Origin of the sequence: Meridianimarinicoccus marinus, assembly GCF_040689105.1 — a bacterium.
In the GTDB taxonomy this organism is placed as follows: Bacteria; Pseudomonadota; Alphaproteobacteria; order Rhodobacterales; family Rhodobacteraceae; genus Meridianimarinicoccus; species Meridianimarinicoccus marinus.
On the sequence record NZ_JBFBVU010000013.1, the window covers coordinates 56,432 to 106,618 of the forward strand.

Genomic DNA, 50,187 nt, shown 5'->3' on the forward strand with positions numbered 1-50,187 from the left:
GTCGAAATCCGCCAGCACATAGTCACCGGACCGGATCAGAACATCGCCGATGCTGATCGGTTCGCCGGTCGCGTCCGGCACCCATTTCGCCACGATGTCGCGCGGGGTGCGGAACTTGCAGAACACCGGAAACCCGATCTTGCGGATAAAGCTGTTGTCCCGGCTGCCGCCATCCACGATGTAGCCGCGCACGCCGCGGTATTTCAGGGTTTCCGCCGACAGCTCACCCATGAGGGCAAGGGTCGGAGAATTCGGCTGGCAGATCACCACGTGTCCCGCCGGGGCTTCGGACAGGAAGCGGACCCAGGGCAGCAGATAGTCGGTTTCCTCGTTGGCGCGTTCGGTGTCGAAGGCCACACCGCGCAGGGTGAAGATCGGACCGCAGCAGCGGGTTTCTGCATCCAGTCCGACGATCTCGTGCGGCAGCACGCAATTGGGCCGTCCCATGGCGCGCATCACGTCGTAGATCGCGCCGGAATAACAGTTTTCAAGTCGGGTCGTGAGGGTGTCGGTCATGGGTTAGATCCAGCCTGCGTTGACGGGAAAGACGCCCGAGGTGCACATGCGCGCATCGTCGGACAGAAGAAACGCCGCGAGGTTTGCGACGTACTCGGGTTCTATCAACTCGTTCAGGCACTGGCCGGCAAAGATTTCCTTCTCCAACTCGGGCGTGAGCCAGAGTTTCACCTGGCGTTCGGTGCGAATGAAGCCCGGCGTGATGCAGTTGACGCGAATGCGGTCCGGACCCAGTTCGCGCGCCAGCCCGTTGGTCAGCCCTTCGATGCCGGCCTTGGCGGTGACATAGGCCGACAGGGTATCCAGCCCCACGCGCCAGCTCATCGAGCCCATGTTGACAATCGCACCGCCCCCGGCCGCGCGCATCTCGGCGGCGACGGCCTTGGCGGCAAAGAACTGGTGATCCAGATTTACGCTCAGCGCCGCGCGCCAGGCTTCCGGTGTCACCTCTTCGATCCTGTGGCGGGTGTCGTTGGCGGCGTTGTTGATCAGGCCGCGGATCGGACCGATCTTGTCCGAAATCCCGGCAATCGCGGCGTTCAACGCTGCAAGATCGGTGATGTCGACCTTGCGGAACACCGGCTCGTGCCGCCTGCCCTGCGCCTTGATCGCCTCGACCAGGGCGGCGCTGCTGTCGGCGTCGATGTCGACAAACCCGACCTGCGCGCCGATTTCCGCCAGGCGGGTTACCATGCTGGCGCCAATCCCGCTGCCGCCGCCGGTGACCAGAACACCCCTGTCCACAAGGCTCGGATAGCTGCCGAATTGATCAGAACTTGTGCGCAAGACACCCTCCCAGATGCATCGTCTGACGCCGGGGCGCCATTGTTGCAGAAACCCTGCCCGTACAAATACTACTTGTAAAGTATAAAATACTACTTGAAATATGATCAAGCCCCACTTAACAATTTTGCCCACGGGGTGAAGATATGGTCGGACCGGATTGCCCCACAGCAGGAAACCGCGGTGCGGATGCTGGGGAAATACCCCGGCAAGACACGGCGAACGGACCGAAACGGGAGGAGACCCAAATGAAATTGACGCTTAAAACCACGTTGCGTGCGACCGGCGCCGCGATTGCAGGCATCGGCATGACGGCGGCGGTCGCTCAGGCCGAGCCCAAGACCAACATGATGCACCAGTGGGCACAGGGCGCCGAAGCGGCGGCCATTGCGAAACTGGGCGAGATGTTCGAAGCCGCCGGCGGCACATGGGAGCAGACCTCGATCTCGGGTCATACCTCCAACACGCTGGCCAAGCTTCGTTCCGACGTGGTGGCGGGCAACGCCCCGGCCGCCGTCCAGTTGAAAGGCCCTGAAATCGCCGAGTGGAACGCCACCGGCACCACCGCCAATCTGGATGCCACCGCCGCCGAACAGGGCTGGGATGACGTGGTTGCCGATGAATTGCTGTCGGTGATGAAGCCGACCGGGTCCTGGGTAGCCGCCCCGATGAACATTCACCGGGTCAACTGGATGTATTCGTCGAAGAAGATCCTCGACGAGTTGGGCATCGCGCCGCCGAAAACCTGGGACGAGTTCAACGCTGCTTGCGACAAGGTTCAGGCTGCGGGCAAGATCTGTATCGCGCATGGCGCGGCGGACTGGTCGGACTCGACCACCTTCGACGATGTGGTCTACGGCATGGACATCGACCTGTATCGCAAGGCGTTCCAGGAAGCCGATCTTGATGCGCTGCGCAGCGACGGCATGGTTGCCGCCTTCGCCCAGCTTCGCAAGATGGTTGGCTACATGGATGATGGCATCAACGGCCGCTCGTGGGAGCAGTCGATGACCATGACCTTCGACGGCGAGGCAGCCTTCTTCCTGATGGGCGACTGGACCGTCGCCTCGGCCAATCTGGCCGGCTACACGGAAGGCGAGGACTATCTTTGCAACCAGGCGCCGGTGAACTGGGGCGGCAACGGCTTCATCCTGAACTCGGATTCGGTGGTGTTCTTCAAGCAGAAGGATCCGGATTTTGTCGAGGGTCAGAAAATGCTGGCCGAGATCATCATGTCGCCCGAATTCCAGGTCACCTTCAACGTCGCCAAAGGGTCGATCCCGGCCCGGACCGACGTGGATCTGTCGACTGGTGGATTCACCCAGTGCCAGCAGCAGGGTCTGGAAGACCTGAAGGCTTCGGTCGCCGAGGGCACGCTGGTCCGCTCGATGGCGCACAACATGACCGTTCTGCAAAAATACCGCGGCGCGATGATGGAAGTGATCACCGAGTTCGTGGCCGATGACAGCATCAGCCCCGAAGAGGCCGCCAACCAGCTGGCCGACGCAGTCGAACTGCAAATGTAAGCTCCCTTGCGGCCCCGTTTCCACGTCATGGAACGGGGCCGTGTCTTCGACGACCTGTTCGAAAGGGGACCTCCCCATGCCCTCCCTTCAGACCTCCCGACAGACCACCCGGTGGCAGCGCAGACTGGCCGACTTGACGCCCCAGCTTGTCCTGATCCCGACACTGGTTGTTGCCATCGGCTATGTGGTCGGCTTCTCGCTGTGGACGTTCTGGCTTTCCCTGTCCACGTCGACCCTGTTGCCGGACGCGACGTTCAGCGGCTTTGATCAGTACGCCCGCCTGTGGGGCAGCAAGCGCTGGACCGTGGCCTATCAGAATCTGTTTGTCTTCGGCACGCTCTACGTGCTGGGCACGCTGTTCATCGGCACCTTGCTGGCAGTCCTGATAGATCAACGCGTCAAGTTCGAAGCCCTGTGGCGGACGATCTATCTGTATCCGCTGGCCATTTCCTTTATCGTCACGGGCACCGTCTGGCGCTGGATCTTCCACCCCAACACCGGGGTCGAGCTGGCCCTGCACGACATGGGTTGGCTGTCGGCGCAGTTCGACTGGATCACCGACCGGGATCTGGCCCTGTACGTCGTGGTTATCACCGGTATCTGGCACGCCTCGGGCTTTGCCATGGCGCTGATCCTCGCCGGGCTGCGCTCGGTCGACGGAGACCTGGTGAAGGCCGCGCAGATCGACGGCGCCTCGATGCCGCGCATCTATCGCAAGGTCGTCCTGCCGACGATCTGGCCCATCTTCATCGCGGTGGCCGTGGTGCTGCTGCAATTCGCCATCAAGACCTATGACCTCGTGGTGGCCCTGACCCAGGGCGGTCCGGGGGTTTCAACCACGGTTCCGGCCATCGTCGTCTATGACCTGATGTTCCAGCGCGGGCAGATCGCCCAGGGTGCTGCGGCGGCGGTCATGATCCTTGTGGCGCTGGCCATCGTTCTGGTGCCCTACGCCCTGTGGACCGGTTGGAAATCCCGCAAGGAGGCCGCGCATCATGGCTGAGACAATGCATCAGGACTTCGACCCGCTCGCCACCGGTGGCACCCGTCGCAGGCTGACCTCGAAAGGGATCGTCTATACGCTGCTGGCGGTGTTCGCGCTGGTCTACACCGCGCCGCTGGTGATCATCCTGCTCAACACCGTGCGGCCGCTGGACGACATCGTCCGCACCGGCTTCATCGCCCTGCCCGACGCCGAAACCATGTCCCTGAAGTACTGGGCCGAGGCCTGGGGCACCTTCTGCATCGGCGGCACCTGCGAGGGCGTGTCGCGGTTCTACAAGAACTCGCTGATGATGACGATCCCGGCCACCATCCTGTCGACCGTCTTTGGTCTGCTGAACGGCTACATCCTGTCGAAATGGCGGTTCCGCTATGACGGCTGGGTGTTCGGCGTCATCACGCTGGGCGTGTTCCTGCCGCAGCAGATGACCCTGCTGCCCTGGGCCTTCGTGCTGGGCAAGCTGGGCCTGTCGAACACCATCGCAGGTCTGGTCTTCGTCCACACGGTGCAGGGCATTTCCTTCACCACGCTGTTCTGCCGCAACTATTTCGTCTCGATCCCGGACGACCTGATCAAGGCCGCGCGCATTGACGGGGCCGGCTTCTGGCGGATCTTCTACAAGATCATCCTGCCGCTGTCGCCGCCGATCCTGATCGTCACCGTGATCTGGCAGTTCACCGGCATCTGGAACGAGTTCCTGTTCGGGACGATCTTCACCTCGGGCGCGAACCAGCCCATCACCTCGGCCATCGTTGCCTTCTCGGGCAGCGGTACGGGCGAGCGTCACTACAACGTCGAAGCCGCCGCCGTCATCATGGCCGCCCTTCCACCGCTGTTCATCTATGTCGCCGGGGGTAAGTATTTTGTCCGCGGACTGACCCAGGGCGCGGTCAAATAGGATACCGAAAACATGTCATCCCTTACGATCAAAGATCTCCGCAAGAGCTATGGCAATGTCGAAGTTCTGACCGACATCAACCTGGAAGCCGACAGCGGTGAGTTCGTTGCGCTGGTGGGGCCATCGGGCTGCGGCAAGTCCACCCTTCTGGCGATGATCGCCGGTCTGGAAAGCGTCACCTCGGGCGAGATCCGCATCGAGGACCGGCTGGTCAACACAGACGCGCCCAAGGATCGCGACATCGCCATGGTGTTCCAGTCCTATGCGCTCTATCCAACCATGACCGTGCGCGAGAACATGACCTTCGGCATGGAATGCCGGCATGTTCCCAAGGCGGAACAGAAAGAAGTCGTGGACCGGGTGGCCGCCCTGCTGCAGATCGAACCGCTGCTGAAGCGCAAGCCCAGCCAATTGTCCGGCGGTCAGCGCCAGCGGGTCGCCATGGGCCGCGCCCTAGTCCGCGATCCCAAGCTGTTCCTGTTCGACGAGCCTTTGTCGAACCTCGATGCCAAACTGCGCATCGAGATGCGCTCGGAAATCAAAAAGCTGCATCAGCGGGTCGGCAAGACCACGGTCTATGTGACCCACGATCAGGTCGAAGCCATGACGCTGGCCAGCCGCATCGCCGTGATGTTCAAGGGCGTCCTGCAACAATACGACACCCCCAAGGAGATCTACGAGCGCCCGCGCAACAAGTTCGTGGCGGGCTTCATGGGCTCGCCGACCATGAATTTCCTGGATGCCAAGGTCGTGGCGCGGGACGGCGGGTTCGGCGTGACGATTGACGGCGGCGACGGCACGGTTCTGCCCCTGCCGGCGGACAGGGCCGTCGGTCTGAGCGCCGGTCAGCCGGTGATCTTCGGCGTCCGGCCCGAGCATTTCAGCCCCGTCCATGTGGCCCGCGAAGCGGTTCATGGTTCCGATCCCGTGACGGTCAAGGTGCTGGTGGACATGGTCGAACCGACCGGGTCAGAGACCATTCTGATGACCACCCTGGCCGGTCAGGAGGTGGTCGCCAGCGTCGAGCCGGACGATGCCCCGAACGAGGGCGAAAGCATCGAACTGGCCATCAACATGGCCAAGGTTTGCCTGTTCGACCCAAAAACCGAACTGCGCCTCTAGGGCACTCTCCCGGCCCTTCGGCACATGCAAACCCGTCGTGATCCTGTGTCGCGGCGGGTTTTGTGTTCTGAACCAAGGCATCGTGTGCTTGGCACCGGATCGGAACAAGCTAGGCAGCGAGGACGAGGCGCGGCCACATCCACTGGCTCCGCACCAGGCGCAGCGGCTTCGAAGCTGTTCGCCGGGATGCGTCCACATCGATGTGAATGACCGGCCGCAGGCAGGGAAGGAAACGTCCCCGATTGAAATGATGCCGCCGTCGCGGGCGCTCCCCGTCTGATCTGGAAATCAGGATATTCTGTCGATGGCATCGGCGATGGCGGCGGCATTTGCCTTCATCAACGAGAAGCTGCGTTTTTCGCCTTCGGTCAGATGCGGGCCAATATCACGGTCGGCGCCACCGTCGCTCCGCGCCAAGCTGTAGAATCTGGTGATCCGTTCCGCTGTTGTGGCGCCGATACCGGCGGTCAGCGTGACCGCCTGGCTGATCTGTGCCTTGGTCTTGTGGCGGGCCAGTGCAGACGAGATCGCGCCGTAGAGACTGCCCATCTTGTACACGGCGTTCGCTTTCGGCGGCGGATCGCCCAGGATCTTGAGCTTCTTGTCCTCGGGCCGGGCTTTTCCAAGGGCCGTGGTCTTGTCGATGCCGCCCGGCGCCACTTGTGCCATGTTCGTCTCGTCATGCAGATCGCGCGTGGCTTCGGTGCGGTAGGTCGAGGGAATTGTCACCTCACGCGTCTTGCCGGAAACCGGCTTGAGATTGGTGTCGAGAACCGCCGCCTTGGTCTTGATGACCGAGTCGATCTTGTACCGCCCGGTGGAGCCGATCTGTTCCAGCTCCTTCTTCTTGGCCTCGATCTCGACCGAATATTGCACCCAATGCCTCTTTTCGTTCACCCATTCGCGGATATGGGCCTCCATCTTCGCGGCATGGAGCGAATTGGCATGGTCTGTGATCGGGAACAGGTTGTCGTCCCGGTTCCCCGGTCCGCCCAGGCGGAAGCCGAGCAGATGGCCGCGGATATAGGATTGCCGGGCATCGTCGCCCTTGCCCTTTGTGGGCAGCTTTTCGAAAGCCTTCGACAGCGTGTTGCCGGCGGCCGGGCTGCCCTCCGGATGATCGGGACCCAGCGGTTCGGTCTCCATCTTCACCCCCGCTGGCTGAGAACCGCCCGGTGTCTGGATCTGACCTTCCTTGAACCAGATCTTCGTCTGAAGACCGGCGCTGCCCCGGCCAAGCAGATCCGGCGTGCCGGTCAACGCCTCGGAAACGTCGATGGCCGTGCCCGGGTTGATGGCGATCGCAACGTCAAACCCTTTCTTGAGATCCCCCGCGTAGCCGATGGAGGAAAGACCGAAGCGTTGCCTGATCGCCGGGAAGCGGTCGTCGAGGGCATCGCTGTCGCTGACGGATTTCGACACCGCCCGCACCGCATCGCCGGCGGCTTTCAGATCCGCTTTCTTGTCCTCCATCGTGCGCGGTTTCGGCGCGGGCGGCTCGTCGAGGGTCTTCAGCGTGATCGGTTTCGGGTAGCGCGGTCCGGTTGACGGAGGGGCGTCCTTCTTCTGAACGGTGGCATCTGGTTTGTCGCCGGGGGCGCCAGCCGCTGCGCCGGACTTGCCGCCCTTGCCGGCCGCACCCTGCGCATCCGCCTTTTTCACGGCGGATTTGTCGGGCCCGGCCTTCTTGGGTGGTTTCTTCTTTGCGGGCGCGGGCGCGACCGCCTTCTTGGTGGCTTTCTGGCTCACCTCGGGGGGAATCGGTGCGGGAGGTTTGGGCTTTTTCAGCGCGCCTTTCCATTCGGCCTTGTTCTTCAGCGCCTCTTTCGCGCCAGAGGGCTTCGGTCCGTCCTTGGGCATGGCGTCCTGGATCATTGACTTGGCGTCGATGTTCGAGGTCTTGAAATCAAGCGTCGGGGCCTCGGGCTTGCCGAAAGTGTAGGCCATCTTGGCTTGCAGCGCGAGATCGGGACCGACGTTCCACATCCATTCCGCCAGCTTCCAGTCGTTTTCCCAGACCGTGACCCAGAGCGCTTCGACCTCGGCCCAGGCGTTGAGCCCGATCTTCAGCCTGGCGCCTGCGGCCATGGTCGCGACACCCTCGATCTTGTAGTCGCCCGCCTCGTAGCTCAGTTCGGGCACCACCGAAATTGCGCCGTAGATCCCGGCGGACGCCACCCCCTCGATGCCGCCGGTCAACGAGCCCAGCACCACATCGAGCCCCAATCCCGCGCCGAACGCCACATAGGCCTCGACATAGGCCGGGATGAACAACTCGCCCGAGATCGCGAAGCTTGGCTCGCCCTCGTTGCCGATGGTGTAAGAGCCTGTCACCTTGATGTCGCGGAAGACGCCGGGGCCAATCCCCGCGCGGATCCCCGCCCGCACCCGGATGACCGCCACCAGGATCGCCCACAGCGGGATGTTCTGGCTGTACTTGAACAGCTCCTTGTCGACTTTCTTTTCGTCGAACAACGGCACCGGGTCGGTGACCACGATTTCGCCCGAGACATCGATGGTCCCGTCGGGGTAAACCTTGGCCGTCAGCGAGCCCTGAAGCGTGGGCATCAGCTTGGCCGTAACCTTCCCGTCGCCGCTCATCTGCAGCGCGCCTTCCGGGGTCTGTGCGACGTTGACGGTGACGGTGCCCTTCAGCTTGCCGTTGTCGGCCTCGTAATCGATCGTCGATGTGCCGGCCCAGAGCCCCTTTGCATAGGTCACCCTGGCCTTGCCACTCAGCCCGTGCAGCAGGTTGGCATCGGTGGCGATCTCGGCCTCGCCCTGGAAATCACCGTCGATATAGTCGACCTGGAACCGTGCCTGCTGCAGCCCGGTGATCGTCAGATCGGCGGTCATCCCAAGGTTGACCCGTCCGTCCTCGGTATAGGACCCGCGCAGTTCGGCCGCGCCCGCGGGGCCCAGCGTCACGCCCACCTTGCCAGAGAAGGAGACCTTGCCGGTCTCGTCCATCTTCGCGGTCAAGGCCCCCTTGGTGACCGGCAACCCTTCGGGGAACTTGTCCTTGCCGATGGTGACCTTGCCCGCGATCTTGCCTCTCCTGAACGCCCAGTTGCCCTTGACGTCGGCGATGCCCGGCACGGTGACGTCGAAGTCTCCCTTGCCCTTGAACCGGGCGTTCTTGTCGATGCTGGCGGTGACACTGGCCTTGCCCAGCCCGGCATAGGTCATCTCCAGCCCTTCGATCCCGCCGCTCGGCTTGCCGTCGGCATAGGTGACGGTGACCTTGCCGGCGGTCAGTTGCAGCCCCTGAATGCCGTGCTTGAAGGTACTCGCCTCGGCCGAAAGCGTGCCGGCGAAACGACCGGCCGGAGCACCGCCTTCGCTGGCATTGTCAATGCTGAAGGCTCCCTCGACCCCTTTGAGAAACCCGGCCTTCAGGGTGAAAGACCCGCCGCCCGAAAGCGTCCCGTCCTCGCCGAAACGCATTTTGGCGGTGCCTTCGGCCAATTCGCCGTAGTCCAGCTTTGTGGCCTCGACCTCGCCCGACAGCTTGCCGTTGGTCAGCCGGATCTCGCCACCGCCCTCGGCCTTCATCGCCTTGCCGAAATTCCTTGGGATCAGGTTGGTTTTCTTGATCTTGATGGCGCCGGACAGCTGTCCGGCCTCGTCCAGTTTCAAGGAAATCCTCGGACTTCTGAAAGCGCCGAGCGTGGTCTTCAACCCTTTCAACGCGAACGACGGCTTGCCCTTGTGATTGACGGTGACACTGAAGGACCGCGCCTCGACATGCGGAATTGCGACGCTCGATTTGAGCGTCAGCCGGGCGCCACTTGTCGATTTGGTCGATCGCGGTGGTTTGAACTTGATCTCGTTGATCTTCAGCCCCGGAACCACGTCGGCAAACCGGCCCGGAGAGACGGTGAAGACGCCTTTCTTCTTCTCGCCGCTTTGAAGCAACGTGGCTGGCAGGGTCACGCCGCCCGCGATGTTCACCTTGAAATCCCCGTTGTCCAGCAACCCAAAAAGCGCCGCATTCCCGACGGCCGCCGCATCTGGTTGCGCCGGGGCTGTGGTCTTCGACGCGGGTTGCGCCGGGAGGGCATGGGCCTGCGTGGTTTTCATGGCGGCGGGTCCGGCGGTGGCGAAGGCGGAATCTCGGACCCGTGCGGCGCAAGCGTGGCAAGCCGTGCGCGCAGGCGCGGCAGGAAGTCTGGCAGCAGCTTTTCTCGTTCCGCGCGCGCCATGGCTTCCTGCAGCACCTTGCGGCCGCGGGCGTCAAGGGTGTGGGCCCGTGCCACGACAGCCTGTGCGGTGCGGTCAAGAAGACGCTCCGGCGCCTCGGACAGCACCGCCGACAGAGCCGCCCAGGGCGCATGGGCCGGATCACGTTCGAGGGCCGCCAGAAAGCCCGAGATCGCCGGTGCCTGCGCATTGTCTCCCAGAGCCGTGGGCGGCGCTTCCCGCATCGCAGCGGGCCGGGTGTCGTCGGGTTCAGGTCTCCGGTCCGGCGCGGGCTTGGCCTCGGTCTCGGGCACAGGCGGATCGGTGCTTTCGACCGGTTCAACGGTATGTCCCTCCGGCCGGGCGGTTTCCACCGGCGCGGGCGGGTGTATCGCTTCTTCCATTGGCGTTTCAGCGCGTTGTTGCCGCGACACACCGGCAGCGCGGACCATTTCCCCGACGGCGTGATTTCCGTATTGCGCCTGAAGCATCCGGGCCTCGGCATGCCGCGTGGGTTCCGGGGCAGTCCGCCGGTCCGAAGCCAGGTCGGTCGAAACCACCGCCGCTTGCTTGTCCTCGCTGCCGGTGCGTTTATCCCGCCGCTGGCGCGGCATGCGATCGTCCAGCCAAAATCCCCAGGTTTCGGTCATGCGCCTGGCCCTCCCACGGCGCGCAACTCGCTGTAGAACTCACCAAAGATGGCCCGGCGCAATGGCCTGCCGTTCTTGACATACTCCCGGCCAACCGCCCGCATGGCGTGGCGCATGGAAATGGCGGCGCCTTCTGCCGCTGCCATATGCGCGGCAGCCAGGCAGCAGTTGCGGATCTCTCCGCCCGTCAATTCGAACCGCTCGGCCAGCAGAGCAAGGTCCAGGTCCTGCGCCATGGGTGCTGCGGTCTCTTGCAGCCGCTGCCACAGGCGCAGCCGGTCCGCCGTGCCCGGCGCCTGAAACTCGATCACCATGTCGATGCGCCGCAAGAAGGCCTCGTCCAGATTCTGGCCCAGGTTGGTGGCAAGGATCGCCGCGCCCCGGAAACTCTCCATCCGCTGCAACAGGTAACTGACTTCGATGTTGGCATAGCGGTCATGCGCATCGCTGACCTCGGACCGCTTGCCGAAAAGGGCATCGGCCTCGTCGAAAAACAGCACCACGTCGGCACGGTCCGCGGCCTCGAAAACCCGGTCGAGGTTCTTTTCGGTCTCGCCGATGTATTTCGACACCACGCCAGCCAGATCGACCCGGTAAAGATCCAGCCCCAGCCGGTTGGCGATCACACTGGCCGCCATGGTCTTGCCGGTTCCCGACGGTCCGACGAACAGCGCCGTGGTCCCTGTCCCCTTGCCGAAGGCCGGCCCAAGCCCCCAATCCGACAGCACCCGCGCCCGCTGTCGCCGGGTCTCGGCGAAATCGTGCAACTGCTGCAGGGCGGCCCCGTCGAGAACCAGATCGCCAAAGCCGAAGGGCGTCTCCACCCGCTCGGCAATGCCCTGCATCGGCTGGCCCGCGCGCCGGCGAGCGGCCTGGCGCAGTTGCGCCGCCACCCCGCCCTGACGGGCTACATGGTCGGCCAGTTCGGCGACCTCCGTTGCAGGCAGATCGTAACTCGCAGCCATCTCAGCGGCCAGGTCGGTGTCGGTCAGAACGCTCTCCCAGACCGCGCGACGTGCAGCAGGCGAGAGGGGCGGCGGGGTCACCTCGACCGACGCCAGCCCGGCCCCGTACCAGTGCAACGCTGTTGCCGACGTGACGACAGCGGGTCCGTCGAGCAGCGTTGCAACGGCGGCCTGCACCGCAGGCGGTGCCGCGTCGAAACCGATCAGAAGGGGCAGGTGGTCATCGATCCGCGCATCTCTCAACGACGTGGCAAGAAGACCGGGCACGTCCGCATCCGGGCGCGCGGACCAGCGGCGCCAGTCGATCACCCGCACACCCGACCATTGCGGATCGGCAAGCGCTGCCGCAACGGCCCCGGCATCGCCACCTTCTGACAGATCTACCGTGACCGGACGGGTCAATTCCCCGGCAACGGCAAGCTCGGGCGTCATCCCGACCCAGGCCGGGCGCGCCAGCGGCGGCAGGTCCGGGTGACACGACCGCGCCCGCGGGGTGTCCAGCAAGAGATCCACAATCTCTTCGTCAACCGTCATGGGCAGCGCCGAAAGCGGCCCCTGCCCCGGTGCCCGCAACAATGCGTTGCGACGCAGCGGCGACAGCGGGGCAAGCATCTGCCGAAGCGCCGGCATGTCGATGCCCTGCGGCGCCATCAGGTGCTGCGCGATGGTCAGCGTGAAACCGCGCCGCCCCATGTCGTCGTGCAGGAAGCCGTAGACGCGCCCGAAACGGTCGTCGATGGCCGGTGCCGCGGCCGCCAGCAGCAGTTCGAACTCGGTCACGCTCAGACCGAACACGCCACAAAGATGCGCGGCGGGCAGCATCCGTTCGGTCGCCGCCAGACGCTCTGCGATGGCCGCCTCGGCCGCAGAGATCGTTGCATCAATGTCCAGGTTTTCCGCGATGACCTCGCCGGTCAGTTCCCGCAGCAGGCTCTCGGCATCGTCCTCGGACAGGAACAGGCCGAGGAAACTCTCGTTTCGGCCTGGCCGCCGCAGCGCGCGAAGAATCGACACCTCTCGTTGCAACCGCAAGGCCAACAGGGCCAGCGCATCGCCCAGATAGTCGCGGGCACGTGTATAGCCGGTCATGCGGACCCTCCCCGATCGCGGATGCGGATAACCAGGTCGCGGTCGTCCAGCCACGGGATCGGTCCCTGCCAGCCGATAGCGCCGGCCATCGAAAGCACGATGCCAAGCGGTATCGGGTCGAGCGTCACCTCGGCGGCGTCCGGCAGCCAGTGAAGCACGCCGCCGACGTGCAGAAACTGCTTCCGCATGTAGGGGGCCGAGGACCCGGCGAGCCCCGGCAGGCTGCGGGCCGCATGGGCAATCACCGCCAGCGCCCAGGCTTCATCTCCACTTGCCTCCGACACCGCGTTTCGCTGGGCCTGTGAAAGCGGCTCGAGCACGCTGTCTGGCACCATCGGCCAATCGGGCAGTGCGCGGCGCGCATCGGCTGGAAACAGCCGGGCGATCAGCGGATCCGTCCGGGCCAGGGCCCGCCGTTCCGGTGCCAGCAGCGCCACGGCGATCGCATGTGTGGCTTCGGGCCCGAGCTTGGCCGGGATGTCCAGTCGTCGTAGCGTCGTCAGGCACAGCGCCACGCCCGCGAAGGGCGAGGCGATCATCGTGTCCGCCACCACCGGGGGAGGTTCGACTGGTTCATGGGCGGGGACCGCCGGCTCCGGTTCGGCACCTGTCTTGTGGGGCGCGTCCGCCCCGACCGCCGCTTCCACCATGCACAACAGGGACGTCATGCCGTGGCGCGCGCCGGTCCAGTCAGACAGCCGCGCCCGGATCCCCTCCGGCAACGCCCCCGGCCCTACACGGTGCAGCACGGTGCGTATGGCCGCAGGCGTCACCGGCCCACCGGCGAGGGCAGACGCAAGTGCAACCACCGCTGACGCGATCTCCGCCACGGCGACAAGACGGGCAACCTGCGGCGCGCTGTCTGCCAGCGCCGCCCGGAACACAAAAGTCAGGGACAGGGCCTCGGGCGACAGCCGCTGCCAGGTCTTCAGGTTGCCGCCCGTCACCACGGGGATGACAACCGCTTCAATCTCTTCCCGAGACGGCGCAGTCCCCGGCGATTTCCGAAGCGCGTCCAGAACCTCCAGCACCTCCGCTGCGCTCAGGCGCGCGACCAGACGGGCCGGGTTGCCCCGCCGTTCGGCCCGGCGCGCAAGGGACGGAAGATAGTCCGGGCGTGACTTCAGAATCTCCACGGCCGCTTTGGCAGGCGCCAGATAGCGCAGCGGTGCGAAATCCTCGAAAGCCCAGTCTGGATGCCCCGCTTCGCCAAACCGAGATTCCAGATAGGCGGCGGCGAAATCGCCGTGATCGGCAAAGACAGCGACGTTGATCCCCGGACCGGCCACAAGCTCACTGTGCAAAGCGGCGGCGATGCGGCGAGCCCAGACGCGGGCAAGATCGCCGCTGTCCAGCTGCGCCCGCCCGAGATCGAACGCCAGCGACAGCCGGTTGATCCGGATCACGCCACCGATGCCGGAAAGCGCGGGCGCAAGCGCCTCGGCAATGGCATGAGGAAGCCGGTGCCGGGCGACATCGTCCAGGCGGGCTTCGACCGCCGGCCCGTCGGCGCGCCGTCCGAGCAACACACAATCGGTCCGGATTGTCCCGAATGTCACCGGTACGGTATCGCCAGCAGCGGCCTGGGTCTGATCAACTCGATCCGCCATCGCGCCTCGCAATCAGCGTTCTGGCATTGCCGATAAATCCCGTCGCCGTTTGGGGAGAGACCCGAAGCGCGGCGGCTACGCGGTCGGGCGATGCCGTGGCCAGTTCAACCGCATCGGTGATACCAGCCGCGCCGAGTGACGCGTTCCGTTGCGGGCCGATCCCCAGGACATCGATCAGCGGCGGCGCGGCCGGCTGCACATCCCGCAACGGCCCCGGATCGACAAGGACAGGATCGACCGGGTCGATGGGACGCGGATCGATGGGTGACGTTGTGCGCGGCCCCGGATCAGCGATCACCGGTCCGGTGGGATCGAACGGTGGGCGCGGGTCCGGGATCGGTGTCGGTCTGGGATCGACGGGGATCGGATCCTTGGGCACGGGGTCGGTCGGCCTCGGATCCGGTCTCGGCTGCTCGGGCCCGGACGGCTTGCCGGGCACCTCTTCGCGCTGGCACAGGCAGTGTTGCCAGTTCTGCAGGATTTCCATGCCCAGCAACAAGCGCTGTGGTGTCCGACTGGTTCCGATCAGCTGGCCGCCCCGGAACCCCAGCGCGGCAATCACGACGTAGTTCGCGGACTCGGCAACCATTGTCGGCATCGGCAGAACCGGCCGCTTGTCGGCCGGACCGCAGATCAGGGCGTGCAGGCGGTCGCAATCGGTTTCGTTCGGCAAATGCGGGTCTTCGAGCGTACAGACGATCTCCAGGCAGACCGCGTGGCAGTCGCGGCTGAAATGCGTCGTGTTGCCCGGATGCCCGCAGCCCTCCGGCATGGCGGCAAGGGCGTCGGAGGGTGTCGCGATCGGGCGCGCCACGAGATAGGCCACCCCGGGCCGCTCGCCTGAGGCCAGGGTCTTCTCTCGACCGGATCCCTCCGCCGTGCCGGTCTTGGCGGCCATCCCCGGAAGTCGCGACTCCTCCCCGGTGGTCCTGGTGTCCGCATCGATGTCTTCACAATCACCGTCATCGCAATCACAGCCAGCCTTGCGGACCAGCACACGGATGTCTTCGATGGTCACGGCACGCGGCAGGTATATCTCGTCGCCCAGCGGCGAAATGGCATAGCCGGGCCCCACCAGCAGGCGGTTTTCCTCCGCCCGCAGGTCGAAACCGCACACCACGCCCCATCCGTGCAAATAGCGCGCCATCCGGCGGGCGCGGTTGTCCTGATACCGCTGCTCGAGCGTCAGATCCTCGGCCCGAACCACCTGCCGGTCGAAATAGCGCGGCCGCTTTTCCCCGTTCGGATGGCAACAGTCCGCCGCCATCGGCTCCTTGCTGATGTCTTCGCGCCGTATCATGAGACGAACCAACTCTCGAACAGGCCACCGCCAGACCCACCGCCCGTGGGCAGCTTGCCGCCCACGTGGTCGCCATCGGCTGGCAGGCCTTTTTCATCGACAAAGAACTCGCTGCGCAGACGCACGCGAAACCGCTCGCCCTGATCGATCCCGAGCGAATTGAAGCTCTCCTTGTCAATGATCAGCCGGGCACCGATGGCAACGTCCAGATCCGGGTTGGGCTGCACGTCCGAGATGAAAGGATCGCCCGGTCCGGGCTGGTAGTCCTCGATCGCCTCGCAGATCATCTGCGGGATCACGCACCAGCATTCCAGCGGGAACTCCGAGCGTCCGGATTGCGCCGGATGGCTGCGCAGGATTTCGAAGACAAAGCTCGGGCCGCGCCCCGGCAGGTCCGACTTGCCACTGATGAAACCACCGACCGCAACAGGGTGGCGGAAGGCGACCGCGATGCCGACCTCGGTGAACAGCCGATCCACATCGGTCCCGACGTCCCCCAGCGCCCTGTCATGCGCCCAGCTTACGGCCACGATCTGGTTGTAATCGACCACAGGGGCCGGGTCGCCCGGATCGCCCTTGGGGCCGGGCGGCCCCGTATCGCCCTTGGGTCCTTGTTGCCCCGGATCCCCCTTGGGGCCTTGCTGACCGTCTGCACCGTCCGCACCGTCCTCCCCGGCCTCGCCACGCGGACCGGGGGGGCCTTCGGCCACGCCCTGAGCAAGAATGCAGTCCACGACCTCCTTGAGAACGGCATTGGACGGCGCCAGCGGCCGGTAGGTCAGATTGTCGATGACCGCATCGCCCTCGGCGTTGGCCCCCGCGTCGCGAATATCGGGCGGCGGATCGCCGGCGTAGCCTTCAATATGGGCGAGAACCACACGACCGTCGTCGTCCCCCTCGCATGTCGCACAGCCGTCGATGATCTGGCGGAAATGCGCCCCGCAATCGGCTTCGCGGATATCGACGACCGCGACCAATCCCCGGTCCGGGTTGCTTTCGGGATCCTGATCATCGGCGGTGACATAGAGCGTGTCGCCTCGTGCCGAAAGGCGTGCGAACCGCCCGTTGCCGGCAATCGATTGCGCTTCGCCTGCAAGGGCATTGGCGTCGGGCGTGTCGCCAGCAGCAGTGGCCGCCTCGACCGAGATCGCCACGACCTCCGGGTCGGTATTGGCGGTCTGCTGCAGCACATAGGCCCAGCGTTCGGTCGGCGCGAGCGCGAGGTCGAGCGGTTGGCCTTGCCAGCGCGCGCCGCGACCGCGCGGCACGAAGGTTGTCATGTCCTGGCTCAGTTCAAGCCGCCGCAGATCGGTGGGTGATCCAGTGCCGGTGGTGCGGGTCAGGGCGTAGACCAGCGTGTTGTCGCTGCTCCATTTCACCGCCATCACCTGTTCCTTGGCGGCCAGGAAGGACAGATCCGGCGCGAAGACCTCGGCATTCTCGCCGCGGGCGAACAGCGTGGTCGTGTCCAGCACCTTGATCGCGCCGGTGCGCGCAATGGCCCTGTCGGCAATCAGCAGGTGCTTGCCGTCGCCCGAGATTTCGAACATGGCGGCCCCGCGATAGGCCGGATGGTCGGCCGTGCCGAGCGGCGCCGTGAATCCGGTTTCGACCGGCCCGACACCCGTTGGCCCGGACCCGGGCGCCCCATCGGCGATCCAGGCGTCTATGGAGTCCTGCGACCAGCCATGGAGCCTGCCACTGACCGTCTCCAGCGCGTAAAGCGCGCCATTGCGGGGCGACACGGCCAATCGCACGGGATCCTCCAGTGCGATGATGCCCAAGGGGTCGGCGTTCTGGCGGATCTCGGATTTTTCATAGACGCCGATGCCGGCAACCTCGCCGTCCCAGGTGCCCGACAGATAGACCTGATCGCCAATGGGCGAGACCTTCAGATCGCCGGGATTTCCGGGCCCGTCCAGCGCGGTGACGAGGTCGTGGTTCTCGCGCCGGTAGACATAGACGCGGGAGTCCGGCGCGTCGTCCTCTTCGGCCAGACCAAGCGTCATGCCGGTCACGTAGAGAAAGGCTTCGTCCTCGTCGACGGACACGCCGCGCGGCGACTGCCGATGCAGGTTCAGCGTATGCCGCCAGTTGAAGTCCGGTGTCAGTGGCGTCTCAACCGGTTGCACAGCCCCCTTTGGCCGCGCCTCAACCACCATTTCGAAGCCTTCAACGATCCGCCCGGGAAGCTGACCTCCAGTGCCGTCGCAATCCGACAGGATGACCGGTGCCAGTTCGCCCGGTTCGTCGCAGCGGCGGATGGCGAGGAAAATGTCGTCCTCGGTGCCCGGCGCGGTGTCGAGCGCATCGACCAGATCCTTGATCCGCACCAGCGTGCGCTCCGGCACGATGATCTCGCGTCCGCAGCAATCAAGCGCCAGCCCCGGCTCCAGCACCACGAACCGGTCTCGACAATCGGGCGACGGATGCTCGACGATGCGCAGGCCGCAGACCGTTCCCGCGCCGTGAAGCTGCGCATTCAGCAGCTGCCGCTTGCCGATGTGATAGCTCTGTTCGTCCTGGAAATCCCGGGCCAGCAGCAGCTTGCCATCGAAATAGGTGTTCCGCTTCGGCTGGTGCAATCCGCAGGGGATGCAGGTGTCTTTCGTGGTGTCTGACATGGGTCCCGAAGCTCCTTGTTCAATTCAATGTTGTCGTCCCCAGGGCGGGGCCACCGTGGGCGGTGTGCAGGGTCTGGCCGAGGGCGCCAGCACCAAGCGGCTTGGACGGCCAGTCCCCAAGGATGGTGTCCACGCCGACCATGGACTGCGCGCCAATCCGGAGACCCGGACCGACAAGGCGAATGTCGGCGACGGTATGGGCGGGTTTCTGGGCCTCGATCAGATCTAGGATCTTGGCCCGCGCCGTGCTGTCGGGCACCGCGGATGCCGGCAGGACAACGGTGAAGTGATGCGCGTAGCGGCCTTCGCCCTGTGGAATCGGCAGACCGCCAATGTTGGGCCGGGTCGCGCCCCCCGCCATGTCCCAGTCGCGCAGGTGGTGGTGTTCGATGATCACCGGCATCGGATCGGCCAGTCCGCTGTGCCACTGCAGCAACCGCCTCAGCCCGGCGACGGTGCCACGCTCGCGGAAGAAAGTGACCGAGGTTTCGATCATTTCGCGGCGGGTCTGGTCCGGCCATTCGGCCAGGAAACGCCAGTCGAACCACCGGCCAAGCCAGTCCAGGAAGTCCCCTGCCGGCACCGCGTGGGGGTCGAGGTGGGCGGCAAATGCCGCGTTCAGCGTGGTAATCTCGGAAAAGATCGTGTCGGAATAGCTGAGCAGCCGGTCGAGGAAATGCGCGCTTTCCGGATCCTGGCGGAATGGCGGCGGCAAAAGCTGCAACGACGAGCTGCGCGGGCCGAATATGTCCACGCCCTTGAGAAGCGGCGTCGCGGCCCCGTCGCCAAGGAAATCGACGCGCAGCCACAGACGGCGGCCCACGGGGCTCTGGATCAGCACCTCGGGCACTGCGGTTTTGGCGTCGATCACCAGCGCGCCCGACCAGTCCGCCTCGGCAAGGGCGGCGATCCGCGACGGCTCCAGCGCCGCGTCCGAGGTATAGCTGCGGACCACCAGCCGGGTGCGGTCGGGGATCTCGGCCTCCAGTGCCACCCGGTGCCAGGCAAACCCGTCGCGGTCGCCCTCGATGGCCTGCGTGACCAATGACCCGTTTCGCGGCAACACCAACCGTTTCGGCCGCGCCAGAAGCGGCAGCCCAGTGCCCTCCAGCGTGCCGGACCGGGTCACGGCCAGACCGACAAGGCGCAGCGGGTCGCGCGGCGGCACGTCGTGGATCAGCCCGCCGTCGGCATCCGTAGAGAGCGCTGGCGGGGACAGCGCGTCCGGCAGTTCGGCGTCGACCACCCTGCCCTTCGGGTCCAGAATGGTCACGCCGCTGCGGTCGATCACCAGCACCGTGCCATCGCTCAGACAATCACATGTGCCGTTATCGGCGCAGGCACATCCCGACCCGCCGCCGCCGCAGCGGTGCGGCCCTGGATCGGCGATGACATGCAGATGCGTCGGTCGGTCCAGGACTCCGGCCCCGCCGGCATAGTCGCGATCGAGCTGCCAGTGGGCATCGAAGCGCAGGATCCTGTTGCCGTCACGGTCGGCGACGTAGGCATTGCTGTGGGCGTCGAACCCGATCGCCGCCGGGGCGACGCCCGGAAGATCAAGGCATTGCCGTACCGCGCCCGACGGCAGCACGATCACCAGCACCCGCCCGACACCGGTCGCGCCGCCCGCGTCGGCAATCGCCAGATCCCCGTTCGGCGCAATGGCCAGGTCCACCGGTTCCACCAGCGCATAGGGGTCTGCCGAACGACCGCCCGGTTCGACCCCGCAGACCTCCGGATCCGGGACGGGCCGTGCGGGCCAAAGTGCGGCGAAGGGCCAGATCGCGGGGGCCGCATTTGGGCGTTGCGGCGGATAGGCGATTTGTCCCGCCACCGGCGTGTCGGGACGCGGGGGCGCAAGCCAGGTCAACACCCGGCTGCCGCCCGGATCGGCCAGGAACAGGCGGCCATCGGGCGCAATTGCAAGGCCGGTCGGTAGGGTTCGGCCGCCGAAGGTGCCAAAGGGTTCGGTATCGGCAACGGCTCTCTGCCCGGGAACGCCGAGGCGCAGGCCGGTCCCGGTGATGACAAGCCCGTCGGGCGTCCCTTCGATGCGCCAGCCTGACAGAGGGTCGAGCCGGGCCCAGGGATGGGAGGTGGGTCTAGCCGAAACTGTCATAGGTCACCTGGAATTCGATTGCTTCGCGCGGCAGATGCGGCAGCATGCCCTTCGGCAGTCCAAGCACATCGGCCACCGGGTCGGTGTCGCCTCCGTCGGCACGGGCGATGGACAAGTTGGAAACACGCCGCACGCCGTCCACGCCCAGCAGCAGGTCGTAGAGATCGGCATGGTAAATCGGCTCGCCAAAGGGCCAGCCGTCGCCCGCCGCGCCGCCCCTCAGCGGATGCAGAAACGTCAGGACCGCGGCGATGGCCGCGTCGGAAACCGTCTTGATGTCGGCATCCTGCCCGATGGTGATCCGGGCTTTCAGGGACGACAGATCCGCGTAATCCGGCGAAGCCACATGCAGTTCGGTGGTGATCAGCCGCCGCGGCTCGAGATACCGGCAGACGGCCCGCAACTCGGCCTCAGAGGCCAGCGGTGTGTCTTCGTCATTGGCGGGCAGGACGATGACCGTAACCGCCCCCGGCTGCGCGTCGAGCTTCGGGGTGCGGTCGCGGTCATAGTCGTGACCGGCCACGGCATAGGCCTTGTGAACGGCCACACCGGGGGTCTGCCTTGCAAGAAAGGCAAAATCCTCGGCGCTGACCGCGCGGTCCCGGACGCGCAGCGTGTGCGGTGCCCGAAGGCGCACGTCGTCATCGCTTTCCGCATCCGAACCGCCTGCGGCGGCCCGGGGATTGGTCACCGTGTCCACATCGCGGATCGCCCCGCGCAGCTTGGTGATCGTGCCGGGGCCGACGTTGCCGATGGCACCGCCGCCCGTGCGGTAGCGCACAACCCGGATTTCTGCCCCGGCCACGGGGATGCGCCCGCGCTTGCCGTCGCCGAATGTCACCACGCCGGTGGTGGGATCCAGCGTGTAATGCGGATCGCCGGGCTGCGAGCGGAAGAAATCGTCCACCCGGGTCCAGCTTTCGCCGCCAACCGTGATCTCGGCGTCGGGCGCGCCGCTTTCGGGATCGAAATAGACCGGCACCCGGGCCAGGGTCAAGGTTTGCCCCGGCCGACCGTCCGAGGCCCCGAGCCGTTCATCGAGCCGCGTCGAGGCACCTGTCGCGGGGATGGTATTGAGACGGATTTCCGCAAGCGGCGCCGGCGTGTAGTCCGAGGGATCCCTGAGCACCGCGCGCAACCAGTGCAACCGCCGCGTCGTCTCGGCGAAGACCGGCACCGGCGGCAGGGCATAGGCGTCCGCCGCGAGCTTGCGCCACTCCTGAGGGGTCAGCGCCGAGGGGTCCACATCGAGATTGTTGTCCCGGATCTGGTCGGCAACATCCGCGCCGGTCTTGCAATTCTGGGTCGCCGCCGTGGGGTCGCAGCTGAGCACACGGTTGAGATCCTGGGTGTCGGTGAGCCCCATGTTCTGCCAGGCATCCTCGTCGAGCGCATCAAGCAGGCCTTCGAGATCCTGGTCCAGATCCGCAAGCAGCTCGTCTTCGGTCACCGGCGGGCGCACTTGCGCCAGACCGAGGTTTTCCCAGATCGCATCGCGGTCAAGCTGATCCATGCTGGCCCGGCCGATCCGTTCCGGGATCTCCAGCCGCACATGGCCGGACCGGGTCAGCCCCGCCGTTTCGTCCCCGGCCACCGACAGCGTGACCCAGCCGGTGCTGGAACTGCCATTGCCGGTGATCTCGGTGTCGGGCGACGACCCGGTGTAGACCTGCCACTCCACCTGCCGCACGGCCTCGGACACCTCCCAGGGGAACAGGCACTGCCGCGACAGCGATGTGTCGATCACCTCTTCGGTCGGAGTGCCGTTGGTGTCGGTGCCTTCCACCGTGTCGAAGGGCTGGGAGGCATCGACAAAGATGTCGATCTGGCCCGACGGGAAGACATCCTGCGCATAGTCGTTCAGCGACCCCTTGATATGCGGGCGCAAGACCAGCCCAAGCAGCATGGTGGCGTTCGCAACCGGCGCCTCGCCGAACGGCAGGAAACCGGGACGCCAGTCCGTCGCGGCTGTCTTGCTGTCGTATTCGGTCACCAGATCCAGCGGGTGAGCCCCGGCCCGGCTGACCATGCAGGCGCCGATGGCGGCGTTGATCGCCCGCAGCGAATAATCCGTCTCGAACAACACCTCTTCGGTCAGGTCCGGGTCGTCCACCTCGACCTTCGCGCCCTTCGGCACCAGCACGCTCAGCGCATCTTCCGGCGTGCTCAGCTTCTTCAGCGTCACGGCGAGTTCGCTGCGGGCCGCATGGGCGGGCCGTCGGGTGATCTGCAGCAGATCCAGGAACTTGGTGTAGGTCAGATCCGGAACCCGGTTCAACTCGAACAGGATGGTCTCGGTCAGCCAGGCGTTCAGCTTGACCAGCGTCATGCCCGGATCGCTGTCGTTCAGATTGGTCCATTCGGGCGTATAGCGGGGGATCCGCTCGCGGGCTTCCTTCACCAGGTCATCGAAGGTGCGGCTGTCAAGGTTCGGGGCGTTCAGCGGCATGGGGCGCTCCTCAGGCAAGGCCTTCGTTGATGAAGAACGGGTAGACCAGATTTCCGGCGGCATTGTTGGCGCGGAGCCGGTAGTCCACTTCGATCAAAAGGGTATTGGGGGCATCGAGATGCGCGGTCGCCGCAACCGAGAGCACGTCAATGCGCGGCTCCCAGGTGGTCAGTGCCGCGCGGACCTCGGTCTCGATGATCGCGCGGGTGTTCGCGTTGTTGGGGGCAAAGACGTAGTCGTGGATGCCACAGCCGAAGGCGGGCTCCATGATGCGGGACTTGCGCGGCGTCGACAGGATGATCCAGATCGCCTCGGCAACCGCGCGTTCGCCCGAGACATAGCCCAGCCCGCCGCGACCGTTGACGCGGATCGGGAACTTCCAGCCCTGGCCCAGGAACTCTGCCATCGCTCAGCCCCCCACCAGGACGGTCGGAAAGGCGCTCAACACGGTGCCAACTGCGTTGCGCGTGTTCTGGCTGGTGGTGTCGCCGAAGCGCACGACCCCTTGGCCATTTGCAAAGACCGTGGAGGAGAACGTGGTCATCTCGCAGGCGCCCTTGATGGTGCCGCTGGAAATGCCGCCACCGGCGGTGCCGGCCTCGTCACCGCTGGAGGTTTGCACCACGCTGTTGGCCAAAAGCACTGCGGTGCCGCCCGCGGTGACCGGATTGCCCGCGGTGCCGGCCACCGGGCTGGCGTCGGCAAGCTGGGCAATATTGGGATAGGGGATCGGCACCGGACCGCCCGGCGTGGGCGTATTGCAGACATCGGGAAAGGCAAAGGCAATGCCGCTGGCGGTTGCGATGGGCTGGGCCATTGTCAGTCCTCCCTCACTTCGAGACGACGGTAGCTGTCAGGCGGCACCTGCTCCCACGGCCAGGAGATGCGCCAGACCGCCGAAACCGTCGCTGCATCGGGGCGGATCACCAGCGTGTCTAGGGTCATCGCGCCCAGATCCACCGGGCCCCAGAAGGCCTCGCGGTCGGGTCCGCAGCCGCAAAAGGCGAAATAACGCGCGGTGAGCGTCGGAAAGCTGTAGCTGAACCCGAAGGTTTTGCTGCCATCGACTGCCTGATGAAAGATCGCGACCGTGCCGGTACTGGTGTAGGTCCGACTGAACGCCGAGAAGCCCCCGCCCGTGCGCCGGTGGGCATTCCAGAAATGATCCAGATTGCCGCTCTCGCTGGCGGGATCGAAGTCCGGAAAGGCGGGGCGGGCCTCGTCCAGCCGCGTCGCGGCATCGCGGGGATGCCAGCCAAAGAGATTGACCTGCGTGTCCGGATCGCCGGCATTGTTGGCCCCTGCCGTGCGGGTCAGCCAGGTTTGCGCGCCGGAACCGGAGTCGATCTCGACCCGTCCGCCGATGTCGCCGCCGTGGTGGCCCAGAACAATCACGTCCCCGTGGTTTTTGCGCACGACAAGGTCGGATTCGCGCCGCACGCGGATCAGGTCGTCCGTGGGGTCGGTGTTGCCCTGATCGTCGACAATCACCACATCGTCGCCTTCCAGAATTGCCTCGCCCCCCGCGTCCGGGATCAGCGCGCCTGCCGACACGGTGAAGGACCGCTTGACGATGGCCGCCCCGGCGTCTTCGGTCGCCGTCGGGCCCGCCCCCCGCAAACCGCGGATGAACCTGGCCGAATAGCCCGTGTCGGTAGGAAAGAGTGTGTCCATGTCCATTACGGATTCAGCTGAATCGTCGCTCCCTTCAGTGTCAGTGTGCCGCTGCATTCGATGTCGCCGTTGCCGCTGACCTTGATCGCAAGGTTGCCCGGCGTCTCGATCTCGATCCCGTCGCTCTTCATCACCACCTTGTTGCCGTGGGCATCCTCAAGCGTGATCCCGTCGTCGCCGCCGCCGTCGAAAAAGGTCACCGAATGCCCCTCGCGGCTGACGATCCGGCGTTCGGTCGGCTCGGTGGAGGGGGGCGCCTGATCGCCGTTCCAGACGTAGCCCAGCACCACAGGATGGTTCAGCCCGCCCATCAGGAAGCCGACGACCGCGATGTCTCCCACCTCAGGCAAAAAGTGCACCCCGGCCTCGGCCCCCGCCATCGTCGCCGCGACCGGCGCCCAGACCGATTCCACGTCGCTGCCGAAATTCATGAAGGCCACGCGGATACGCCCGAGCCCTTCGGGATCGTCGACGTCCGTGACCTCGCCCAGAACCAGACCGTGCATGACATCACCCACGCAGCACCTCCTTCCGGGCCTCGAAGCTGGTTGTGTAGCCTGCGGCACCGAGCGTGTGGGTGGATTTGGTGATCCGGTAGAGACCCCCGAAACGCGGGCCGATCCCGGCAATTTCGACCACCTGTCCGGCGCGAAGCTCGGGGGCACCGACCGTCGCGGCCGAGGCCGTCACCAACTCGCGTGCGATTTCCTTGAGCCGCCCAATGGCCAGCCGCCGGGCATCGGCCTCGGTGCGCACGGTTTCGTCGGCGTCGATATACACAACCGCATCCCCGAGCGCGTCTTCCAACTCGCTGTCCGACTGCGGCCCCAGCACTTCGGGCGCCACGTCCAGATCGGCCCAGGTCGCCTCGGCCAGCACCCGACGCCCGTCCCCGGTGCGGGTGATATCGCTTGAGCGGACGACAACTTTCTGCACCTGCCCGCGTGTCGACAGCGTCGGGGTAAAACTGGCCAGGCTGCGGCCCCATTCCAGCAGCGCCACCGCGCTGTCCTGCGCCGGTTGGGTCATCCGCAGCACCGGCCCGGCATCGCCTTCCTCCAGCGCGATAGAAAGCCCGGCCTCGGTCGCGCGGCGGAACACCTCTTCGTAGAGCGTGCCGTTGACCGTTTCGGTCTTGGCGTCCTCCTCCTCAAGCCCCTGCGGGCGCTCGGTAGTGACCCCGGATTCGCGCAGCAGCGTTTCGGCAATCCCCAGCCGCGTGCCCTCGTAAGTGCCGTTGACGGTCACCCGTTGCAACTTGTGCAGGTCATTGAGCACCCGGATACGACAGGTCGGCGCGCCGCCGGCGGGAAAACTGGTCGAGATCGAGACCACCGTCCCTTTCATCACAGGGGTCAGATCCCCCGCGCCCAGATATCCCATCTTCAGGTCGACTTCCGCGCCCGGCTGGAAGTTCGGAAGGTCGTAGCGGCCGTCGGCGGACTTGCGCGGGCTTCCGCTCTCGTCCCAGGGCGAGGAATACTTCGGCAGCCGGGCGACTTCGTCCCAGTCCCCCAGCGCGAATTCGAAACTGTCGATATTCTCCAGATCGTCGGTGAAGGTCACTTCGAGCACATCACGGATCACCTCCTGGCCGATATTCTGGCCCTTCAGCGCGATCTGAAAGGCCGGGGCAAAGAAGGTGCGGTCCTGATAGATGGGGTCTGCGGTGGTTGTCATGGGCGGCTCAGACGGTCGGCGGCAGGGTCAACTGCATGCCGGGTTGAAGGTGTCGGACGTCGGAAAGACCGTTGGCTTCGGCGATCAGCCGCCATTTGGCGGGATCGTCATAGGCCTCGTAGGCGATCAGCGGCAGGGTCTCGCCCTCGCGGACGGTGCGGACGCGGGTGTGGTCGGCGGAGCGGAAGTTGATCAGGTCGACCTGCTCGGACAGCGTGAGGTACTCGCGCAATTGCAACGAGACCGTGGCGCGCAGGGGGATGCCATCGGCGTTGAACAGGGTGAAACGGCGCGCGCAACTCAGCACGATCGCGTCCATCGCCGCCGAGGGTTGCGCATTGTCGCCCAGGGCTACGCCGGGAAAATCGGTGCCCCAGGTCATCCGGACGATCGGCGGTGTGTGCAGGTTGCCGTCGATGGTGACGAGACGATGGAACTGGTCCACCTGCGGCTGGACCGAGTCCGCCCCGGCGCCGGTCCCGGCCTCGGTGCTGTCGAAGAACAACTCCAGCGTCAGGGCTTCGGACTCTCCGCGGACGAACTGGATGATCGGCTGGTCGATGCCCGGAATCGCCACATCCGAATATTGCGCCGATTTTGACAGGGCCAGTTCCGTCGGGTTGTACGGCACCATGATCGGGCTGCCATTTGGCTGCTTGTCGAGGGTCAGGCGCTGGAAAGTGAGCTGTACCATCAGAGCCCCCGGATTCCCGGTCGTTTCGGATGATCGACACGGGTGTCACGGTCGCGCGCGGTCTCGATCCGCCGTTTCTCTGCGATCCGCTCCATCACCGCCTCGGCGATGCGGTCAAGCACATCCGGCGCGAGCAGCGCCTCGGCGTCACTTACCCGAACCCGGCTTTCCACCGTGTTGACCCGGATATCCATTGGAACGATTGGCATATGTCCATCTCCTCAGAAAACCGCGTCAAGCACCATGTCGAGCGCCTTGCCCGGCGACATCATCAGCGTCAGCTTCTCGTGGGCGATCTCCAGCCGTTCGATCGAAAGCGCCGAGGACCCGGCGTTGAGCGAAGGCCCGGTCCATTTGATCGGCAGACCGCGCTCGAAGCTCCAGGACTTGATCGGCACACGCATCTCGTTGGCCAGCAGGATCATCCCGTTGCGCCGCTTTCCCTCGCCCTGCAGAAATTCCTCGTGCCAGAGGTAGATGTCCTCGGAAAAGCCCACGCCCCGGCTCAGCACGATGTTGGGAAAGGTGAACCGGTCGGGGAACTTGTGGACCCGGTCGTTCACCCCGCCGGCGCGGTATTCCACCAGGCCCATTTCGCTTTCCAGACCGCTGCACTCCGCAAATCCGCCAAGCACGAAGGGCGCCACCAGGGAAACCGCCGTCGAGACGAGCGAGCTGTCATCCACCAGCACGACGTAGAAGTTGAAGGCCGGCAACGGGTCGAGACGGGGCAATCCGGCCATGGCGCTACTCCCTGACTTCTATGGCATCCAGTGTCCGGCCCAGCCGGAACAGGATGAACTCGAACGGAATCGATGGGGCGACGCCGATCTCGACGATCATCCGCCCGGCATCTCTGTCCGCTTGCGGGTTGTTCTCGAAATCCGATTTCACGGTGAACGCCTCGCGCGGCGCGGCCCCTGCCAGTGCGCCCTGCCGCCAGAGGCCTTCGAGCAAGGTTCTGACGGTCAGCACCACGGCCTGCCTTGTGATCGCGTTGTTGGGCTCGAAGACCGCCCATTGCAGCGCGCGTTCCAGCGTCTTTTCGATCGCGTCGACCAGACGCCGCGAGGTGATATAGCGCCAGTCGGGGTTCGACGAGAGACTGCGGGTGCCCCAGAGACGTATGCCCCGGCCCGGGAAGGCGCGGATCGCATTCAGCCCGATGGGGTTGAGCAGCGCCTGCTCGGCATCACTGATGTCGAGCGCAACGCCCTCGACCTGACGCAGTTGCAGGTTTGCCGGGGCGCGATGAATGCCGGTCTCGTGCTCACCAAGGGCCAGGGCGCCGCAGACATGGCCACATGGCGGTTGCAGGGCTGTCCCCCCGGTCTCGCCTGCCGGAACCCGAAGCCACGGTCCGAAGAAGGCCCCGCGGGCACTGTCGCCCAGCTTGGCCCGCCAGCTGCGCAGGTCGTCCAGCTTCATTCCCGCGGACGGGGGATCGAGCACGGCCACGCGATAGGGTCCGACAATCGCAGGGCTCATCATGGCGGCCTGCACCGTGAGGATTTCGCTTTCGGTCAATTGCCGGGGATCGACCAGGGCTTCCAGCGCGAACTGGACTGGCGGGCCCGTGGTGAACTCCACCGCCTGCGCAAGGGTTTCCAGATCGGCGAAACCGGCCTTGGCAAACCGCAGCGTGACAAGGGCCAGCGGCAAGCCGTCGAGCAGGAAGGTTCCGTCAGCGGCTGTGGTCGCAACGCGCCCCTGCCCCGCGACCTCGACCCGCACGCCCGGCAGCGGCTGCGCGTCGCTGCCGGTGCCTGCGGACAGCACAAGCCCCGTCAGTCGTCCTGCGGCCGGCGCTTCCAGCACGCCGCAATCGATCTCGGGTGGCGGTGGCGGTGGCGAGACCGGTTCGGGGGCCGGTGGTTGCAGAACAAGGTCGGGTGCGGCGACCAGGGCAATCTCGTCGACCCGCGCCTGCGACACGGCCTGCGCCGCGCCACTGTGTGGCGGTGCCCCCAGTGCCCGCAGATAATCCTCGGCCGTCACCGTCGAAACCGCATCCCAACCGCCCGACAGCTGAACCGAGGTCAGCGCCGGCCAGGTGGCGGGATCGGTCCAGTCAGTGGCCGCGTCGGTATCAAAATCCGGCGCAAGGTCGAGGTTGCGGCATTCCTCGGCAATCACGCTCTCCAGAGCACGGCTGTGATCGGGATGGGGCCCGAGATTTTCGAAACGCTCCACCAGCCGGCCATCGACATAGATATCGACGCGGAACTCTACCGAGGCGATCCGGATGGCGGCCGTGGGGTCAAGCGCGGGGCCACCAGTGTCCAGCGCGTCGGGCGGCGTCTTCCACCAGACCATCTGCCGGGCGGCGTCGATCCGAGCGATCTCGGCGGTCGCGGTGATGGCTTGGCCAGCGATCTCCTGGTGCAATTCGAGGATCGAGTGCGGTTCCAGCCCGGCAAGGTTGAAAAGTTGGCTGGCCATGCCGTCCTCAAGCCGCCCCGGCTCGGTTTCGGCCGCGACCAGCGATTGGCGCAAGATCTCCACGCGAAGCCCGTTGCCCCAGGCGCCGGGGTCCGGGGTGCGTCGGCCGTAGGTCTGCACTTGGGCGTCAAACGCGGCCGCCCAGGCCTGCGCGCCGGGATTGCCGCTGCCCTGCAACGCGCGCGGGTTGATCCGCGGCCAGGGAAAGCTTGCCCGCGCCCGCCAGACGCGGTCCGGCACCTGGACGGTTGGATCGTCGGGCACGATCGCCGCCTCGGCAGCCTGCGCCCCTTGTCCGGTCACGCGGACGATATAGCACACCGTACCGCCGGTTTCGAAGAAGGCCCCGACCGCGCCCGCAAGGTGTCCGGGCACGAAGGGCGCCCCGAACAGATCCTCGAACTGCCGCCGGCTTTCGATCCGGACCGGCACGCCGAACGGGCCGCGCCGCGCATAGCCCAGAAAAACCGGCACATCACCGCGCTCCAGCGGCCCGGTGGCCCGCACGGGCTGAACCGGCTCGATGTAGATTCCGGGGGTCAGTGGCATGGTCATTGGCGCGTGCCCTTCCTCATACCAGACGAACGTCCTCGACGGCGATCTCGATGGCCTCCATCGCCGCCTCGTTGGCCGTCGCGTTCAGCGCCGGACCCTCGTATTTCGACAGCCAGCCCTCGGAGAATTCCCAGCGCAGCTGCGGCTGACGCGCCTCGTCCAGCAGGATGATGGCGCCGGCCTTGCGTTCGGTCACACCGTCGATCGTGGTCTTGCGCCACTCCCAGAGTTCGCGGTTCTGGGTGTAGCCACGCTTCAGCGTGATGTTGCCGTATTTCCGCAGGCCGGGGATCTTGCGCACCGTGGCGGTATCCGCGCCCTCGCGATACTCGATGATATCCTGTTCGAAACTCAGCCCCCCCACTTCGGTGAAACCAGCGACCGAAAGGCCGTCGATTTCCAGCAGGAAGTTGTACTGGGCATAGGGGTCGTTGCGTGGCATTGAACCGGGCTCCTTCCGTGGAATTGTTCAGGCAGGGCGCGACGTCAGGACGTCGCTTCCCGCGTCTTCTGACCGATACGGATGATGACGAATTCGGCCGGTTTCACGGCGGCGACCCCGACCTCGACGATGAGCCGACCATTGTCGATATCGGCCTGGGTCATGGTGATGTTGTAGCCGACGTTGACGAAGTAGGCTTCTTCCTCGGAGGTGCCCTCAAGGCCACCGTCGCGCCAGATGCCCGTCAGGAACCCCGAAATGGACTGCTTTACCGAGGCCCAGAGCGGCTCGGCGTTGGGCTCGAAGACCGCCCATTGCAGGCCGTTATCGAGCGACTGCTCGATGAACAGCAGCAACCGACGCACGTTGACGTATTTCCACTCGGGATCCGAACTCAGCGTCCGCGCGCCCCACAGCCGCAGCCCCCGGTTGGCGGTGCGAAAGTCGCGGAAGCAGTTGACGTGGATGGGGTTCAGGATGTCCTGCTCGCCCTTGGTCAGCGCTGTCTCGAACCCGAGAATACCGCGCACGACCTCGTTTGCCGGTGCCTTCCAGACACCCCGGTTGATGTCCGTTCGGGCATAGATGCCGGCCACATGGCCTGCCGGGGGGATCTTCAGGATATCGCCGGGATCGCCGAACCGGTCGGGGATGACCAGCCACGGATAGTAGATCGCGCCATAGGTGGTGTCGAAGTTCTGCCGGTGGCCGCGGGCATCCGCCAGCCTGTCGCCCACATCCGTCTCGACCACCGCAAATCGATAGCGCATCTTGGCGCAATGGTTCAGCAGCGCCTTTTGCAGCGAGATGTCGGTTTGACCGGGCACCGCAACGATCGAGATCGAGGATTCGTTCTCCAGCGCCTGAATGCCCGTGCGGTCGCCGGGATCGTCCGAGGCGGTGCCGATGAACGTGTTCGAATCGATCGAGGCATCGTCGTCGGTGCCGCCGACCATTGGCCAGATCACGGCCGCGACCGGTGTGGCGATCCGCCCGTCATCGGCGGTTGCAACATCGACGCCGGCATCGTCCACCGTGCGATCCGAAAGCCGGATCAGTTCGGACCCGCCTGCGTTGCCGGATTCCCGGCCCGCAATCGCCGCGCGATCGAACCGACCGACAATGGTCGGGGCATAGCGCGGATGGTCGGAATTCATCGAAAGATTTTCGAACAGCTCGCTTTCGGCGACCTTGCCGTTTTCGATCCGCTCTGCGATCAGGTGGAACTCCACCGACCGGACCACCGTACCCGGACCCACGCCGGTGCCAAGGCTGCCGGTGAGGACCACCTCGCCGCTGACCCGGTTGACAGAGGCCACCGTGGCCCGCTCGCCAGTGGAGAATTCCAGCACGCTGCCCTCGTAAAGCCCGAAGGCGCTGTCCAGCATCACCACCGTCTCGCCGGTGCCAGCGGCGGCGGCGGTGGCGGTCTCCACGAGGCTCGAACGCTCGGTGCGGACCTGCATGTCATTGCCCCAGGCGCCACGGAACCGGGCGTGGGCCTCGAACATCGGGACGCTCGCCGTGACCGTCACCCCGTCGCCGTGGCTTTCGGTCAGCGCACTGACGGGTACGGTCTCTGCCGCCGAAAGAACACGACGAAACGCGTTGCCGAGCCGCACGATGTCGCCTGCGGCAATGGAGGGTTGCGGGTCCACGTCGAGCGCCGCGGCGCCGGCAACCGAAGCCCCGTCGAGTTGCGTGGCCGCTCCGGCCGCCGCCGTCACAACATCGACGACCGTCGTCGCTGCCGGATGGGCAAACAGCAACGCCTGGTCGACGTCGGGTAGATCGAGCGTCGTCGCGATCACATACTCGGTCAGATCGGGGTTGCCGGTGTCGCTGACCCGCAGGATGTCCCCCGCAGCAATCCCGGTGGGATCGGTCAGGGCAAGCGCAGTGGCCCCGGCCACCATATCTCCGCTGACCGGGAAGTTGGCGCCGTCGGTAAATGTCTGAACCGTGACCGCATCGTCATCTGCCCCGGCCTGGGCGAAAGGCGCATTCACCAGCAGCCGTGTGCCGGTCGCCGGACCCGTTGCGGTCACAAGTTCGGTGCGGTCGTCGTCCGAGATCAGCAGCACCGTGCCAGCGGCGACATTGCTGGCATCCTCGATAGCAATGGTTCCAGCCCCCAACGCGGCAGCCCCGACCATCGTGGTCGACACCCCCTGGGTCAGGTCCGTGCCGTGCACCTGAACGCTGGCCGTGGTGGCGTTGGTTCCGACGATGCGATTGACATAGAGCCTTGCGCCGCCGTTGCCGAAGAACCCCTGGACCGCATAGGGCAGCATGTCGAGCCCGCTGGCCGGATCAGCCAGTGTGGCGTGGTCGATGAACCCGCCGAAGACCCGGTTGAAGGCGCCGAAGCTGGTCACCAGCGTGGGCGTATTTTCCGGCCCGCGCTGGGTGAAACCAACCATGCCTGCCGTGGATGTGCTGGCGCCCTCGATGGGCTTGTTCCCCGAGGAGACCTCCTCGATATAGACGCCGGGTGCAAGATATTCGGGCATCGGTTGCTCTCCTTCGGTCCTAGGTTGTGGTGACGCTCAAGATTGTTTCGTTGACGGGTTTGTTGAAATCGATGCGGATCGTTCGGTCGGTCACGTGAAGGCCGTCGGTTGCCCGCACGGTCACCTCTTCGGCGACAGGCAATGCGTCGAGCCGGAACCAGCCGCCCGCATCGGTGGTCGCGGTGGTTGCCGAAACCGGGGCGAGGATGGACACCGTCGCATTCGGCGCCGGCGTTTCCGAATCGTTGTCCCGCAGCACATAGCCTGCAAGCGCGACCGGCAGCGGGTCGAGGACTCCGCTGAAATCGACGGGCGCGCCGGGCAGAAGCGTCACCTGAACGCTGTCGCCGACAACCGTGATGCTGGTCTGGGTCGGGCGAAGGTCGGCGCCCGGAATGGTCCGGGTCTCCTCGAATGGTTCCCGACCGGGCACGGCGAATGTGACCCTCAGGCGCAGCGGATCGACCGCTTCGAAGGCAGGGGCGGCGCTTTGCGGATCAAGCTGGAACGAGAACCAGCCGCCGTCGCCGCGCCGGAAGACCGCCGGATAGGGCAGCCATCTGTCGGCCGCGCCCGGATCCTCGTAGTGCAATTCCGCCTCGAAGACCGGCAGTGCGAACCCCGTCACGCCCTGCGCCAACCGGCCGGTCGCCACGGCCTGACGGGTCATGGGCGGCGCATATGCCTTGAGCACCATCATCCGTCCTCCCGCTCTTTCAGGCCGGTGGCCACCACCTTCTCGCTGACCCGCGGTTGGCGTCGCGGCGGCAGCGCGCTGTCGACGGCCACGACTTCAACCAGCAAAGTCACCGACAGGCGGTAGGGGGTCGAAAACGCGCTCCAGACTTGCGACAGTTGTTCCATCGACAGAAGGTCGGGACGCACCCGCAACTCGGCCGAAGCGCCGCCAAAACTGTCGCCAATGCCCGCGCCGCCAAGAGCCGAGACAATCGGCGCATCGTGAAACAGCTGGATCACCCGCCCCAGAAGCAACTGGTTGTTCAACTCGTCGTCGTCCACTGGCGTCAGCAGGTAACGCAGTTGCAGTGGGAGGGGCGGCAGGCGGAAGGCGTCGGCCCGGCCCGGGTCAGGCAGCGGGCGTTGATTTCTCAGGTGTCGATCAATGTCGACATGGTAGAGATAAAGTGAGGCCAGCACGCTGGAATCGGAAATGTCGTTCGGGGGCGACAGAGAGATATTGGCGGCAGCGGAGGTGAGCGAAAAATCGACATCAGGAGCGGAGTCCAGCGCCGCGAATATCTGCTGGCGCAGTTCCTGACTGACATCGTGGACAATGCTGAAGCTTGACATGGACCCACCCAATTCTGACGGCGTGGGCCGATCGCGCTTCATGCACGAAAAAATCAGCGCACACTAAGAAATTATCAGAAACAGAGCGCACTATGTAATTATCAGAAAGCCATGTTGTGGCTTGCTGAAATATTCTTTCAAGGTATCACGTTGTGGCAAATCTCTCAACCGTTCATTGCGAAACCGGGGCCAATCATCTGCCCCTCGCAACGCCCCGGAGGTCACGCCGATCGAAGAGTTCAACGGGCCCTGATGATGTGACCGCCACTCCACGGAATCAATGTGCCAAGGTTGGGCTGCGATGATCCACCAGGAAGGCCAGTCATGTCGGAGACTTTCACTGTCGGGCTCGACCTCGCGAAGAATGTGTTTCAGGCACGGCGCAGATGGGCAAACGGTCCCTGCGGCGGCTTCTGCGCGTCGGCGGCAACAGCGTCCTCCAACAGCACGCACATTTTGCGACCCAGCCCGGCACATGGCTGGTCGGGATGCTGTCACGCAAGCTACCAATGCCGGTGAGGGTTGCACCGTCCGACAAAATGGCGCGGATCGTCTGCGCCAGGGTGGCCCGCTGTGGCGTTTGCCAGACACCGGCTCCAGACCAGCATGACCAAGTGATCGCCACCGGTCGCAAGAGCTATGGTTCGTGTTGCTCGACTGTATGCGCTGATTTCTGCGTTTTAGCAGGCTGTGCTATTCTCGCTGGCGTCTCAGAAGAGAGGAGCCCAGTGCATGTGGAATATAGAGCAATTTGTGGCGGACTGTCGAACCGCAGTGAATCGAGATGACACGCACAGATCGGTGGCGGAAGTGGTGGACCGCGCGATGCGCGATCCCGCAGGGGTGACGAGATCATTGGGAGAGCCCACAGAAAGTGGCATTTTTCCGATCTACAAGTCGAGTGATCTGACGATTGTAAATGTCGTCTGGAAACCTGGAATGACGCTGATGCCCCATAATCACGAAATGTGGGCCGTCATAGGCATCTACGGCGGTAGGGAGGACAACATTTTCTGGCGGCGCGTTGCTGATGATCCGGAGGGGCGCATCGAAGCGGCTGGGGCCCTCGCTCTGTCGACAGGCCAATGCACGCCGCTTGGCAAGGATCTCATTCACTCGGTGACGAACCCGATTCCAAAATTGACAGGCGCAATTCACGTCTATGGTGGAGACTTCTTTGAAGCGGAACGAAGCGAGTGGGATCCGGAGAGCTTGACCGAACACGCCTTCGACATGGACAAGGTCCGCGCCCTTTTCGAAGACTGATCCACGCGATGACGGCCAATGTTGAAAACGGCCGCAACATTTGTCCGTCGTCAGAGATTTTAGGACAGATGGCTGTTCTCGCCCTCGAGCACCTTCAGCCGGTGCATCTCGTCTGGCAGCAGATCATTGTTCTTCTTCAAATTGAATTTCGTCATCTGGCTGATCCCGGCTTCGCGGCAGATCTCTGCGACTGTCGTTCCTTGTGTGAGCGCCCGGTGAACCCGGCCTTTTGGGAGCAAGGCTCGCTGTGTGAGGCAGATCAGCGGGCAATCTGGTGCCCGGCAGAATCTGATGGTCATCAGAATATGGGCCAGAAGAAGGGGCCGCGGAACTCTCCGCAGGAATTCAAACGTCGCGTTGTAGGTCAGGCGTTGTCGGCTCCGTCGATAGCGGCTGTTGCCCGGCAATACGAATTGAACGCAAACATGGTGCATCTGAGGTGCAAGGACATGGTTGTTCTTCGACCTCGGATTGAGTTTCCGACCTGACCTGAGCCGGACAGATCGACCATGACCAGGGACGGCCTGAAAGAGTCCCTGATAGAAGCCGCCGACCCGGTGGGGGCGTTCCTGGATGAAATGACGATCCCTGCCCAGCCGCCGACGGCCGGCAGATCGTCAAAGAGTTCTCCAAGGTACATGAATACTGGGCCGAGGAAGAAGGCCGCACACTCTTCCAGATGAAAACCGTCGGCGGCATCATGATCGAGAAGGGCCTGGTCCGCGGCAAATACCAGGCCGGCCGGCCTGGCGCAGCCTGATCTGGTCGGAAAGCGCCCGCCCTCTGGTCGAGGATATGGGCTTTCACATGACCACGGCCCAAGCCTCGGCCGCCGATCCCGCGCCCGACTTCTGACCGCCCCGCGCCCTCTTTCAGGAGAGGGGATGAATCCCCTCGGGGGGCGCCAACGGGGTGAGATATTGCGACCGCCCTGTGTGTCCAGTCCCGCCGGCTGTCGCTTATCGTGATTCAGTAATTGGGGTTTCCTGTCGAACACTAACTGGTTCTGTTCGACGACCGAAGACATTCAGGACAACATTCGATCAGTCAAAAAGGTTGCCCGTATCCAATGGACATTCAGGCAGTGGACCGCCCCCCGATCCGCGACACCACTTGTCAGGCAAGGGCGTACAGAAGCGCAGTGTAAGGCGGCGAAACAAAACCTGAAGCAAAAAAGCGAGGCTGAACTCCGGTCAATTATGTTCTGAACGGTAGCCACTCCGACGCTTCGGCATTGGAAATCGGCAGCGCGAGCGTCAGGCTTGCGCCCGTTTCCGAGGGATTGATGCGCAGCGTCCCACCGTGGCGTACCGCGACAGACAAGGCGATTGCCAGCCCCAGCCCGCTTCCGTCCGACGGTTCGATCTGGGAAAACCGGCCAAAGACAGTCTTGGCCGCGTCCGGGGACAGGCCGCGACCATCGTCCTCAACCTTGACAATTGCCAATGCGCCTTCACGACCCGTCTGGACGGTAATCCGTGAAAGCCCGGCACCGCCGTGTTTCTGGGCGTTATCGATCAGGTTTTTCAACGCTTCCGACACGAAGAACCGGTCCGCACAAACCGGGAGCGACGTGCCGGCCGGTTTCAACTCAAACTCGATCCCCATGCCGAGAATGGCCGGTGCCAGATCCGCGCAGGTCCGCTCGACAAGGGCGCCGAAGTCGAAAACCTCGAGGGAATCCTCAGCATCACCATGCTGCAACCGGTCCAGAGAGAGAAGCTGTTCGGTCACCCGCGCTGCGGAATGAGCTGCGAGGACAAGCTCATCGAGCCGTTGTCGCCGCTCATCATCATTCATCGCATCGCGAGCGGCTTTGGCCATCGACTGCACGGCGGCGGTCGGGTTCCGCAACTGGTGCGCGGCATTGGAAATGAAGACCTGGTGATCCAAGATGTTTGCCTCGACCTTCTGAAACAGTCGGTTGAGCGTCTCCACAATTCCGCGGGTCTCGTCGGGAACGGCGCGCTTGATTGTACTGAGATCATTTGGAGAGCGCGCTGCAATGGCATCCTCCAGGTCGAGCAGTGGCCGCAACCCGAGCCTGACTCCGAACCAGACCACAAGCGCAAGCGTTGCCAGAAGCGCAACAATCAGCGCTGTGGCCCGCAGGGCAAGCTGGTAGGCAAAAGCATTTCGATCGGCAATGCGCTGCCAGACCGTCACTGTCGCATCGCCTTCGAGATTGCCTATGGTCTGGCGCTCGGTCAGTCGAAGAACGCGGACCGGCTCGCCGCGATAGGTCGCCTCGAAGAAGACCGGGCGATAGTTGTCCGCGTCCATTATCCCGCGGGTTGGCGGATAGGCGTATCCCGCGACGTAGATCCCGTCTGGGCCAGTGGCGTGATAGAAGACCTCTCCCCCGGAAGCATCCGTGATCAGATCCCGGGTTGAAGGCAGCAACGCATCGCCTTCGGAGATCGCCACATCGCGGGAAATCGCAAGGCCGGTCGAGAGCAGCGTCCGGTCGAACAACTCCGAGGCGGTGTCATGGGCCACGGTGTAGCGCCAATACACCAACAGGACAGCCATGAGCACAAGCGGCGTTAGGATCAGCGCGAAAAGCCGCTGCCGAAGGGAAAACGTGCCACGCATCATCCTTCAACGTCGAGCATGTAACCCAGACCGCGCGCGGTCTTGATGGACACGCCGTGCCCTGCCAGGCGACGTCGCAGACGGGAAACATGCGGTTCGATCGCTCGGTCGTCCACGTCAGCGCCAACCCCGTAAACGTGGTCTGTCAATTGCGATTTCGAAACCAGACGGCCGCGGCGCTCCAGCAGGCATTCGAATGTCGCCAGTTCCCGGCGCGGGATATCGAGTACTTCACCTTCTGCCATAACTTGCCGTGCCATGCGGTCGAATTCCAAACCTCCAACGCGCTCATGGGTGCCATAGTCCAGATTCCGACGTCGCGACAGGGCGCGGATCCGTGCCTCCAATTCATCCATTTCGAACGGTTTCACCAGATAGTCGTCAGCGCCCAGATCGAGCCCCGCCACGCGGTCGGACGTTTCGATGCGGGCAGTCAGCAGGATCACCGGCATCCCATCGCCACGGACCCGCAGGCCCCGGAGAACCTCCAGCCCACTCCGGCCCGGCAGATTGATGTCAAGCACGACAAGGTCGGCCCCTTGTTGCATCAGAAACGTGTCGGCGTCGTTTCCGTTGTGGATCACGTCCGCGGAATGGCCGCGGTCGCGTAGCCGGTAGGCTATGGCATTCGCCAACGCCTCGTTGTCTTCCACAATCACGATACGCATTTTTCCTCCCACAAGCTTGGCGCAAGCTTGGCCCCCCATTTTGACCCTATCGAACCGGGAATCAATTCCCGAGTCACAACTGAGCCCGGTGGTGAGAGGACCGCCGCCGTGGTTGACTGGTCAAATGGGAGGACACCAATGACCCAATTTACCTTTACGCGCCGCGTCGTTCTTGGAATGGTTGCAGCCGCCGGACTCTCCGCCCCGGCCGCTGCCGAAGTGGACTTTTCCGGCAAGACCATCGAATGGGTCATCCCCTTCTCGGAGACCGGCGGATCGGCCAAATGGGCCAACTTCTTCGGCCCGTTGCTGTCCGAGGAACTGCCGGGCAACCCGACCGTCGTCGTCAAATTCATGCCCGGCGCCGGATCGACCAAGGGCGCCAACTGGTTCCAGCGTGAAGAGCACAAGGACGGCACACTGTTGTTCGGCACCTCTGGCTCGACCCAGTTCCCCTATCTCCTGGGGGATCCGCGTGTACGCTACGAATACAAGGACTGGATCCCAGTCATGGCATCCGGCACCGGCGGCGTCGCCTATCTGAACGCCGAGGATGGTGCCAACTTCGACGGGACAGCCAATGCCCTCAAGGACACCAACTTCATCTTCGGATCACAGGGGGCCACGCGCCTGGATATCGTGCCGCTGCTGGCCTGGAAGATGCTTGGAATGAACGTAGAGCCCGTGTTCGGCATCAAGGGGCGCGGCGATGGCCGGCTGATGTTCGAGCGCGGCGAGGCCAATATCGACTACCAGACGTCCTCGGGCTATCTCGGCGGTTCGACGGCACTGGTCGAAGCGGGAACTGCTGTTCCGATGATGACCTGGGGAGCTCTGGACGAGGACGGTAACATCGTCCGCGACCCGACCTTCCCCGACATCGCCACCTTCAAGGAAGTCTGTGAGGCGACCGACGGATGCGAAACCAGCGGCGAGGCCTGGGACGCATGGAAGGCCTTCTTCGTTGCCGGCTTCCCGTCGCAGAAGATCGCCTTCCTGCCGGCCGGCACGCCGCAGGACGTCGTGGACACATATGTCGCCGCCTTCGAGGCCATTCGCAGCCTGCCCGAATTCAAGCAGATCGCGTCGCAGCAGGTCGGCGACTATCCGATGTTCGTCGGCACCGGCGCCTCCAAGGCTGCTCGTGAGGCGACCACTGTCTCCGAAGGCGCCAAGGCCTATGTCATCAACTGGCTGGCCGACGACTACGGCGTGACGCTCAAGTAAGCGACACGATCTTCGGGCGCCGTGCCGGTGACCGGCCGGCGCCCACTCCCCTTCCCCCCAGACGAAAGCAACTCCAATGGAGATTCTTGCGACGGCTCTGCCTGCGCTTGGCGAAGCGTGGGCCCTCATCCTGCAACCTATCGTTCTCGGCTATCTGGTCCTCGGCGTCGTCATGGGCCTGGCGGTCGGTGTGTTCCCCGGTCTTGGCGGTATTGCCGGCCTGTCGCTGCTCTTGCCCTTCATGTTCGGGATGGATCCGATCCTCGGGCTGGCGTTGATGATCGGCATGGTCGCCGTGGTACCCACATCTGACACATTCGCCTCGGTTCTCATGGGGATTCCCGGCTCCTCGGCCTCACAAGCCACGGTGCTGGACGGCTTCCCGATGGCCAAGAAGGGCGAGGCCGCGCGCGCGCTCTCTGCCGCTTTCTCTTCCTCGCTGTTTGGTGGGCTCGTCGGGGCGCTGTTCCTGACGGTCTTCATTCTTGTTGCTCGGCCCATCGTTCTTGCCTTCGGTCTGCCGGAAATGCTGATGGTCACTGTTCTGGGCCTTTCCATGGTAGCCGTGCTCGCCGGGCGTTTCGCACTCAAGGGGCTGGCGGCGGCAGGGCTTGGTCTGATGATTGGCACAATCGGTGAGGCTGATGCCGGCGGCAGCCTGCGCATGGCGAGTTACGACATTCCCTATCTGACCGATGGTCTTAAGCTTGTGATCGTCGGCTTGGGCGTCTTTGCTATCCCCGAAATCGTCTCCTTGCTGCGTCAGGACCGATCCATCGCCAAGGGTGCAGAACTGGGCGGTGGCTGGTTGGATGGAGTGCGCGACTGGTTCGCCAACATCTGGCTCTCGGTCCGCTGTTCCATCATCGGCGTTGTCGTCGGCATCATCCCAGGTCTCGGTGGCTCGGTGGTCGACTGGATCGCCTACGGCCACTCTGTCCAGACCACCAAAGACAAGTCCAACTTCGGCAAGGGCGAAGTGCGCGGCGTTATCGGGCCGGAAAGCTCGAACAACGCCAAGGAAGGCGGCGGGCTCGTACCGACTCTGCTTTTCGGTATCCCTGGTTCCGGCTCCATGGCGATCTTCATTGGCGCTGTTGCCCTGCTGGGATCCGGCGAGATCGAGGTTGGCCCGGCGATGCTCAAGGACAACCTCGACATCACCTATTCCATCGTCTGGCTGCTGGCTTTGGCGAATGTGGTGGGCACGATCCTGTGCATCGCGCTTTCGGGCGGAATTGCCCGGCTGACGACGATCCGCTTCACCTACCTCGCGCCGTTCCTGTTCATGCTGATCAGCTTCGCGGCATTCCAGTCGGGTCAGAATTTCGAGGATTTGCTCGCCCTGTTTGTCATTGGTCTTATCGGTATTTTTCTGCGCCGGTTCGACTGGTCGCGCCCGGCCTTCCTGATCGGTTTCGTGCTGTCGAACCCGGTGGAGCAATTCACCAACCAAGCGTTCCAGATCGCGTCCTTCCGGTTCCGCAAGAGCTTCGAAGAGGGCATCGACTACATTTTCAGCCCGATCGTGATCATCCTGATCATCATCACTGTGCTGTCGGTTGTTCTGGGCCTGCGTCAGGCGAAAAACATCATGGCGGAAGGCGATGTCCAATCCGGAACCAAGCGGGCACCGATGATCTTTCTGCTGATGATTGCCGGCTATCTTCTGGTCGCCTTGATCAACGCCAACATGATCCCCGACTACAACATGACCGACAAGATCATCCCGTTAGTCATCGGATGCTTCGCGCTTGGTTGCTGCCTTATCCTGTTGGTCCAGATGATCCGCCGCCCGGAAGGGGACGCCATCTTTGCGGACAAGGAAGTGGCCGGTGAGGATGCGGATGCACCTTATGGCCTGTGGTCCACGCTCGCCTGGTTTGGCTCGCTCATCGTCGGCACCTTTTTCGTCGGCTTCATATTTGCGCTGCTCGGGTTCCTGATCACCTTTCTGCGGGTCCGCGCGGGTGCCGGTTGGGGCAAGACCCTGATCCTGACCGCCTGTGGCATTGTCTTCATGTGCCTGATGGCCGGTGTCCTGAACCGCGATTTTCCGCCGGGGCTGCTGCAGCACTACGTCCCACTTCCCTGGCCACTGGGAGGGGAGTGAACCATGACACAGACTGGTATTCCCTATATCTTCATGCGCGGCGGCACGTCTCGCGGACCTTATTTCCGGCGCGAAGACCTGCCCGAAGACCGCGAGATGCTTGCAAAGGTGCTGATCGCAGCGGTCGGTTCCGGCCACGCGCTCAACATTGACGGGATCGGCGGCGGCGCGGCGGTGACGACCAAGGTCGCCATGCTGTCGAAATCCGAAGATGACTGGGCCGATATCGACTATTTCTTTGCCCAGGTATCGGTCGAGGAGCAAATGGTGGATTTCAAACCCACCTGCGGCAATATCCTCTCCGGTGTTGGGCCGGCCGCCATCGAGATGGGACTGGTCGATCCGGACGAAGATGTGACCGAGATCCGCATACGCGCAACCAATACCGGCGCGCGCGTGGTGGCAAGGGTGCGTACGCCCGGCAGACGCCTCTCCTACGAAGGCGATACCGAGATTGCCGGCGTGCCCGGTGTCTCTTCCCCCGTGCAGCTGACCTTCATGGGCGTCGTCGGCTCGGCAACCGGGGCCTTTCTGCCGACCGGAAACCTTTGCGACGAATTTGACGGTCTCGTAGTGACCTGCATGGATGTCGCCATGCCCGTGGTCCTGGCCCGTGCGGAAGATTTCGGGCTGACGGGATACGAGAGCGCCGAGGAACTTGACGAAAACCGCGAGTTCTTTGACCGGTTAGAGGCGGTCCGGCTGAAGGCCGGCGCCGCGATGGGCATGGGCGACGTGTCGAAATCTGTCACGCCGAAATTCGCCATTCTGTCTTCGGCGCGAAAGGGCGGCACCATCGCAGCACGATATTTCATGCCCACGAAGACCCACCCCACCATGGCGGTGACCGGGGCGCAATGTATCGCCTCCTGCGCGCTGACGCCCGGAACCGTGGCTGACGGGATGCTGGACCGCCCCACGGACAGCCCTGCAGATGTGAGCATCGAACATCCTTCCGGCACGATCGACGTGCTGGTCGATTTCGCAAGCGAAAGCGGGTTTACGTTGAACGCGGCTGGTCTTGTCCGGACCGCCCGCAAGCTGGCTGACGGCCAGGTCTATGTTCCCCGTTCGGTGTGGGCGGGACGGGAGGTGGACGCATGAACACCCGAAACATCCTCGTTGCCTTCAACGGCTCGACCAGCGCCGAGACCGCGTTGCGCTACGCCTCTCACATTGCGAGGGCCAATGACGCCCATGTGACCGCACTCGTCGCCCATTCCGGCCACGAGACGGTCGACAGCCATGCCGCCTGGGTGCCGGCGAAGGCGCGCGAAATCATCGCGGCGGCCAATGCCGAGATCATCGACGACATCCACAGGAAGTTCGAAGCCCTGTCCGGGGATCTCGGGCTGGGGGATCGGCTGCACTACATCGCCGCCGCTGGCCGTGTCGACGCGGTGATCTCCGAGACCGCGCGCGGTTTCGACCTGCTGATCGTCGGTCGCCCCTCGGATGGGGACGCCGATGAACATGTCGTACTGCATCCCGACCGGATCGCGCTGTTGAGCGGGCGCCCCGTCTTGGTCGTCCCGGCCGGCTATGACCACAAAGCGCGCCACACACGCGCCGCCGTGGCTTGGGACGGCAGTCGGGCCGCTGGCCGGGCATTGTTCGACGCGCTGCAACTTCTGGAAGACGACGGCGATGTGACCATTGTGACGATCGAGGGCACCGAAATGCCACGCCCCGTGCGCGAGGTCATCGACCATCTCAACCGCCACAACATCGTTGCCCATCACGAGGAACTTGAGCTCTCCCACGGCGTTGGGCGCACGATCCTCGCCTATGCAGAAGTTACGGACCCCTGTCTGCTGGTCATGGGTGCCTACGAGCATTCCAAGTTCCGCGAGGATTTCCTTGGCGGCGTCACAGAACGGGTTCTGAAAAACGTTCGCATTCCTGTTCTCCTGTCTCATTGAGGCCAAACATGTCAATCGTTTCAGAAACCGCCGGTCGCATCCGACAACTCTCGCGCGAACTGGAAATCATCCGCAGCGATCTAAGCGCCGCGCTGGCACAACCGGAGGCGTCCGGGGGCATATCCGATGTCGAGCGCGCGCGTCTGGTGGACTTGCACCGTCGGGTCACCAACGCGCTTTCGTCGCTGCATTGAGAGGCAAGGAACCAATGAAAGTTCATATCCTCGACGATTGGTTCGATACGCTGCGGGCCCTGCCCTGTTTCCGCAAACTGAACGGCCACGACGTCACTGTTTGGACAGATCATGTCGAGGATATCGACACCCTGGCTGCAAGGCTGTCCGGTGCCGAGGCTTTGGTGCTGTTTCGCGAGCGGACTAAGGTCACTCGCGCGCTGCTGGAGCGCCTGCCCCGTCTACGGCTGATCAGTCAGCGCAGCGTCTACCCGCATGTGGACGTCCCGGCCTGCACCGAAAACCGCGTACTGCTCTGCTCCAACATGCATGCCGGCACACCCTCCTATGCGGCGGCGGAGTTGACCTGGGCCTTGATCCTGGCGGCGATGCGCCAAATCCCGGCGCAGATGGCCTCGGTCAAGTCCGGGACATGGCAGATGGGCGTGGGAAAGACACTGCGCGGGCGGCGGATCGGGCTTTATGGCTACGGGCGTATTGCCCAGGCAGTTGCGCGATACGCGCAGGCCTTTGGAATGGAGGTCGTCTGGTGGGCCTCGGACGACGGTCGTGCCAGGGCGCACGCCAATGGAGAGACGATTGCAGAAAACCGTGAGGCGTTCTTCGCGACCTGTGACGTGGTCTCGGTGCACGTCCGACTGAAGCCCGAAACCCGGGGGATCATCACCGCTGTGGATTTCGCGGCAATGCGTTCCGATGCTGTCTTCGTCAACACCTCGCGCGCCGGGTTGATCGCGCCGGGTGCGCTGAAGAAAGCCCTCGACGAGGGGCGTCCGGGCACGGCTGCGATCGATGTGTTCGACAGCGAACCCCTGACTGATCCCAACGATCCGCTCCTCTCCCATTCCCGCCTGATCGCGACGCCGCATATCGGTTTTGTTACCGAGGACGAATTCGATCTGCAGTTCGCCGACATCTTCGACCAGGTCAACGCTTATGCCGAAAGCGCGCCAATCCACATGATCAACCCCGAGGTCTGGGATACTCAGCGGCGCTGATCCAGGCTCTCCGCGTTCCGCACCGCTTCGCGGAACGCGATCACGGCCGGTCTGTCGGCCTGCCCGATCCGGGTCAACAGACCGACCGGCCGCGCAATTCCCGGTGCCGGCAAATGACAATGGACAATACGATCCACGTATCCTTCGGTAATTGCCGATTGCGGAAGAATGCCGATCCCGCTCCCGGCCGAGACCAGTTCCAGCATCGTGCTGGTGCGCTGGACCTCATAGGTCCAGAAGTGGCCCAACCGTGCCCTTGCCATGGCGTCGTCAATGAGTATCCGGTTGCCGGTTCCCCGTGCTGGCAAGATCAGCGGCTGATGGGCAAGATCCTTCCAGCCGATCGTATCGGCTTCCCCCAAACCGTGGCCCGCCGGAACGGCCAGCACCATCGGTTCGTCGAACAGCGGTTCGAACGCGGCCCCAGGCTCTCCGACCGGAACCGAGCAGATTCCGAAATCTGCATCCCCCTGCGCAACAGCCTGGGCGACTTCGGTGGCTGTCATGTCGAGAAACCGGATCCGGGCGGCATTCCCGGCTTCCCGGAAGTAGCGGATTGCTTTCGGCAACAACCGCTCCACCACCGTCGGAATGATGGCGATGGTCACGACCGCATTGCGTTGGTGTTCCAGCGCCACGCTTTCATCGCGCAATGCCAAAGTGGTCTCGCGCACGTCGTCGAGGATGGCTTCCGCCCGCGCTTTCAGCCGCTTGGCCGCCAGCGTCGGCTTGACTGCCCGGGTTGTCCTCTCGAACAGCTCGGACCCGAGGGCTGTCTCCAGCTTCTGGATCCGACGCGTGATGGCCGATTGGGACAGGCCGAGGTCGGTGCTCGCCGTGTGGAAGGAGCCGCTCTCCAGAACCGCCAAAAAGGCTTCCAGATCGCCAAAATCAAAACTGATGCGCATAACGCAATAATCATCCTAAATCCGTCATTGGTCAAATTAAAACGCGCCTGCTACGCAGATCGCAGGAAGGGAAAAGACCATGAACAGCCAATATGACATTGCGGTGATCGGCGGCGGCAACGCGGCGCTTTGCGCAGCCATGACAGCGGCAGAGGCCGGCGCGCGAGTGCTGATCCTCGAAACCGCGCCAAAACCCTACCGGGGCGGCAACTCGCGCCACACGCGCAATTTCCGCTGCATGCATTCCGGTCCACTCGGGCCCTTGGTGGAGGACTACAGCGAGGAAGAGTATTTCTCCGATCTGCTCAAAGTGACCGGAGGCAAGACAGACGAACACCTCGCGCGCCTCGCCATCCGCACGTCCGAGGAATGCCTTCCTTGGATGGAGGCACACGGGGTGCGATTCCAGCCGTCGCTCTCCGGCACACTGTCCTTGGCGCGCACCAATGCCTTCTTCATGGGCGGTGGAAAGAGCCTTGTGAATGCCTATTACCGCGCCGCGGAACGTCTCGGCGTCGACGTGATCTACGATGCCAATGTCACCCATCTGGAACTTGAAGGGGACCGGATCACACACGTCGAGTACACCCATGACGGGCAGGATCACCAGATCGAGCCCAGGGCGGTGATTGTCGCCTCCGGCGGGTTCCAGGCCGATACGGATTGGCTTACGCGGGCCTGGGGCGATCCGGCGAGAAATTTCCTGATCCGCGGAACGCCCTACAACCGGGGTGCCGTGCTGGCAGACCTCTTGGCCCAGGGTGTGAGCCAGGTCGGCGACCCGACCCAGTGCCACGCCGTCGCAATCGATGGCCGGGCGCCCAAATTCGACGGCGGCATCGTCACCCGGCTTGACTGCGTGCCCTTCTCCATCGTCGTCAACAAGCACGCCGAACGATTCTATGACGAGGGCGAGGATGTCTGGCCGAAGCGCTACGCGATCTGGGGCCGGTTGGTCGCCAATCAGCCCGACCAGGTGGGATATGTGATCATCGACGCGAAATCCCTGGAACTCTTCATGCCTTCGGTCTTTCCACCGCTCAAGGCGGACACGCTGGAAGACCTGGCAGTCCAGATGGACCTGCCGCCGGACAAACTGCGCGCGACGGTTGAGAACTTCAACACCGCCTGCGGCGATACCTCCGCCTTCCATCCGACGGAACTGGACGGCGTGGCAACGCGCGGCATCGCACCGCCGAAAACCAACTGGGCCCGCCCGATCACCGAGCCGCCCTTCTATGGCTATTCGCTGCGCACCGGCGTGACCTTCACCTATCTCGGGCTGAAGGTCGACGAGAACGCCCAGTGCTCAACCGCCAATGGCCCGATCCGCAATCTCTGGGCCGCTGGAGAAACCATGGCGGGTTCAATCCTGGGCCAAGGCTATCTCGCCGGATTCGGCATGACCATCGGAACCGTCTTCGGACGCATTGCAGGACGGGAGGCCTCGAACCATGTCGCTTGATCTCATTCAGGAAGCCCGCCGTCAGGCGGAAGTCTGCAACGCTTGCCGCTATTGCGAGGGCTATTGCTCGGTCTTCCCGGCGTTGCACCAGGAGCGTTTCTTTTCCGACGGGAACCTCACCCAGCTCGCCAATCTTTGCCACAATTGCCGCGGCTGTTATTACGCCTGTCAATATACCGCGCCGCACGAGTTCGACCTGAACCTTCCCAAGGCCCTGGCAGAAGTCCGCCGGGAGAGTTGGGAGAACCATGCCTGGCCTGCCCCGGTCGCACGCTTGTTCCAGGCCAACGGCACGTTGATTGCCGCCGCCTGCGTTCTGGGCTTTGCACTGCTGTTCCTGGCCATTCGGGCGATTGGCTCGGCCGGGGGCGAGGGCTTCTACGCCGCTCTCTCACACAATGCAATGGTGGCCATTTTTGCTCCGGCCTTCCTTTTCCCGCTCGCAAGCCTTGCCATGAGCCTGCGCCGCTACTGGAACACGGTCGGCGGCGAACGTATCCGCCTGTCGCATTTTACAGCTGCATTCGGCATGGTCGCGAAGATGAAGGACCTTGCCGCAGGACATGGCGACGGCTGCAATTTCGAGGAAGAGGACCGCTTCTCTCAATCTCGACGGTATGCGCACCAGTTGGTGATGTACGGGTTCCTGCTCTGCTTCGCGGCTACGAGCGCGGGTACCGTCCTGCACTATGTCTTCGACCTGCACGCGCCCTACGGCCTCTTTTCGCTGCCGAAGCTCCTTGGGATCCCTGGTGGCCTGATGCTGGCTTGGGGCACCGCCTGGATGGCAAAGCTCAAGATTGCGGCGGATCGCCATGTCGGGGATCAATCCGCATGGGGTGGAGAGATGGGGTTCATCCTGCTGCTTTGCGTGGTCGCGGTCAGCGGGCTTGCGCTTTACGTCCTGGGCAGTACCGCGGTGATGCCACTCCTGCTCGCCCTACACCTCGGCGCCGTCCTGACTTTTTTCCTGCTCACACCCTTTACCAAGATGGCACACGGTTTCTATCGCCTTGCCGCCCTGGTCAGGGATGCACAGCGCGTGCAGGCGCGTGGCGCAACTGTCCCGAAGCGGGCCCAGCAGGCCAGCGCGAGATCATGATGAGGGTGAAACCGGATCGCGGTCAGGTGGTGCGTGCTACGACGTGCGGCGGTCAAAGTTGAAGGTTGAGATGCCGCGCCTTCGCCCGCTTGCGGCGACGCTCGCGATTGCGTGCCTGGGGGTCACCATCTTTTCCTTGGCCGGCCTGCCGCTGCCCTTTCTGCTTGGGCCGATGTTCGCGTGCCTTGGCTTCGCCCTGCTCGGCGCCAGGCTGCAAGGGCCCGGTGTCATCGGCACCATGTTCCGGACAGTTCTGGGAGTCGCCGCCGGATCGGCGATTTCACCCGATGTCGTGACCCAGATTCCGGACATGTTGCGTTCGCTTGCGCTGGTTCCCGTCTTCGTCGGGATCATCGCGCTGACGGCCTACCCGCTGCTGCATTCCCTCTTCGGCTACGACCGGGTGACGAGCTACTACGGCGCCATGCCCGGCGGCTTTCAGGATATGGTGGTCTACGGCGAAGAAGCCGAGGCCAACATGCGGGTGCTTTCGCTTATCCACGCGACACGGGTTCTGCTGTTGGTGAGTATTGCGCCGCTCGCGCTCAGCCAGATCTGGGGGGTAGACCTGTCTGCCCGCCCCGGCGTGCCGGCCGGTGACATTCCGGCTCGGGAAATCGCTCTGATGGTCGCTGCCGGACTTGGTGGCTGGCTGATCGCCAAACGCCTTGGCGTCTTCGGCGCCTCGATCATCGGACCCCTTGTGGTCACGGGGTGCCTTTCGCTTCTGGGTCTCATCACGCATCGCCCGCCTGCCGAGATGATCTGGGCGGCGCAATTCTTCATCGGTCTTGGTGTCGGCACGCGTTATGCGGGTGTGTCGCTGCTGGAACTACGCCGCACGATCCTCGCCGCGGTCACAAATGGCCTGCTGCTTGCGGCTGTCAGCGGCATCTTCATCGCAGGCGTTGCAAGGCTCGGGATTGCCCCGGGTCTGGATGCTTTTCTGGCATTCCTGCCGGGCGGACAAGGCGAGATGGTTGTGCTTTCAATCGTCGCGGGTGCCGACCTGACCTATGTCGTGCTCCATCACATCTTCCGCCTCGTTCTCGTGATAACCTGCGCGCCGGTGGTGATCAAACTATTCCGAAGACAATAGGACCCGCTGGCCCGGTCTTCCGGCGTCTCTTCCACGATCCGCAGCATCGCGGCCGCGCTCCAGCAGCGGCGACAGTAGCAACTGACGGCGACAGACGACCGTGGGTGGCCTTGGGTTGCATCCCCGATATCCAGGCCGTCAGAGCAGATTTTTTTAGCCCTTTCAAGCAGTTCTTCTCAGCCCGCTGGACCGCCCTCCCCCTTGTCGCCGACTTCGATAAGTGGCTGCACACCAGGCGCTGTTGGGTCTCGGCGCTGGAACGGTGAGACAATGTCAACGACCAATGGCGGGGAATTGATCCTTCTGCCGTTCTGACCTACGCCCCATTTTCTCGTCCGATTTGAAGTTGGGTCCGTCCCGACCTGCACTGCTCCCCAACCTTGGACCGCCGGAGGCTGGACTTTTCCGGCTGTCTCACGATGACGGGCTGGTGACGCCATCGGGATAATGCATGGCAATCGGGACTTTGTATCCGATCGCGCT

At 64.2% G+C, this 50,187-nt stretch carries 41 protein-coding genes and 1 pseudogene (1 of these 42 running past the window's edge); 16 read left to right on the forward strand and 26 right to left on the reverse strand.

Annotated elements, in window-relative coordinates:
• Both AB0T83_RS11740 and AB0T83_RS11745 read right to left on the reverse strand, forming a co-directional pair.
• Positions 1–516 carry the 5' portion of an RraA family protein gene (locus AB0T83_RS11740; RefSeq protein WP_366193247.1) on the reverse strand. The gene continues 144 nt to the left of window position 1, outside the view, so 516 of the gene's 660 nt are visible here — the first part of the coding sequence; it begins with the start codon at positions 514–516; its stop codon lies off the left edge, out of view.
• Between the two features lie 3 nt (positions 517–519).
• Positions 520–1,302, reverse strand: a complete 783-nt coding sequence (locus AB0T83_RS11745; protein WP_366193248.1) for an SDR family NAD(P)-dependent oxidoreductase — start codon at positions 1,300–1,302, stop codon at positions 520–522.
• A 245-nt stretch (positions 1,303–1,547) separates the two neighbouring features.
• Between AB0T83_RS11745 and AB0T83_RS11750 the strand changes: the two genes are divergently transcribed.
• The 4 genes from AB0T83_RS11750 (at position 1,548) to AB0T83_RS11765 (ending at position 5,848) form a co-directional block, all read left to right on the forward strand.
• The gene (locus AB0T83_RS11750; protein ID WP_366193250.1) at positions 1,548–2,825 is read left to right on the forward strand and encodes an ABC transporter substrate-binding protein; all 1,278 of its coding nucleotides are present in this window, start codon (positions 1,548–1,550) and stop codon (positions 2,823–2,825) included.
• A 76-nt stretch (positions 2,826–2,901) separates the two neighbouring features.
• Positions 2,902–3,828: a carbohydrate ABC transporter permease gene (locus AB0T83_RS11755; RefSeq protein WP_366193252.1), complete on the forward strand. Its 927-nt coding sequence runs from the start codon at positions 2,902–2,904 to the stop codon at positions 3,826–3,828.
• Positions 3,821–4,726 (forward strand): carbohydrate ABC transporter permease, encoded by a 906-nt coding sequence (locus AB0T83_RS11760; RefSeq protein ID WP_366193253.1) that lies wholly within the window; start codon positions 3,821–3,823, stop codon positions 4,724–4,726. The genes AB0T83_RS11755 and AB0T83_RS11760 overlap by 8 nt, the downstream gene beginning before the upstream one ends.
• A gap of 12 nt (positions 4,727–4,738) precedes the next feature.
• Positions 4,739–5,848, forward strand: coding sequence for an ABC transporter ATP-binding protein (locus tag AB0T83_RS11765; RefSeq protein WP_366193256.1), 1,110 nt, complete (start codon positions 4,739–4,741; stop codon positions 5,846–5,848).
• A 288-nt stretch (positions 5,849–6,136) separates the two neighbouring features.
• Here the strand turns inward: AB0T83_RS11765 and AB0T83_RS11770 are convergent, their stop codons facing one another.
• The 21 genes from AB0T83_RS11770 to AB0T83_RS11870 are packed head-to-tail and all read right to left on the reverse strand — an operon-like array spanning position 6,137 to position 34,147.
• On the reverse strand, positions 6,137–9,931 hold the full coding sequence (locus AB0T83_RS11770; protein WP_366193258.1) for a DNA/RNA non-specific endonuclease: 3,795 nt from the start codon (positions 9,929–9,931) through the stop codon (positions 6,137–6,139).
• Complete coding sequence (locus AB0T83_RS11775; protein WP_366193260.1) at positions 9,928–10,680, reverse strand: hypothetical protein; 753 nt, start codon at positions 10,678–10,680, stop codon at positions 9,928–9,930. The genes AB0T83_RS11770 and AB0T83_RS11775 overlap by 4 nt, the downstream gene beginning before the upstream one ends.
• The gene (locus tag AB0T83_RS11780; RefSeq protein WP_366193261.1) at positions 10,677–12,734 is read right to left on the reverse strand and encodes an ATP-binding protein; all 2,058 of its coding nucleotides are present in this window, start codon (positions 12,732–12,734) and stop codon (positions 10,677–10,679) included. The genes AB0T83_RS11775 and AB0T83_RS11780 overlap by 4 nt, the downstream gene beginning before the upstream one ends.
• On the reverse strand, positions 12,731–14,356 hold the full coding sequence (locus AB0T83_RS11785) for a hypothetical protein (RefSeq protein ID WP_366193263.1): 1,626 nt from the start codon (positions 14,354–14,356) through the stop codon (positions 12,731–12,733). The genes AB0T83_RS11780 and AB0T83_RS11785 overlap by 4 nt, the downstream gene beginning before the upstream one ends.
• Positions 14,328–15,644 carry a helix-hairpin-helix domain-containing protein gene (locus AB0T83_RS11790; RefSeq protein WP_366193264.1) on the reverse strand — a complete coding sequence of 439 codons (1,317 nt, stop codon included), beginning with the start codon at positions 15,642–15,644 and terminating at the stop codon, positions 14,328–14,330. Before AB0T83_RS11790 ends, AB0T83_RS11785 begins: the two co-directional genes overlap by 29 nt.
• A complete protein-coding gene (locus AB0T83_RS11795; protein ID WP_366193266.1) occupies positions 15,641–18,268 on the reverse strand; it encodes a hypothetical protein in 2,628 nt (875 codons plus the stop codon). Before AB0T83_RS11795 ends, AB0T83_RS11790 begins: the two co-directional genes overlap by 4 nt.
• A gap of 19 nt (positions 18,269–18,287) precedes the next feature.
• Positions 18,288–20,387, reverse strand: a complete 2,100-nt coding sequence (locus tag AB0T83_RS11800; protein WP_366193268.1) for a phage tail protein — start codon at positions 20,385–20,387, stop codon at positions 18,288–18,290.
• Positions 20,371–22,836 carry a putative baseplate assembly protein gene (locus AB0T83_RS11805; RefSeq protein ID WP_366193269.1) on the reverse strand — a complete coding sequence of 822 codons (2,466 nt, stop codon included), beginning with the start codon at positions 22,834–22,836 and terminating at the stop codon, positions 20,371–20,373. The genes AB0T83_RS11800 and AB0T83_RS11805 overlap by 17 nt, the downstream gene beginning before the upstream one ends.
• A 10-nt stretch (positions 22,837–22,846) precedes the next feature.
• On the reverse strand, positions 22,847–23,242 hold the full coding sequence (locus AB0T83_RS11810; protein ID WP_366193270.1) for a GPW/gp25 family protein: 396 nt from the start codon (positions 23,240–23,242) through the stop codon (positions 22,847–22,849).
• A gap of 3 nt (positions 23,243–23,245) precedes the next feature.
• Complete coding sequence (locus AB0T83_RS11815) at positions 23,246–23,653, reverse strand: DUF4150 domain-containing protein (RefSeq protein WP_366193271.1); 408 nt, start codon at positions 23,651–23,653, stop codon at positions 23,246–23,248.
• Positions 23,654–23,655: 2 nt separating this feature from the next.
• Positions 23,656–24,567 carry a hypothetical protein gene (locus AB0T83_RS11820; protein WP_366193273.1) on the reverse strand — a complete coding sequence of 304 codons (912 nt, stop codon included), beginning with the start codon at positions 24,565–24,567 and terminating at the stop codon, positions 23,656–23,658.
• Positions 24,516–25,028: a phage baseplate assembly protein V gene (locus tag AB0T83_RS11825; protein WP_366193274.1), complete on the reverse strand. Its 513-nt coding sequence runs from the start codon at positions 25,026–25,028 to the stop codon at positions 24,516–24,518. The genes AB0T83_RS11820 and AB0T83_RS11825 overlap by 52 nt, the downstream gene beginning before the upstream one ends.
• A complete protein-coding gene (locus tag AB0T83_RS11830) occupies positions 25,021–26,190 on the reverse strand; it encodes a phage late control D family protein (protein ID WP_366193275.1) in 1,170 nt (389 codons plus the stop codon). Before AB0T83_RS11830 ends, AB0T83_RS11825 begins: the two co-directional genes overlap by 8 nt.
• Positions 26,191–26,197: 7 nt before the next feature.
• A complete protein-coding gene (locus AB0T83_RS11835; protein ID WP_366193276.1) occupies positions 26,198–26,884 on the reverse strand; it encodes a CIS tube protein in 687 nt (228 codons plus the stop codon).
• Positions 26,884–27,093 (reverse strand): hypothetical protein, encoded by a 210-nt coding sequence (locus tag AB0T83_RS11840; protein ID WP_366193277.1) that lies wholly within the window; start codon positions 27,091–27,093, stop codon positions 26,884–26,886. Before AB0T83_RS11840 ends, AB0T83_RS11835 begins: the two co-directional genes overlap by 1 nt.
• 12 nt (positions 27,094–27,105) lie before the next feature.
• A complete protein-coding gene (locus tag AB0T83_RS11845) occupies positions 27,106–27,627 on the reverse strand; it encodes a phage tail protein (protein WP_366193278.1) in 522 nt (173 codons plus the stop codon).
• A gap of 4 nt (positions 27,628–27,631) precedes the next feature.
• Positions 27,632–29,881, reverse strand: a complete 2,250-nt coding sequence (locus AB0T83_RS11850; RefSeq protein WP_366193279.1) for a phage tail sheath C-terminal domain-containing protein — start codon at positions 29,879–29,881, stop codon at positions 27,632–27,634.
• Between the two features lie 16 nt (positions 29,882–29,897).
• Entirely contained in the window at positions 29,898–30,323 is a 426-nt protein-coding gene (locus tag AB0T83_RS11855) for a phage tail protein (RefSeq protein ID WP_366193280.1), read from the reverse strand.
• A gap of 44 nt (positions 30,324–30,367) precedes the next feature.
• Positions 30,368–32,836: a phage tail sheath family protein gene (locus AB0T83_RS11860; RefSeq protein WP_366193281.1), complete on the reverse strand. Its 2,469-nt coding sequence runs from the start codon at positions 32,834–32,836 to the stop codon at positions 30,368–30,370.
• A 19-nt stretch (positions 32,837–32,855) separates the two neighbouring features.
• A complete protein-coding gene (locus tag AB0T83_RS11865; RefSeq protein ID WP_366193282.1) occupies positions 32,856–33,533 on the reverse strand; it encodes a carboxypeptidase-like regulatory domain-containing protein in 678 nt (225 codons plus the stop codon).
• Positions 33,533–34,147 carry a Pvc16 family protein gene (locus AB0T83_RS11870; protein ID WP_366193283.1) on the reverse strand — a complete coding sequence of 205 codons (615 nt, stop codon included), beginning with the start codon at positions 34,145–34,147 and terminating at the stop codon, positions 33,533–33,535. Before AB0T83_RS11870 ends, AB0T83_RS11865 begins: the two co-directional genes overlap by 1 nt.
• 377 nt (positions 34,148–34,524) lie before the next feature.
• On the opposite strand from AB0T83_RS11870, the pseudogene AB0T83_RS20580 reads away from it, so the two are divergent.
• From AB0T83_RS20580 to AB0T83_RS20585, 3 genes and pseudogenes are all read left to right on the forward strand, one after another.
• Positions 34,525–34,743: pseudogene (locus AB0T83_RS20580) on the forward strand (IS110 family transposase); the annotation flags it as partial.
• A gap of 136 nt (positions 34,744–34,879) precedes the next feature.
• Positions 34,880–35,413 (forward strand): cysteine dioxygenase family protein, encoded by a 534-nt coding sequence (locus AB0T83_RS11875; protein ID WP_366193284.1) that lies wholly within the window; start codon positions 34,880–34,882, stop codon positions 35,411–35,413.
• A gap of 8 nt (positions 35,414–35,421) precedes the next feature.
• Positions 35,422–35,901 carry a hypothetical protein gene (locus AB0T83_RS20585; protein ID WP_435891163.1) on the forward strand — a complete coding sequence of 160 codons (480 nt, stop codon included), beginning with the start codon at positions 35,422–35,424 and terminating at the stop codon, positions 35,899–35,901.
• Positions 35,902–36,610: 709 nt separating this feature from the next.
• Here AB0T83_RS20585 and AB0T83_RS11885 read toward each other — a convergent pair.
• Together AB0T83_RS11885 and AB0T83_RS11890 are read right to left on the reverse strand one after the other, a co-directional pair.
• Positions 36,611–38,011 (reverse strand): sensor histidine kinase, encoded by a 1,401-nt coding sequence (locus AB0T83_RS11885; protein WP_366193285.1) that lies wholly within the window; start codon positions 38,009–38,011, stop codon positions 36,611–36,613.
• Positions 38,008–38,676 carry a response regulator transcription factor gene (locus tag AB0T83_RS11890; RefSeq protein ID WP_366193286.1) on the reverse strand — a complete coding sequence of 223 codons (669 nt, stop codon included), beginning with the start codon at positions 38,674–38,676 and terminating at the stop codon, positions 38,008–38,010. Before AB0T83_RS11890 ends, AB0T83_RS11885 begins: the two co-directional genes overlap by 4 nt.
• Before the next feature lie 138 nt (positions 38,677–38,814).
• Between AB0T83_RS11890 and AB0T83_RS11895 the strand changes: the two genes are divergently transcribed.
• From AB0T83_RS11895 to AB0T83_RS11920, 6 genes are all read left to right on the forward strand, one after another.
• Positions 38,815–39,903: a tricarboxylate transporter gene (locus AB0T83_RS11895; protein WP_366193288.1), complete on the forward strand. Its 1,089-nt coding sequence runs from the start codon at positions 38,815–38,817 to the stop codon at positions 39,901–39,903.
• Between the two features lie 76 nt (positions 39,904–39,979).
• Positions 39,980–42,016 (forward strand): tripartite tricarboxylate transporter permease, encoded by a 2,037-nt coding sequence (locus tag AB0T83_RS11900; protein ID WP_366193289.1) that lies wholly within the window; start codon positions 39,980–39,982, stop codon positions 42,014–42,016.
• Between the two features lie 3 nt (positions 42,017–42,019).
• Positions 42,020–43,120, forward strand: coding sequence for a 4-oxalomesaconate tautomerase (locus AB0T83_RS11905; protein WP_366193291.1), 1,101 nt, complete (start codon positions 42,020–42,022; stop codon positions 43,118–43,120).
• Positions 43,117–43,938 (forward strand): universal stress protein, encoded by an 822-nt coding sequence (locus AB0T83_RS11910; RefSeq protein WP_366193293.1) that lies wholly within the window; start codon positions 43,117–43,119, stop codon positions 43,936–43,938. Before AB0T83_RS11905 ends, AB0T83_RS11910 begins: the two co-directional genes overlap by 4 nt.
• Positions 43,939–43,946: 8 nt before the next feature.
• Positions 43,947–44,132 carry a hypothetical protein gene (locus AB0T83_RS11915; protein WP_366193295.1) on the forward strand — a complete coding sequence of 62 codons (186 nt, stop codon included), beginning with the start codon at positions 43,947–43,949 and terminating at the stop codon, positions 44,130–44,132.
• 14 nt (positions 44,133–44,146) lie between these two features.
• Positions 44,147–45,130 carry a D-2-hydroxyacid dehydrogenase family protein gene (locus tag AB0T83_RS11920; RefSeq protein ID WP_366193296.1) on the forward strand — a complete coding sequence of 328 codons (984 nt, stop codon included), beginning with the start codon at positions 44,147–44,149 and terminating at the stop codon, positions 45,128–45,130.
• Here AB0T83_RS11920 and AB0T83_RS11925 read toward each other — a convergent pair.
• Positions 45,118–46,038 (reverse strand): LysR family transcriptional regulator, encoded by a 921-nt coding sequence (locus tag AB0T83_RS11925; protein WP_366193298.1) that lies wholly within the window; start codon positions 46,036–46,038, stop codon positions 45,118–45,120. The genes AB0T83_RS11920 and AB0T83_RS11925 overlap by 13 nt on opposite strands.
• Before the next feature lie 79 nt (positions 46,039–46,117).
• Between AB0T83_RS11925 and tcuA the strand changes: the two genes are divergently transcribed.
• The 3 genes from tcuA to AB0T83_RS11940 all read left to right on the forward strand — a co-directional run bounded on the left by tcuA (position 46,118) and on the right by AB0T83_RS11940 (position 49,704).
• Positions 46,118–47,503 carry an FAD-dependent tricarballylate dehydrogenase TcuA gene (tcuA, locus tag AB0T83_RS11930; protein WP_366193300.1) on the forward strand — a complete coding sequence of 462 codons (1,386 nt, stop codon included), beginning with the start codon at positions 46,118–46,120 and terminating at the stop codon, positions 47,501–47,503.
• A complete protein-coding gene (gene tcuB / locus AB0T83_RS11935; RefSeq protein WP_366193301.1) occupies positions 47,493–48,605 on the forward strand; it encodes a tricarballylate utilization 4Fe-4S protein TcuB in 1,113 nt (370 codons plus the stop codon). The genes tcuA and tcuB overlap by 11 nt, the downstream gene beginning before the upstream one ends.
• Positions 48,606–48,675: 70 nt before the next feature.
• The gene (locus AB0T83_RS11940; RefSeq protein ID WP_366193303.1) at positions 48,676–49,704 is read left to right on the forward strand and encodes an AbrB family transcriptional regulator; all 1,029 of its coding nucleotides are present in this window, start codon (positions 48,676–48,678) and stop codon (positions 49,702–49,704) included.
• Positions 49,705–50,187 lie beyond the last annotated feature (483 nt).

Coding starts and splice junctions, on each gene's coding strand:
- AB0T83_RS11750 (WP_366193250.1), top strand. CDS start 1,548: ATGAAATTGACGCTTAAAACCACGTTGCGTGCGACCGGCGCCGCGATT.
- AB0T83_RS11755 (WP_366193252.1), top strand. CDS start 2,902: ATGCCCTCCCTTCAGACCTCCCGACAGACCACCCGGTGGCAGCGCAGA.
- AB0T83_RS11760 (WP_366193253.1), top strand. CDS start 3,821: ATGGCTGAGACAATGCATCAGGACTTCGACCCGCTCGCCACCGGTGGC.
- AB0T83_RS11765 (WP_366193256.1), top strand. CDS start 4,739: ATGTCATCCCTTACGATCAAAGATCTCCGCAAGAGCTATGGCAATGTC.
- AB0T83_RS11770 (WP_366193258.1), bottom strand. CDS start 9,931: ATGAAAACCACGCAGGCCCATGCCCTCCCGGCGCAACCCGCGTCGAAG.
- AB0T83_RS11775 (WP_366193260.1), bottom strand. CDS start 10,680: ATGACCGAAACCTGGGGATTTTGGCTGGACGATCGCATGCCGCGCCAG.
- AB0T83_RS11780 (WP_366193261.1), bottom strand. CDS start 12,734: ATGACCGGCTATACACGTGCCCGCGACTATCTGGGCGATGCGCTGGCC.
- AB0T83_RS11790 (WP_366193264.1), bottom strand. CDS start 15,644: ATGATACGGCGCGAAGACATCAGCAAGGAGCCGATGGCGGCGGACTGT.
- AB0T83_RS11795 (WP_366193266.1), bottom strand. CDS start 18,268: ATGTCAGACACCACGAAAGACACCTGCATCCCCTGCGGATTGCACCAG.
- AB0T83_RS11800 (WP_366193268.1), bottom strand. CDS start 20,387: ATGACAGTTTCGGCTAGACCCACCTCCCATCCCTGGGCCCGGCTCGAC.
- AB0T83_RS11805 (WP_366193269.1), bottom strand. CDS start 22,836: ATGCCGCTGAACGCCCCGAACCTTGACAGCCGCACCTTCGATGACCTG.
- AB0T83_RS11810 (WP_366193270.1), bottom strand. CDS start 23,242: ATGGCAGAGTTCCTGGGCCAGGGCTGGAAGTTCCCGATCCGCGTCAAC.
- AB0T83_RS11815 (WP_366193271.1), bottom strand. CDS start 23,653: ATGGCCCAGCCCATCGCAACCGCCAGCGGCATTGCCTTTGCCTTTCCC.
- AB0T83_RS11820 (WP_366193273.1), bottom strand. CDS start 24,567: ATGCAGCGGCACACTGACACTGAAGGGAGCGACGATTCAGCTGAATCC.
- AB0T83_RS11830 (WP_366193275.1), bottom strand. CDS start 26,190: ATGACAACCACCGCAGACCCCATCTATCAGGACCGCACCTTCTTTGCC.
- AB0T83_RS11835 (WP_366193276.1), bottom strand. CDS start 26,884: ATGGTACAGCTCACTTTCCAGCGCCTGACCCTCGACAAGCAGCCAAAT.
- AB0T83_RS11840 (WP_366193277.1), bottom strand. CDS start 27,093: ATGCCAATCGTTCCAATGGATATCCGGGTCAACACGGTGGAAAGCCGG.
- AB0T83_RS11845 (WP_366193278.1), bottom strand. CDS start 27,627: ATGGCCGGATTGCCCCGTCTCGACCCGTTGCCGGCCTTCAACTTCTAC.
- AB0T83_RS11850 (WP_366193279.1), bottom strand. CDS start 29,881: ATGACCATGCCACTGACCCCCGGAATCTACATCGAGCCGGTTCAGCCC.
- AB0T83_RS11855 (WP_366193280.1), bottom strand. CDS start 30,323: ATGCCACGCAACGACCCCTATGCCCAGTACAACTTCCTGCTGGAAATC.
- AB0T83_RS11860 (WP_366193281.1), bottom strand. CDS start 32,836: ATGCCCGAATATCTTGCACCCGGCGTCTATATCGAGGAGGTCTCCTCG.
- AB0T83_RS11865 (WP_366193282.1), bottom strand. CDS start 33,533: ATGGTGCTCAAGGCATATGCGCCGCCCATGACCCGTCAGGCCGTGGCG.
- AB0T83_RS11870 (WP_366193283.1), bottom strand. CDS start 34,147: ATGTCAAGCTTCAGCATTGTCCACGATGTCAGTCAGGAACTGCGCCAG.
- AB0T83_RS11875 (WP_366193284.1), top strand. CDS start 34,880: ATGTGGAATATAGAGCAATTTGTGGCGGACTGTCGAACCGCAGTGAAT.
- AB0T83_RS20585 (WP_435891163.1), top strand. CDS start 35,422: ATGACGGCCAATGTTGAAAACGGCCGCAACATTTGTCCGTCGTCAGAG.
- AB0T83_RS11885 (WP_366193285.1), bottom strand. CDS start 38,011: ATGATGCGTGGCACGTTTTCCCTTCGGCAGCGGCTTTTCGCGCTGATC.
- AB0T83_RS11890 (WP_366193286.1), bottom strand. CDS start 38,676: ATGCGTATCGTGATTGTGGAAGACAACGAGGCGTTGGCGAATGCCATA.
- AB0T83_RS11895 (WP_366193288.1), top strand. CDS start 38,815: ATGACCCAATTTACCTTTACGCGCCGCGTCGTTCTTGGAATGGTTGCA.
- AB0T83_RS11900 (WP_366193289.1), top strand. CDS start 39,980: ATGGAGATTCTTGCGACGGCTCTGCCTGCGCTTGGCGAAGCGTGGGCC.
- AB0T83_RS11905 (WP_366193291.1), top strand. CDS start 42,020: ATGACACAGACTGGTATTCCCTATATCTTCATGCGCGGCGGCACGTCT.
- AB0T83_RS11910 (WP_366193293.1), top strand. CDS start 43,117: ATGAACACCCGAAACATCCTCGTTGCCTTCAACGGCTCGACCAGCGCC.
- AB0T83_RS11915 (WP_366193295.1), top strand. CDS start 43,947: ATGTCAATCGTTTCAGAAACCGCCGGTCGCATCCGACAACTCTCGCGC.
- AB0T83_RS11920 (WP_366193296.1), top strand. CDS start 44,147: ATGAAAGTTCATATCCTCGACGATTGGTTCGATACGCTGCGGGCCCTG.
- AB0T83_RS11925 (WP_366193298.1), bottom strand. CDS start 46,038: ATGCGCATCAGTTTTGATTTTGGCGATCTGGAAGCCTTTTTGGCGGTT.
- tcuA (WP_366193300.1), top strand. CDS start 46,118: ATGAACAGCCAATATGACATTGCGGTGATCGGCGGCGGCAACGCGGCG.
- tcuB (WP_366193301.1), top strand. CDS start 47,493: ATGTCGCTTGATCTCATTCAGGAAGCCCGCCGTCAGGCGGAAGTCTGC.
- AB0T83_RS11940 (WP_366193303.1), top strand. CDS start 48,676: ATGCCGCGCCTTCGCCCGCTTGCGGCGACGCTCGCGATTGCGTGCCTG.